The sequence below is a fragment of the uncultured Croceicoccus sp. genome, assembly GCF_947496385.1.
Taxonomy (GTDB): Bacteria; Pseudomonadota; Alphaproteobacteria; order Sphingomonadales; family Sphingomonadaceae; genus Croceicoccus.
Genome location: NZ_CANMCP010000002.1, coordinates 221,191 through 275,754, shown reverse-complemented (window position 1 = coordinate 275,754; position 54,564 = coordinate 221,191). Strand labels below are relative to the sequence as shown.

At 66.5% G+C, this 54,564-nt stretch carries 60 protein-coding genes and 1 tRNA gene (2 of these 61 cut by a window edge); 36 read left to right on the top strand and 25 right to left on the bottom strand.

The genetic code is table 11. From position 1 onward, the window contains the following. On the top strand, positions 1–581 hold the 3' portion of the coding sequence (locus Q0897_RS05130) for a bifunctional (p)ppGpp synthetase/guanosine-3',5'-bis(diphosphate) 3'-pyrophosphohydrolase (RefSeq protein WP_299307999.1). The gene continues 1,510 nt to the left of window position 1, outside the view; 581 of the gene's 2,091 nt are visible here — the last part of the coding sequence; its start codon lies beyond the left edge, outside the window; its stop codon occupies positions 579–581. Positions 582–585: 4 nt separating this feature from the next. Here the strand turns inward: Q0897_RS05130 and Q0897_RS05125 are convergent, their stop codons facing one another. Genes Q0897_RS05125 through Q0897_RS05115 form a run of 3 tightly spaced genes read right to left on the bottom strand, consistent with a single transcriptional unit; the run spans position 586 to position 3,817 of the window. Then, positions 586–1,620 carry a peptidylprolyl isomerase gene (locus Q0897_RS05125; RefSeq protein ID WP_299307998.1) on the bottom strand — a complete coding sequence of 345 codons (1,035 nt, stop codon included), beginning with the start codon at positions 1,618–1,620 and terminating at the stop codon, positions 586–588. 41 nt (positions 1,621–1,661) lie between these two features. Further along, positions 1,662–2,093, bottom strand: coding sequence for a metallopeptidase family protein (locus Q0897_RS05120; RefSeq protein ID WP_299307997.1), 432 nt, complete (start codon positions 2,091–2,093; stop codon positions 1,662–1,664). After that, positions 2,090–3,817: a mechanosensitive ion channel family protein gene (locus Q0897_RS05115; protein ID WP_299307996.1), complete on the bottom strand. Its 1,728-nt coding sequence runs from the start codon at positions 3,815–3,817 to the stop codon at positions 2,090–2,092. Before Q0897_RS05115 ends, Q0897_RS05120 begins: the two co-directional genes overlap by 4 nt. A gap of 169 nt (positions 3,818–3,986) precedes the next feature. Between Q0897_RS05115 and Q0897_RS05110 the strand changes: the two genes are divergently transcribed. Next, a complete protein-coding gene (locus Q0897_RS05110; RefSeq protein ID WP_299307994.1) occupies positions 3,987–6,020 on the top strand; it encodes an EAL domain-containing protein in 2,034 nt (677 codons plus the stop codon). Then, positions 6,017–6,502 (top strand): BLUF domain-containing protein, encoded by a 486-nt coding sequence (locus tag Q0897_RS05105; RefSeq protein ID WP_299307992.1) that lies wholly within the window; start codon positions 6,017–6,019, stop codon positions 6,500–6,502. Before Q0897_RS05110 ends, Q0897_RS05105 begins: the two co-directional genes overlap by 4 nt. A gap of 18 nt (positions 6,503–6,520) precedes the next feature. Here the strand turns inward: Q0897_RS05105 and Q0897_RS05100 are convergent, their stop codons facing one another. Continuing rightward, positions 6,521–7,252 carry a queuosine precursor transporter gene (locus tag Q0897_RS05100; protein WP_299307990.1) on the bottom strand — a complete coding sequence of 244 codons (732 nt, stop codon included), beginning with the start codon at positions 7,250–7,252 and terminating at the stop codon, positions 6,521–6,523. A 139-nt stretch (positions 7,253–7,391) separates the two neighbouring features. On the opposite strand from Q0897_RS05100, the gene Q0897_RS05095 reads away from it, so the two are divergent. After that, positions 7,392–7,467 (top strand) — tRNA-Val (locus tag Q0897_RS05095). Positions 7,468–7,550: 83 nt separating this feature from the next. Here the strand turns inward: Q0897_RS05095 and Q0897_RS05090 are convergent. Then, complete coding sequence (locus Q0897_RS05090; RefSeq protein ID WP_299307988.1) at positions 7,551–8,117, bottom strand: TlpA disulfide reductase family protein; 567 nt, start codon at positions 8,115–8,117, stop codon at positions 7,551–7,553. A gap of 55 nt (positions 8,118–8,172) precedes the next feature. Between Q0897_RS05090 and argH the strand changes: the two genes are divergently transcribed. The 5 genes from argH to Q0897_RS05065 all read left to right on the top strand — a co-directional run bounded on the left by argH (position 8,173) and on the right by Q0897_RS05065 (position 12,203). Further along, positions 8,173–9,555, top strand: coding sequence for an argininosuccinate lyase (argH, locus tag Q0897_RS05085; protein ID WP_299308169.1), 1,383 nt, complete (start codon positions 8,173–8,175; stop codon positions 9,553–9,555). After that, positions 9,552–9,806 (top strand): hypothetical protein, encoded by a 255-nt coding sequence (locus Q0897_RS05080; protein WP_299307986.1) that lies wholly within the window; start codon positions 9,552–9,554, stop codon positions 9,804–9,806. The genes argH and Q0897_RS05080 overlap by 4 nt, the downstream gene beginning before the upstream one ends. 3 nt (positions 9,807–9,809) lie before the next feature. Beyond that, positions 9,810–11,069 (top strand): diaminopimelate decarboxylase, encoded by a 1,260-nt coding sequence (gene lysA, locus Q0897_RS05075; RefSeq protein WP_299307985.1) that lies wholly within the window; start codon positions 9,810–9,812, stop codon positions 11,067–11,069. A 16-nt stretch (positions 11,070–11,085) separates the two neighbouring features. Continuing rightward, positions 11,086–11,856 carry an NAD(P)-dependent oxidoreductase gene (locus Q0897_RS05070; protein ID WP_299307983.1) on the top strand — a complete coding sequence of 257 codons (771 nt, stop codon included), beginning with the start codon at positions 11,086–11,088 and terminating at the stop codon, positions 11,854–11,856. 101 nt (positions 11,857–11,957) lie between these two features. After that, positions 11,958–12,203 carry a hypothetical protein gene (locus Q0897_RS05065; protein WP_299307981.1) on the top strand — a complete coding sequence of 82 codons (246 nt, stop codon included), beginning with the start codon at positions 11,958–11,960 and terminating at the stop codon, positions 12,201–12,203. 60 nt (positions 12,204–12,263) lie between these two features. On the opposite strand, the gene ruvX is transcribed toward Q0897_RS05065, so the two are convergent. From ruvX to pyrE, 7 genes are all read right to left on the bottom strand, one after another. After that, on the bottom strand, positions 12,264–12,752 hold the full coding sequence (gene ruvX / locus Q0897_RS05060; protein WP_299307980.1) for a Holliday junction resolvase RuvX: 489 nt from the start codon (positions 12,750–12,752) through the stop codon (positions 12,264–12,266). Then, a complete protein-coding gene (locus Q0897_RS05055; RefSeq protein WP_299307978.1) occupies positions 12,749–13,897 on the bottom strand; it encodes a DUF3089 domain-containing protein in 1,149 nt (382 codons plus the stop codon). The genes ruvX and Q0897_RS05055 overlap by 4 nt, the downstream gene beginning before the upstream one ends. A 3-nt stretch (positions 13,898–13,900) precedes the next feature. After that, on the bottom strand, positions 13,901–14,980 hold the full coding sequence (locus Q0897_RS05050; RefSeq protein WP_299307976.1) for an AI-2E family transporter: 1,080 nt from the start codon (positions 14,978–14,980) through the stop codon (positions 13,901–13,903). Positions 14,981–15,040: 60 nt separating this feature from the next. Next, positions 15,041–15,940 carry a signal peptidase I gene (lepB, locus tag Q0897_RS05045; protein ID WP_299308168.1) on the bottom strand — a complete coding sequence of 300 codons (900 nt, stop codon included), beginning with the start codon at positions 15,938–15,940 and terminating at the stop codon, positions 15,041–15,043. Between the two features lie 11 nt (positions 15,941–15,951). After that, on the bottom strand, positions 15,952–16,380 hold the full coding sequence (gene acpS, locus Q0897_RS05040) for a holo-ACP synthase (protein WP_299307975.1): 429 nt from the start codon (positions 16,378–16,380) through the stop codon (positions 15,952–15,954). A gap of 64 nt (positions 16,381–16,444) precedes the next feature. Then, a complete protein-coding gene (locus Q0897_RS05035; RefSeq protein ID WP_299307973.1) occupies positions 16,445–17,194 on the bottom strand; it encodes a pyridoxine 5'-phosphate synthase in 750 nt (249 codons plus the stop codon). Next, entirely contained in the window at positions 17,191–17,772 is a 582-nt protein-coding gene (gene pyrE / locus Q0897_RS05030) for an orotate phosphoribosyltransferase (protein WP_202085569.1), read from the bottom strand. Before pyrE ends, Q0897_RS05035 begins: the two co-directional genes overlap by 4 nt. Positions 17,773–18,022: 250 nt before the next feature. Here pyrE and coxB point away from each other — a divergent pair, with 250 nt between their 5' ends. The 16 genes from coxB to Q0897_RS04950 all read left to right on the top strand — a co-directional run bounded on the left by coxB (position 18,023) and on the right by Q0897_RS04950 (position 29,948). After that, the gene (coxB, locus tag Q0897_RS05025) at positions 18,023–19,078 is read left to right on the top strand and encodes a cytochrome c oxidase subunit II (RefSeq protein WP_299308166.1); all 1,056 of its coding nucleotides are present in this window, start codon (positions 18,023–18,025) and stop codon (positions 19,076–19,078) included. Between the two features lie 20 nt (positions 19,079–19,098). Beyond that, complete coding sequence (gene ctaD / locus Q0897_RS05020) at positions 19,099–20,799, top strand: cytochrome c oxidase subunit I (protein ID WP_299307970.1); 1,701 nt, start codon at positions 19,099–19,101, stop codon at positions 20,797–20,799. Positions 20,800–20,913: 114 nt separating this feature from the next. Continuing rightward, a complete protein-coding gene (locus tag Q0897_RS05015) occupies positions 20,914–21,834 on the top strand; it encodes a heme o synthase (protein WP_299307969.1) in 921 nt (306 codons plus the stop codon). Continuing rightward, positions 21,831–22,034 carry a hypothetical protein gene (locus tag Q0897_RS05010; protein ID WP_299307968.1) on the top strand — a complete coding sequence of 68 codons (204 nt, stop codon included), beginning with the start codon at positions 21,831–21,833 and terminating at the stop codon, positions 22,032–22,034. The genes Q0897_RS05015 and Q0897_RS05010 overlap by 4 nt, the downstream gene beginning before the upstream one ends. A gap of 57 nt (positions 22,035–22,091) precedes the next feature. Continuing rightward, positions 22,092–22,643: a cytochrome c oxidase assembly protein gene (locus tag Q0897_RS05005; RefSeq protein ID WP_299307966.1), complete on the top strand. Its 552-nt coding sequence runs from the start codon at positions 22,092–22,094 to the stop codon at positions 22,641–22,643. Between the two features lie 130 nt (positions 22,644–22,773). Continuing rightward, the gene (locus Q0897_RS05000) at positions 22,774–23,595 is read left to right on the top strand and encodes a cytochrome c oxidase subunit 3 (protein ID WP_202085561.1); all 822 of its coding nucleotides are present in this window, start codon (positions 22,774–22,776) and stop codon (positions 23,593–23,595) included. Then, positions 23,595–24,002, top strand: a complete 408-nt coding sequence (locus tag Q0897_RS04995) for a DUF983 domain-containing protein (protein ID WP_299307963.1) — start codon at positions 23,595–23,597, stop codon at positions 24,000–24,002. Before Q0897_RS05000 ends, Q0897_RS04995 begins: the two co-directional genes overlap by 1 nt. Next, positions 23,999–24,589 carry an SURF1 family protein gene (locus tag Q0897_RS04990; RefSeq protein WP_366519898.1) on the top strand — a complete coding sequence of 197 codons (591 nt, stop codon included), beginning with the start codon at positions 23,999–24,001 and terminating at the stop codon, positions 24,587–24,589. Before Q0897_RS04995 ends, Q0897_RS04990 begins: the two co-directional genes overlap by 4 nt. An 11-nt stretch (positions 24,590–24,600) precedes the next feature. Then, positions 24,601–26,010: a threonine synthase gene (gene thrC, locus Q0897_RS04985; protein ID WP_299307962.1), complete on the top strand. Its 1,410-nt coding sequence runs from the start codon at positions 24,601–24,603 to the stop codon at positions 26,008–26,010. Beyond that, entirely contained in the window at positions 26,010–26,909 is a 900-nt protein-coding gene (locus tag Q0897_RS04980) for a class I SAM-dependent methyltransferase (protein ID WP_299307961.1), read from the top strand. Before thrC ends, Q0897_RS04980 begins: the two co-directional genes overlap by 1 nt. Before the next feature lie 6 nt (positions 26,910–26,915). Continuing rightward, positions 26,916–27,287 carry a dihydroneopterin aldolase gene (locus Q0897_RS04975; RefSeq protein WP_299307959.1) on the top strand — a complete coding sequence of 124 codons (372 nt, stop codon included), beginning with the start codon at positions 26,916–26,918 and terminating at the stop codon, positions 27,285–27,287. Beyond that, the gene (locus Q0897_RS04970) at positions 27,287–27,610 is read left to right on the top strand and encodes a Rossmann fold domain-containing protein (RefSeq protein WP_299307957.1); all 324 of its coding nucleotides are present in this window, start codon (positions 27,287–27,289) and stop codon (positions 27,608–27,610) included. Before Q0897_RS04975 ends, Q0897_RS04970 begins: the two co-directional genes overlap by 1 nt. 51 nt (positions 27,611–27,661) lie before the next feature. Beyond that, positions 27,662–28,684, top strand: coding sequence for a GTP 3',8-cyclase MoaA (gene moaA, locus Q0897_RS04965; protein WP_299307956.1), 1,023 nt, complete (start codon positions 27,662–27,664; stop codon positions 28,682–28,684). 4 nt (positions 28,685–28,688) lie between these two features. Continuing rightward, entirely contained in the window at positions 28,689–28,931 is a 243-nt protein-coding gene (locus Q0897_RS04960; protein WP_299307954.1) for a MoaD/ThiS family protein, read from the top strand. A gap of 4 nt (positions 28,932–28,935) precedes the next feature. Beyond that, complete coding sequence (locus Q0897_RS04955; RefSeq protein ID WP_299307953.1) at positions 28,936–29,397, top strand: molybdenum cofactor biosynthesis protein MoaE; 462 nt, start codon at positions 28,936–28,938, stop codon at positions 29,395–29,397. Positions 29,398–29,483: 86 nt separating this feature from the next. Beyond that, complete coding sequence (locus Q0897_RS04950; RefSeq protein ID WP_299307952.1) at positions 29,484–29,948, top strand: hypothetical protein; 465 nt, start codon at positions 29,484–29,486, stop codon at positions 29,946–29,948. A gap of 64 nt (positions 29,949–30,012) precedes the next feature. Here the strand turns inward: Q0897_RS04950 and Q0897_RS04945 are convergent, their stop codons facing one another. Next, positions 30,013–30,525, bottom strand: a complete 513-nt coding sequence (locus tag Q0897_RS04945) for a hypothetical protein (RefSeq protein ID WP_299307951.1) — start codon at positions 30,523–30,525, stop codon at positions 30,013–30,015. 183 nt (positions 30,526–30,708) lie between these two features. Between Q0897_RS04945 and rplU the strand changes: the two genes are divergently transcribed. From rplU to Q0897_RS04930, 3 genes are all read left to right on the top strand, one after another. Further along, positions 30,709–31,113, top strand: a complete 405-nt coding sequence (gene rplU / locus Q0897_RS04940) for a 50S ribosomal protein L21 (RefSeq protein ID WP_299307950.1) — start codon at positions 30,709–30,711, stop codon at positions 31,111–31,113. Positions 31,114–31,153: 40 nt separating this feature from the next. Then, positions 31,154–31,423 (top strand): 50S ribosomal protein L27, encoded by a 270-nt coding sequence (gene rpmA / locus Q0897_RS04935; protein WP_239804691.1) that lies wholly within the window; start codon positions 31,154–31,156, stop codon positions 31,421–31,423. Between the two features lie 198 nt (positions 31,424–31,621). After that, positions 31,622–31,981 carry a hypothetical protein gene (locus tag Q0897_RS04930; RefSeq protein WP_299307947.1) on the top strand — a complete coding sequence of 120 codons (360 nt, stop codon included), beginning with the start codon at positions 31,622–31,624 and terminating at the stop codon, positions 31,979–31,981. On the opposite strand, the gene Q0897_RS04925 is transcribed toward Q0897_RS04930, so the two are convergent. Then, positions 31,978–32,880, bottom strand: a complete 903-nt coding sequence (locus Q0897_RS04925; RefSeq protein WP_299307946.1) for a metal-dependent hydrolase — start codon at positions 32,878–32,880, stop codon at positions 31,978–31,980. The genes Q0897_RS04930 and Q0897_RS04925 overlap by 4 nt on opposite strands. Before the next feature lie 28 nt (positions 32,881–32,908). Here Q0897_RS04925 and Q0897_RS04920 point away from each other — a divergent pair, with 28 nt between their 5' ends. Beyond that, positions 32,909–33,496: a TetR family transcriptional regulator gene (locus tag Q0897_RS04920; protein ID WP_299307944.1), complete on the top strand. Its 588-nt coding sequence runs from the start codon at positions 32,909–32,911 to the stop codon at positions 33,494–33,496. Here the strand turns inward: Q0897_RS04920 and Q0897_RS04915 are convergent. Continuing rightward, on the bottom strand, positions 33,493–34,281 hold the full coding sequence (locus Q0897_RS04915) for a folate-binding protein (protein ID WP_299307943.1): 789 nt from the start codon (positions 34,279–34,281) through the stop codon (positions 33,493–33,495). The genes Q0897_RS04920 and Q0897_RS04915 overlap by 4 nt on opposite strands. Before the next feature lie 81 nt (positions 34,282–34,362). Between Q0897_RS04915 and Q0897_RS04910 the strand changes: the two genes are divergently transcribed. Then, positions 34,363–35,691, top strand: a complete 1,329-nt coding sequence (locus Q0897_RS04910; protein ID WP_299307941.1) for a dihydroorotase — start codon at positions 34,363–34,365, stop codon at positions 35,689–35,691. Positions 35,692–35,728: 37 nt separating this feature from the next. Here the strand turns inward: Q0897_RS04910 and rarD are convergent, their stop codons facing one another. Then, a complete protein-coding gene (rarD, locus tag Q0897_RS04905) occupies positions 35,729–36,649 on the bottom strand; it encodes an EamA family transporter RarD (protein ID WP_299307940.1) in 921 nt (306 codons plus the stop codon). A 238-nt stretch (positions 36,650–36,887) separates the two neighbouring features. Between rarD and Q0897_RS04900 the strand changes: the two genes are divergently transcribed. Next, positions 36,888–37,379: a glycine zipper 2TM domain-containing protein gene (locus Q0897_RS04900; protein WP_202085539.1), complete on the top strand. Its 492-nt coding sequence runs from the start codon at positions 36,888–36,890 to the stop codon at positions 37,377–37,379. 88 nt (positions 37,380–37,467) lie between these two features. Here the strand turns inward: Q0897_RS04900 and astD are convergent, their stop codons facing one another. Beyond that, positions 37,468–38,871, bottom strand: a complete 1,404-nt coding sequence (gene astD, locus Q0897_RS04895; RefSeq protein WP_299307938.1) for a succinylglutamate-semialdehyde dehydrogenase — start codon at positions 38,869–38,871, stop codon at positions 37,468–37,470. 95 nt (positions 38,872–38,966) lie between these two features. Next, on the bottom strand, positions 38,967–40,373 hold the full coding sequence (locus Q0897_RS04890) for a protein adenylyltransferase SelO family protein (RefSeq protein WP_299307936.1): 1,407 nt from the start codon (positions 40,371–40,373) through the stop codon (positions 38,967–38,969). 65 nt (positions 40,374–40,438) lie between these two features. Here Q0897_RS04890 and Q0897_RS04885 point away from each other — a divergent pair, with 65 nt between their 5' ends. From Q0897_RS04885 to Q0897_RS04870, 4 genes are all read left to right on the top strand, one after another. Continuing rightward, positions 40,439–41,425, top strand: coding sequence for an alpha/beta hydrolase (locus Q0897_RS04885; RefSeq protein WP_299307934.1), 987 nt, complete (start codon positions 40,439–40,441; stop codon positions 41,423–41,425). A 7-nt stretch (positions 41,426–41,432) separates the two neighbouring features. After that, entirely contained in the window at positions 41,433–42,527 is a 1,095-nt protein-coding gene (locus Q0897_RS04880; protein ID WP_299307932.1) for a glycosyltransferase, read from the top strand. 152 nt (positions 42,528–42,679) lie between these two features. Continuing rightward, a complete protein-coding gene (locus Q0897_RS04875; RefSeq protein WP_299307930.1) occupies positions 42,680–43,459 on the top strand; it encodes a tetratricopeptide repeat protein in 780 nt (259 codons plus the stop codon). Positions 43,460–43,540: 81 nt separating this feature from the next. Then, entirely contained in the window at positions 43,541–44,842 is a 1,302-nt protein-coding gene (locus tag Q0897_RS04870) for a PQQ-binding-like beta-propeller repeat protein (RefSeq protein ID WP_299308163.1), read from the top strand. Between the two features lie 42 nt (positions 44,843–44,884). On the opposite strand, the gene Q0897_RS04865 is transcribed toward Q0897_RS04870, so the two are convergent. Together Q0897_RS04865 and Q0897_RS04860 are read right to left on the bottom strand one after the other, a co-directional pair. Then, a complete protein-coding gene (locus Q0897_RS04865; RefSeq protein WP_299307928.1) occupies positions 44,885–46,258 on the bottom strand; it encodes a glutamate--cysteine ligase in 1,374 nt (457 codons plus the stop codon). Positions 46,259–46,302: 44 nt separating this feature from the next. After that, the gene (locus Q0897_RS04860) at positions 46,303–47,067 is read right to left on the bottom strand and encodes a 16S rRNA (uracil(1498)-N(3))-methyltransferase (protein ID WP_299307927.1); all 765 of its coding nucleotides are present in this window, start codon (positions 47,065–47,067) and stop codon (positions 46,303–46,305) included. Positions 47,068–47,122: 55 nt separating this feature from the next. On the opposite strand from Q0897_RS04860, the gene ubiA reads away from it, so the two are divergent. Then, the gene (gene ubiA / locus Q0897_RS04855; protein ID WP_299307925.1) at positions 47,123–48,031 is read left to right on the top strand and encodes a 4-hydroxybenzoate octaprenyltransferase; all 909 of its coding nucleotides are present in this window, start codon (positions 47,123–47,125) and stop codon (positions 48,029–48,031) included. Between the two features lie 3 nt (positions 48,032–48,034). Here ubiA and Q0897_RS04850 read toward each other — a convergent pair whose 3' ends face one another. From Q0897_RS04850 to Q0897_RS04830, 5 genes are all read right to left on the bottom strand, one after another. Then, positions 48,035–49,573, bottom strand: a complete 1,539-nt coding sequence (locus Q0897_RS04850; RefSeq protein WP_299307924.1) for a PH domain-containing protein — start codon at positions 49,571–49,573, stop codon at positions 48,035–48,037. Beyond that, complete coding sequence (locus Q0897_RS04845; protein ID WP_299307923.1) at positions 49,570–50,037, bottom strand: PH domain-containing protein; 468 nt, start codon at positions 50,035–50,037, stop codon at positions 49,570–49,572. The genes Q0897_RS04850 and Q0897_RS04845 overlap by 4 nt, the downstream gene beginning before the upstream one ends. 13 nt (positions 50,038–50,050) lie before the next feature. Then, the gene (locus Q0897_RS04840) at positions 50,051–53,476 is read right to left on the bottom strand and encodes an AAA family ATPase (RefSeq protein ID WP_299307922.1); all 3,426 of its coding nucleotides are present in this window, start codon (positions 53,474–53,476) and stop codon (positions 50,051–50,053) included. A 40-nt stretch (positions 53,477–53,516) separates the two neighbouring features. Beyond that, positions 53,517–54,275 (bottom strand): thioredoxin domain-containing protein, encoded by a 759-nt coding sequence (locus Q0897_RS04835; RefSeq protein WP_299307921.1) that lies wholly within the window; start codon positions 54,273–54,275, stop codon positions 53,517–53,519. A 136-nt stretch (positions 54,276–54,411) separates the two neighbouring features. Then, a protein-coding gene (locus Q0897_RS04830) for a thioredoxin domain-containing protein (protein WP_299307920.1) crosses the window boundary here: on the bottom strand, positions 54,412–54,564 show its final stretch. Its footprint extends 531 nt past the window's final position; the window shows 153 of its 684 coding nt (coding positions 532–684); its start codon lies beyond the right edge, outside the window; its stop codon occupies positions 54,412–54,414.

Genomic DNA, 54,564 nt, shown 5'->3' with positions numbered 1-54,564 from the left:
ATGCCGCGCTCAAACGGCTGGACATGGCGGATGAGACGGCGATGCTGCTCGCCATCGGCGAAGCGCGGTTGAGCGAGAGGGAATTGATGGAGGCGCTCGTCCCTGGCAGCGCCGCGGACCTGCCCGACGACAGCTTCTGGCACTCGCCGGAACGCGCGGTGCGTGTGCGCGGGCTCAAGAAAGGGACGGCGTTCGAGCTTTCGACATGCTGCCATCCGGTGCCGGGCGACCGCATCGTCGGGCTGCGCGCGGGGAAAACGGTGTGCGTCCACGCGATCGATTGCCTCGAACTTGCGAAAAACACGTCGGAGCAATGGATCGACCTGCAATGGGACCCGACCACCGACGGGGCGACCGGGCGGTTGAAGGTCATGCTCTACAACCGCATGGGCACGCTCTCCGAAATGACTGGATTGTTCAGCGCGCATCACGCCAATATCGCCAATCTCTCGCTCCAATCGCGCGACGAGCTTTTCGGCAATTACGAGGTGGACATCGAGGTGCGCGACCTCGCCCACCTCACCCGCATCGTCAGCGCATTGCGCGCCAGCGACGCGGTGGCGCAGGCCGAGCGGGTGTGATTTCCTAATCGACGGGGCGGATCGGCACCTGCACGTTGCAGACGTCGATGCCGCCCGCGCCATATTGGTAAAAGCTGTCATCGCGATTGGCCCGCACGTAGAGGTAACGCGCGAAGCTGTCGCTTGCCGTGTCGAGATATTCGAAGGCGGGCCGCTCGCCCGGCGGCAATTCGCGCGCCAGCCGGACAGACACGATGGGCGTATGGCGCGCCTCGTCGGCGTAGACGCCCGCCGGCCCCTTGCCGCGCGGCAGGGTGGAGAGATGCTCCATCCCCGCGATCACCCGCCCGACGAGCGCGATATTGCGGTCGAGCTGGCGCGGGGCGTGGCCGATCACGGTGTAGAGTTCGGCCCCCGTGCCGGTGTCGGGCGTCAGGTCGCGCGCCACCCCGATCATGCCGTAACAATGGGTCGGCCACGCCGCATCCCTATCCATCGCCACGGGCCAGCCGCGATAGAAACCGGTCGTCGGCGCGTAGGGATCGGCGCCATATGCTTGTATTCCAGGTGCCGGTTCCATGGCGACCGGCGGCGGGTCGCTATCGCGCATGGGCGTCGCGGCAAGCCGGGCCCGTCGGATCGCCTGCGACCGCAGCATTTCGCCGACCGCGCGATAGCCTTCGCTGTCGCCCGCCACCACGTAGTCGCGTTCGGGCACTGCGACGATGCCATCGGGCAGCGGTTTGGGATCGGCGCGCTCATCCTCCCCATCGCCCCATTGCGTGACCCAGTTGTCGACCACGCGATAGACGCTCGTCCCGTCCCACCAGTGATCGCGCGCCAGCAGGCGGACATTGCCGACCCAGCCTTGCGAGAACGGTTCGGGCAGCAATTGCATCACGATACGCCGCTCTTCCCCTTGCGCATCGGGGGCGAGTGTCATGACGAGCAGGTCGTCGTCCGCGATGCGGCGCCATTCGCTCTCGGGCGCGGCGTCGGCGATGGCGCCGGGGGTGGGGCGGGTGTCGCCATCCTGCGCGGCGATGGCGGGCGCGGCGAGAGAGGCGAGCAGGGCGAGCGGCAGGACATGGTGTTTCATGGCCGCGATAATGCCCGCCCCGCACCGAAACGCAAGCGGTCCTATCCCCCCGCCGTGTCCGGGTCCGCCGCCTCTTCCAAGGCGTGCATGTCGTCGTCCGACAATCCGAAATGGTGGCCGATTTCGTGGATCACGACATGCGCGACCAGATGTTCGAGCGTTTCGTCCCCCCGCTCCGCCCATTCGTCGAGGATCGGACGGCGAAACAGCCGGACCCGGTCGGGCATCGTGCCGGAATGCTCGATACTCTTGTCGGAAAGGGGAATGCCCTCGTAAATGCCGGTGAGTTCGAACGGTTCGTCGAGGCCGACGCTCTGGAGCGTTTCGTCGTCGGCGAAATCCTCGATGCTGAGGACGATTCCCTCGCAATGGGCGGCGAAGGCGGGGGGCAGCGCGGCGAGCGCGCGGCGGGCCATGGCCTCCATCTCCTGCGCCGTGGGGGCGTGGCCGATGGTGCGTTTGCCACGTGTCATTGCGCGGCGTCCCCGTTCTCGGCCCCGTTTTCGTCCATGCGCACCTCGCGCTCGCGGGGGAGGAAGGCGGGCGCGGGCTCTGCGCCGGCCGCGGCGTCCATCCGCGCCGCCGTGCGCAGCATGTGTTCGCGCAGGCGGCACAGCATGTCCCACCCGGTCGACGGGTCGGTCGCGCGCACGATCATGCGCACCACCATGGCCCGGTCGGTGTGGTCGACCACCTGCAATTTCGCCTCTTCGGGAGAGATCGCATCATCGTCGTCCGCGACGAATTTCTCGAATTCCTCGCGCAGCTTCGCAATGTCGGCACGATGGTCGAGATGGAGCCGCGCCACCTCCATCAACGAGGGATCGGTCTTGGTCCAGTTCTCGAAGCTGGATTGCACGAATTCGCCCACGGGGACGAGCACGCGCCGCTCATCCCACGTGCGCAGGCGCAGATGGGTAAAGCCGATCTTCTCGACATAGGACCAGCTGCCGTCATATTTCACGGCATCGCCGATGCGCGCCGTCTTGGAAAAGGCGATCTGGAGCGAGGCCATCACGTCGGAGAGCATCGTGCGCGCGGCAAAGGCGAGGATCAGCGTGAGGAAACCCGCCGATGCCACAAGCGAAAAGCCGAGCGTTTCGGTCAGGTTCGTCTGAATAAGGACGCCCCCGATCGCGACAAGGAGGAGGATGACGATCACGATGCGCCGCACCGCCGACAGCGTGGTATAGTAATTGCGGTCGCGCTCTGCCTCCGGCTCGCTGATGTCGTCGATCTGGTTCTGCGCGACGGTGTCGAGAATGCCTTCGATCACGGCGAGGAAAATCGACGCGATGGCCAGCACGATGGCGAGAATCTGCACCGGGTCGAGAATGGCGGCGATCGGCCCCGAAAAGGTGAAGAACAATTGCCGCATCAGCGCGAACGTCCCGGCAAAGGCAAACAGCGCAACCGGCGTGCGCACCGCGTCGAGCACGCCGACGATCCATTTGTCGCCATAATGATCGGACAGCGAACGCAGCGACCGCCAGGTCAGCGCAGCGGCCAGGAACGCCACGGCGATGACGAACGGCAACGCGATCACCTCCCACCATAGCAGGGTCCAGAACGCAGGCTGGCGCAACATGTCGGGCAGGGCCTGCTCGAACCCGGTGGGACCGTATCGTTCGTAGAGCTGCGGGAGGTTCTGCACCGTCTGTCCCGCGATGAGCCAGCGCGGATCGCCATCGCCGGCGCGGTAGCGGGCGATGCGGACGGTGACGGCGCGGGTCGGCATGTCGATCCGGCCGAGCCGGATGTCGCGGCGCGGTACGCCGGCCATGGGGTTCTTGCCCGAACTCGTCACGTCGAGCGCATCGGGACGATCCGGCAATGCGTCCCAGTCGAGCGTCATCGCCCGGCCGAGCACGGCGTAAAACTGCCGCGCGAGGCGAGGCCCGGCGCGGGCCTGCTGCTCCGGCGGGAGGAAACCGAGGTCGAGCGCATGGGCCGCTGCGGTCCAGTCCTCGCGCTCCGCCGCGTCGTGAAAGCTTTCCATCGTGGCCTGCGGCGTATCGTAATACCCCGGCGGTTCCCCCGGAAGGCCGGCATTGATCGCATCGCGTTCGTAGACGGGCGGCCCGTCCCCCGATTGCGCGCCCGCCACCCCGCCCAACATCGCAAGCGCCAATACGCAAAGGCCGAGCGCCACAAGAGCGCGGCGCATCGCGGGGAGGGAACCGGTCATCATCGTCATCGCAATGCCCTACCGCGATAGGGGCACGGGCGTCAAAGCACGTCGGCGATTCCCGGTGCCGCGCCGGTCACGCGCCGCTCTGCCATAGGATGCGATTAACCCGTTCTTATCGGCTTTGCGTGCATATCCGGTCCGATAACGTCGTGTTCGTTCGCGTGGGAGCAGGATAATGCGGGTCGCGGCCTGTTTCATGCAGGAGCATAATCTGTGGCTGGTTTTCCTGGCCCTGCTGATGTGCGTGCTGGGCTCGTTCACCTTCGTACGGTTGAGCCATCGGACCTTTACGGAGCGCGGGCCGGCGCGGTTCTACTGGGCGCTGCTTGCGGCGACGACGGGCGGCATGGTGTACTGGTCCACCCATTTCATCGCCATGCTGGGATATGATCCCGGCACGATTGTGACCTTCGATGCGACATTGACCATCGCATCCGCGCTGACCGCCATTCTGGGCACATATGTGGGGCTGCTGGTCGCGATGCATCGCAATGGCTTGATCGCGGGCGTGGTCGGCGGGGCCATTGTCGGCCTGTCCATCGCGGCGATGCATTGCGTGGGCATGTTGGCCTATCGCGTGGACGGGATCGTGCGGTGGTTGCCTGGCTGGGTTGCGCTCGCTGCCGGAATGTCGATGGTGTTGTTCATCGCGGCGATCTGCGTGATGAAGACGAAAGCGACACAGGGGCATGCGTTGCGGCCGGTCGCGATCCTGACCGTCGCGGTTTTCGGCCTGCATTTCACCGGGATGGCGGGCTTCACCGTGATGCCGGCCATGGGCGCCACGGGGGTAGCGAGCGAACCGTTCCCGGCGATGGCCGTGGTCATCGCGCTGGCCGCGCTGCTCATCATGTTGATCGGCATATCGGCGCATTTCGTCGAACGTCATGGGCAGCTTGCCCGTGCGAACCTGCGTCATCTTGCCCTTCATGACGACCTCACGAAGATCATCAATCGACGCGGATTCGGCAATGCCGTGGCGAAACATTGCCGGATGGCCCGGGCGGGGGAGGAAAGCTTCGCGCTCATCCTGATCGATCTCGACAGGTTCAAACCGGTCAACGATACGCTGGGGCACCGGACCGGGGACGAGGTTCTGCGCCGCGTGGCCAAGAGAATCGGCGCGGCGGTGCGTCCCGGCGATCTGATCGCGCGGGTGGGCGGTGACGAATTCGCCGTGGTCGCACCCGGCATCGACCATAGCGAGGACGCGGACGCGCTGGCCGCCCGGATCGGCGAACTGCTCCGGCGCCCCTATGTGATCGAGGGGAACGTGGCCGAAACCGGGGCGAGCGTCGGCGTCGCGCTCGCTCCCTTGAACGCCGACGATCCGGAGCGGCTGGTGCAATGCGCCGACATCGCGCTTTACGCGGTGAAGAAGGAGGGGCGCGGCAATCACTGTCTGTTCAATGCGGAGCTGGGCGAGCGGATGGAGCGCCGCCGCGCCATCGCCGCCGATCTGCGCCGCGCCTGTCTGCGCGACGAATTCACGCTGGTCTATCAACCGATCACCCATGCCGCGACGGGCCGCATCATCGGTGCGGAGGCTTTGCTGCGCTGGCACAGCGACGAGCGCGGCGACATGGCGCCGTCGGAATTCATCCCGATTGCGGAGGAGCTGGGCCTGATCTCCCGCATCGGGGCCAGCGTGCTCAATCGCGCATGCTGCGATGCCGCGTCCTGGGGCAGCGACATCACCCTGTCCGTCAACCTGTCGCCGGTACAGCTGCTCGATCCCCGCCTCCCGCAGACGGTGGCGCGCGCGCTTGCGCATGCGGGGCTGGACCCCTCGCGGCTGGAGCTGGAAATTACCGAAACCGCGCTCATCGAAAATGACGAGATCGCCATGCGGATCCTCAACCGGATCAGCGCGATCGGCGTGCGGATCGCCCTCGACGATTTCGGCTGCGGCTATTCCTCGCTGAGCTATCTGCACCGTTTCCCGATCGACCGGATCAAGATCGACCAGTCGTTCATTCAAAGCCTGCCCGACGATCTGCAGAGCATGTCGATCGTCAAATCGCTGATACAGCTCGGCACCAGCCTGGAGATGAGCGTGACCGCAGAAGGGATCGAAACGCGCGCGCAGCATGATTTCATGACCGCGCAGGGATGCGACTGCCTGCAAGGCTTCCTCATCAGCCATCCGCTCGATTGCGATGCCTTCATCGACCTGCTCCGCGCGGGCAAGGACAGGACCGCCGCATGAGCCCGCCGTCCTCCGACATGCTGTGCCGGCTTCTCTATAGCAGCACGGCGGCGCCCGGCGATCAGGCCGGCGAAACCATGGTGCGCGAGATCGTCGGCGGGGCCAGCCATCGCAACCGGCAAAGCGGGGTGAGCGGCGGCCTGCTGTTCGACGGTACCAAGTTCGTGCAGGTGCTCGAGGGACCGGCGGCCAGCGTGGAGAGCCTGTTCGAGAGTATCTGCCGCGATCTGCGCCATGTCGACGTCAATCTCATCGATTTCAGCCCGGTCGATGCGCGCATGTTCGGCGAATGGCGGATGGCGTTCGTCGGGCCGGACCATGAAATCATGAAGGACATGGAAAACGACAGCGATGAAATCGCCTTTCTCCTCGGCGTCAACGCACGCAAGGCGGTGGAGCAGCTGCGCGCGCTGTTCGAGCAGGGCGAAGAACGATGCGAGGGCGGCGATACGAACGACGAACCGCGCACCGCCGCCGCGTGATGCGGACGCCCGACCGGTTCAGCCGCCCTTCGCGAAGGGTGAGAAATCGGTCGTTTCATCGTACACGTCGACCGCCTCTGCGCGTTTGAGCGCGCCGATCACGCGATAGGTCACCGGGGTCAGCAGCGCCTCCCACCCGGTCTTGATCGCCCATTGCGACACGACCGCCTGCGCGACGAGCTCCGGCGGAAAGCCCGGCACGCCCAGAAACGCGACCGGATAGAAGATCAGGCTGTCCAGCCCTTGCCCCACGACGGTCGATCCGATGATCCGCATCCACAGATGCCGCCCCTGCATCCGGCTCTTCATCTTTGCAAGGACGTAGGAATTGGCGAATTCCCCGACCCAGAATGCCACGATGGAGGCGGCCACGATGCGCCAGGTATTGCCGAACACGAATTCGTAGGCATCCTGCCCCTCCCACCCGTCGGCCGGCGGCAGGGAGACGACCGCCCATGCCATGAACGCCATGAACAAAAGCGCCGCAAACCCCGTCCAGATGACCCGCCGCGCCCGGGCATAGCCGTAGACCTCGGTCAGGACGTCACCGATGATATAGCTGACCGGAAAGAAGAGAACGCCCGCGCCGAACACCCATTGCGTGCCGCCGGGCAGGGTGATGTAGCTAAGTTTCGATGCGCCGATGACATTGGACAGCAGCACGATCATGACGAAAGCCGCCATGACGAGATCGTAGAAGCGAAAATGCCCGACCCGGGCGGCATCGATCCTGTGCGGGGAGTCGTTCATGCCCTGTGGCTAGCGCGTTTCGCGGGTTGCGCAAAGCCCGTTGGCGATGCGCGGCGCGCACAGCGGGCCATGGCGAACGCCGCCAAGTTCCACTTGACCGCCGGGCAAAACCCGCTAAATCCGCGCGCTCCGACGGATCGGGCGGTTAGCTCAGCTGGTAGAGCATCTCGTTTACACCGAGAGGGTCGGGGGTTCGAGCCCCTCACCGCCCACCATCGTTTGCAGGCCTTGCGACTGGCGCGACCACCGTGCGAATCGCCGCCCGCGGCTTCGCGCGACGTGCCGATCGGCCGCACGCTCAATCGAACAATTGCGCGGCTTCCGCACCGGACCAGTCATATCCGCCGACCACGCGCCAGATTTCGCGCCCGTCGCTGCCGTAATAGACCGTCGTCGGCAACACCCCCGTCCCATAGGCGAAGCCGAGCGCGTTTTCCGGATCGAGCCAGGGGCGCAGCATCGTGAATTCGCGCTGATCGAAGAAGGCCGCGACCTTCTCCGCCCCGTCCAGATCCTGCGACACGGTAAGCACGGCAAGCTCGCCCTTCCGCTCCTTTGCCAGAGCATCGAGCATCGGCATTTCGAGAACGCAGGGCGCGCACCATGTCGCCCACAGGTTGACGAGCAGCGGCTGACCCGAAAATTCATCGAGGGTGCGCGTCGTGCCGTCCGCCAGCGTCAGCACCGCCTCCGGCATCGGTTCGCCCGCGTGGCTGCGGTCGATCTCGCCCGTCAGGACCGCATCGTCCGCATCGCCCTTCGCTTGCGAAGCGGCGGTCTCTTGCCTATCGCACCCGGCAATCGCAAAGCTGCCGGCCGCAAGGGTCGCTGCGGCGGCAACGGACAGGACTGGGCGGAATTTCATGGGTAAGGGCAAGGCAGGCTCCGACGACAAGGCGAATGGCGGGCAGGCAAATCAGATGTGGGGCGGACGCTTTGCCGAGGGGCCGTCCGCGATCATGCGCGAGATAAATGCCTCCATCCCCTTCGACAAGGTGTTGTGGCGGGAGGACATCGCCGCATCGAAGGCGCATGTCGCCATGCTCGCCGCGCAAGGGATCGTGACGGACGCCGACGCCCGCACCATCGCCGACGGGCTGGACACCATCGCGGGCGAATATGAACGCGATGGCGTGCCCGAAAACTGGGACCTCGAAGACATCCACATGGTGACCGAGGATCGCCTGTCGCAAATCGTCGGCGCGGCGGCGGGGCGGCTCCATACCGCGCGCAGCCGCAACGACCAGGTCGCCACCGATTTCAAGCTCTGGGTGCGCGACACGATCGACCAGACCGATGCCGCGCTCGCCGCGCTGCAACGCGCATTGGTGACCCGCGCGGGCGAACATGCGGACAGCATCCTGCCCGGTTTTACCCATCTGCAAACGGCGCAGCCGGTGACGCTGGGCCATCATCTCATGGCCTATTACGAGATGTTCCGCCGCGACCGTTCGCGCTTTGCCGATGCGCGGGTGCGGTTGAACGAATGTCCGCTCGGCTCTGCCGCGCTGGCCGGCACCGGCTTTCCCATCGACCGGGACCGGACCGCGCGCGAACTCGGTTTCGACCGGCCCACGGACAACAGCCTCGATGCCGTGTCGGATCGCGATTTCGCGCTCGATTACCTGTCGGCAGCGGCGCAGACCTCGCTGCACCTCTCGCGCCTTGCCGAAGAATTGATCCTGTGGGCGAGCCAGCCGTTCGGCTTCGTGCGGATCACCGATTCGCTGTCGACCGGAAGCTCGATCATGCCGCAGAAGAAAAACCCCGACGCGGCCGAGCTGATCCGCGGGCATGCGGGGCGCATCACCGGGTGCCTCATGCAATTGAGCATGACGATGAAGGGGCTCCCGCTGGCCTATTCGAAGGACATGCAGGACGACAAGCCGCCAGTGTTCGAGGCGGCGTCGCTCCTCGCGCTGTCGGTGGCGGCGATGACGGGGATGATCGCGGAATCGACCTTCAACATCGCCCGCATGCGGCAGGCGGCGGAAATGGGCTTTGCCACCGCCACCGATCTTGCCGACTGGCTCGTGCGGGAGGCGGACATTCCGTTCCGCGAGGCGCATCACATCACCGGCGCCGCGGTCAAGCTCGCCGAGGGAAAGGGCGTGGCGCTCGACGATCTCACCATTGCGCAGTTGCAGGACATCGACCCCCGCATCGACGAGCGCGTATACACCGCGCTTTCGGTCGAGGCGTCGGTCGCGGCGCGCAATAGCCACGGCGGCACCGCCCCGGCGCAGGTTCGCGCGCGGGTCGCCGATGCGCGGCGCGTGCTGAACATGGGGGACGGGGCGTGACCGGGCGGCGCATCGTTCATCTCGGCGTGGCGGCGGCGGCCATCCTCACCGCCGGCTGTGCGCAGCGGACCGATCTGGAGCCCTTGCCCGGCAACACGCTTCCGCCCGCCGCCTATGGCGAGGCGAAGCGCCCCACGGTCGAGGAATTGCTCGAACGTTCGCCACAGGCCGCACCCGAACGCAATGTCGAACTGCGCACGCAGTCCGAACCGCGCGAACCCGACCCTTTCGACCTGCCGCCGGAGCGTTAGACCATGGACCATTTCACCCGCCGCGACGGCGTGCTGCACGCAGAGGACGTGCCCCTGACGCGCATCGCCGAAGAGGTCGGCACCCCCGTCTATGTCTATTCGCAGGCCACGCTGTCCCGCCATGCGCGTGTTTTCCGCGAGGCGCTTGCGATCCTGCCCGACGTGCATTGCGCCTTTGCGGTGAAGTCGAACCCGAATCTCGCCGTGCTGCGCGTGCTCCGCGCCGAGGGGTTCGGCGCCGATGTCGTGTCGGCGGGCGAGATGCGGCGCGCACTCGCGGCGGGCATGGCGGCCGGGGACATCGTGTTTTCGGGCGTCGGCAAGACGGATGACGAACTGGCCGAGGCGCTCGATGCCGGGATCGGACAGTTCAACCTGGAATCGGAGGAAGAGGGCGAGGCGCTCGCGAAAATCGCCGCGGCACGGGGGGTGAAGGCGCAATGTGCGCTGCGCGTCAATCCCGATGTCGAGGCCGGCACGCATGAGAAGATCTCCACCGGCAAGGCGGAAAACAAGTTCGGCGTGCCCTATGACCGGGCGGCGGCGATCTTCGACCGGCTCGCGGGGCGGGACGGCCTCGCCATGCGCGCGCTGGCCGTGCATATCGGGAGTCAGCTTGCCAGTCTCGACCCGCTGGAGGCGGCGTTCGCGCGCATGGGTGCGCTCATGGAGGCGATCCGTGCGGAGGGGCACGCCGTGACCCACATGGATCTGGGCGGCGGGGTCGGCGTCCCCTATCGCGAAGGGGAACGTTTTCCCTCGCCGCAGGATTATGCCGCAATGGTCGCCCGCGTGACGAAGGATTGGGGCGTGCGCCTCATGTTCGAGCCGGGCCGCGTGATTTCGGGCAATTCGGGCGTACTGGTCACCCGCGTCGTCCGGGTGAAGCAGGGAGTGTCGCATCCCTTCGTCGTGGTCGATGCGGCGATGAACGATCTCGCCCGGCCCGCCATGTACGATGCCTGGCACGATTTCGTCGCCGTGACCGATCGCGGCGACACTATGGTCGCGAATATCGTCGGCCCGATTTGCGAAAGCAGCGATACCTTCGCCATGGGCCGCGACATCGCCGCGGTGGAAACGGGCGACCTCGCGGCGTTCCGCACCGCCGGTGCCTATGGCGCGACCATGGCGAACACCTACAACAGCCGCCCGCTCGTGCCCGAGGTGCTGGTCTCGGGCGATCGCTATGCCGTCGTCGCCGACCGGATCGAACCGGCGGAAATCCTCGCCGCCGAACGCGTGCCGGACTGGCTCGCATGATGGCCTGCGTGCGCTGATGCAATCGCTGCCGCTGTTTCACCGTATCGCGGGACAGAAGATCGTCGTGCTGGGCGAGGGGGAGGCCGCGGCGGCGAAGCGGCGGCTGATCGAACGGGCCGGAGGGATATGTGTGGGCGAGCCGGAGGCGCATCACGCAAGGCTCGCCTTCATCGCGATCGACGACGAAAAAGAGAGTGAGGCGGCCGCGATCCGCATGCGGTGCCGCGGCCTTTTGGTGAATGTCACCGACCGGCCGGCGCTATGCGAATTTACCGTGCCCTCGATCCTCGACCGCGATCCGGTGCTGGTCGCGGTGGGCACCGGCGGGGCGTCGGCGGGGCTGGCAAAGATGCTGCGCCTGCGGCTCGAATGGCTGCTCCCGCCGGGGCTGGGCCGGCTGGCGCAGGCGCTCGGCACGGCGCGCGAGGCGATCCGGGCGCGCTATCCGCATGGGGCGGACCGGCGCCGCGCGCTCGACATCGCGCTGGGTGAGGGGGGCGCGCTCGATCCGCTGACCGAACATGGGGCCGGGGTGGTGGATGACTGGCTCGCCGGCGATGCGGACACCATGCGCGAGGGGCGCTATGACATCGCGCTGCGCTCCGCCGATCCGGACGACCTCACCCTGCGGGAGGCGAGACTGCTCGGCAGCGCCGATTATGTCGTTCACGCCCCCGGTGTTCCCGCCGCGATCCTGAACCGTGCGCGTGCCGATGCCGTCCGTGTGCCGGTTGAGGATAGCGGTACGACCGGTGACGGGGTCATCGTCGCGATACACGGGCCCTGAGGCGGCGCTTTTCCGCAATTTGGCAAAATTATGGCAAACGCCGGGAACGATCGACGCGATATGCCCGTTTTACATCCGATAGCTACGTAAGGGATATCGAAATGAAGAAATTCGCCATGGTTTTTGCCGCCGGAACGCTGGCCTTGGGCTTGTCTGCCTGCGACGTGGATCAGACCGAGGAAGGCGAACTGCCCGATGTGAATGTCGAGGGTGGCAACATGCCCGAATATGACGTCGAGGCGCCCGACGTGAACGTCGATACCGAGGAACGCACGGTGGAAGTGCCCGTCATCGACGTGGACACCCCCGATGCCGAGGGCGAACCGGCCACCGACCCTTCGGAATAAGCGCTTTTCGAGAATGGGAAACGGGCCGCGGACCTATCGTCCGGCGGCCCGTTTTTCTATTCAGCGATCCTCGTCGAAGGCGAAGCCCCCGCTGCCGAGCGCGTCGATCGCGCCTTGAAGGATGATCGCGGCGGCGTGGCTGTCGATACGGGTCGCGCGGCGGGCGCGGCTGAAATCCTGCTCGATGAGCGCGCGTTCGGCGCCGACGGTCGACAGCCTTTCATCCCAGAGCAGGACCGGCAATCCGAACGCCTCGACCAGATTGCGGGCGAGGGCGCGGCTGGCCTGCGCGCGCGATCCCTCGCTCCCGTCCATGTTGCGGGGCAGGCCCACGACGAAACCCGCCACCCGCCGTTCGCGCACCGTCGCCGCGATCACGTCGCGCAGGGCGCCGAACTTGCCGCGCGGATGCGTCTTTCCCGCCGTGGCGAAATGCCAGCCAGCATCGCATGTGGCGAGCCCCACGGTTTTCGTGCCGGGATCGATGCCGATCAGCACGCCGCCATCGGGGAGCACGGCATCGAATTCGCGAACTTTCTCGGTAATCATCGCCCGCCCCGCGTCAGAGACGAAGTCTCGCCCTGCGCCCCATTCCAGGCCGATACGCGGGTCCCCACATCGCGGCGCAGATTGGCCCAGAACAGCGGAATATCGTAGACATGGTAATTGTTGCCCGGCAGCACCGCATTGCCGAGATCGGGCGGATCGCCAATCAGCAGGATCCCACGCGGATCGCAGCGCGCCGGCACCGCGTCCTCGACCAGTCGCCCGCTCGTGAAATCGGCATTGGGAACCAGCGTGCCGAGATTGGCACTGGCCGGCGCGGCGCCGCCAATTCCGCCGGTGAGGGGGTTGGAGCACAACAGCTCCGTCTCCGCATTGGGGAGGCCATTAAGGCCCAGCCCGGCGGAATAGGAGCGCAAGAGGCGGTCCGGATCGGCGGGTTCGGCAAAGCTCGACCAGCTCATCACGCAGCCCGATTGCCGCGCATCGCCGCACGCGGGAAGCCCGAGCGCGGGCAGGTCGTTCGCCACCGAAATCGGCCAGCCGATGATATAGGCGGCGGCGATCCGGTCGGCGATGGGGGTGCCGGCGATCCGTTCGCGCAACAATCGCCGGAGGTGGAGCGCGCCCTGGCTATGCCCCGCCAGCACGATGGGCAGCGCCGGATCCGCCTCCTTCACGAACTGCGCAAAGGCCTGCTCCACATCCCGATAGGCGGCGTCGATCGCGCGCTGCGCCTCCGGCCGGTCGGTGAGGAACGCGCCCACCGCCGCCTGGCGGTAGCGCGGGGCCCAGATCTGCTCTGCCCGGTTGAACGGGCTGGCCATGCCGCGCACGAACAGGTCGGCCCGTTGCCGCGACGCCGCATCGTCCAGCGTCGCATTCCACGCGGTATTTTCGACAAAGCTCGTCGGGTGGACGAAGAACACCGCCGCCGCCATGCGCCCGTCGGTTTCGGTGAAGCCTTCGGGGAGCCAGCGGGCGGGATCGTTGCCGTTCATGCCGGGCCGGCTGATCCACATGGCGGCATCGGCATAGGCATTGTCGGGCAGGGCCTCCTGTTCCGCAAAGGCGGTGTCGGGCACGAAGGCGAATTCGGTCAGATCATCCGCGAAATAGGACAGGGCCAGCCCGCCCGCGATGATGAGGACGATCAGAATCGCGATGACATACAGGAACTTGCGCGCCATTGTTCAGCCCCGCGCGGCCAACGGATGATCGTCTCCCGCATGGTCGGAGCGGTGTTCGAGCATCGTCTTGACCATCGCGACGAGCGGGTCGGCCAGCGCCAGCCCGAGAATGCCGAACAGGATGCCAAGGATCAGCTGCATCGCGAGCACCAGCGCCGGGGCGAGATCGACCGTCTTCTTCGCGATCATCGGCACCACGACATAGCCATCGAACGTCTGCACCACGGCATACACACCGAGCGCGTAGAGCGCCATGTCCGTGCCCCCCGAAAGCCCGACGAGGACCATCAGCACGCCCGAAATCATCGCGCCAATATTGGGAATGAACGCGAGAAGCCCGGTGATGAGGCCAAGCAGCGAGGCCAGCGGCACGCCATACACGCCCAGCGCGATGCCGGTAAGGACGCCTTCGAAAACCATGCCGACCACCCGGCCGAACAGCAGCCGCCGCATGGTAAAAGCCATTTTTTCCATCATTTCGAGGAAGCTGCCGCGCCGCCGGTCGGGGAGCAGCCACGCGAGCCCGCGTTCGTAAAGCCGAGGTTCCGCCGCGAAATAAATGCCGAGAATCAGGATCAGGAAAAACGTGGTCAGTCCCCCGACCACGCCGCCGATCATGCTCGTCACCTTGCCGAGGCCGCCCACGCCCTGCCGCACGATGGTCTGCATGTTGGGGGCAATTTCGATGCCCTGCGATTCGATCCAGCGCATGACCGTCGCGACCTGCCGGCGGATGAGGTCGGGGAACTGTGCCGCCTCGGACGCGAATTGCGTGCCGGCAAAGAACAGCAGCCAGGCCAGGAACGCCGTCGCCGCGATGAGCACGAGCGCCACACGCCAGCCTCGCCCGATCGGCAACACCCGGCCCAGGAGCCGCGCGCCGCCGTCAATCAGCGCGGCAAAGACGAGTCCGCCGAAAATGACGAGCAAAGCCTGCGACATGTAGAGGCACAGGCCGAAGACCGCCGCGATCCCGAGCCACACGATCGCCCGCCGCGCCTCGAACCGGAGGCGGGGGTCGGCGATGGTGGAGGGGCTGTGTCCCTCGGGGATCGCGTCTTCGATATGCGGCTCATCGGTCATTGACGCGGTTTAACGCAATGAAATGCCTTTACAAGCGCGGTGTCGGCCCGTCGCCGCGGATCAGCGCGCGGCGGGGTGCGGTTTCCCGGCGCCCTGCGCAGGGCGGATCGGCGGGCGCAGGGTGCCGAGCGCGCGCCCATCGCGCAGCGCGCCGAACCAGGACAGCGGGTTCCACCCCTCGCTCCCGTCGAGGGAGAAGGTCACGAATTCGGCCCGGCCGCCGATGTCGGACAGCGGCACCGGCCCGCCAAGCCCGACGCCGGGCAGCGTTTCGCGGCTGTCGGCGCTATGGTCGCGGTTGTCGCCCATGAGAAAGACATGGCCTGCGGGAATCGTGATTTCGGGCCGGTTGTCGAGCTTCTGGCTGATGTGGTCGACGATCAGGTAGGACGCGCCATTGGGCAAGGTTTCGCGATAGGTCGGCAGTTCGTAGACCGAACGCCCGCTCGGCAGGCGGGTGCGATAGGGTGCGAAGGCGGCAAGGCAGGGCACGCCATTGCATGTCTGTGCATCGTCGGCGTCGATCTGCACCGGCGGTTCGGCTTCCTGCGGGATCATGCGGCCGTTGAGCACGATGCGCCCGTCGCGAATGGCGATGCGGTCGCCGGGCAGGGCGACGACCCGCTTGATCCAGTCTTCCTTCGCATGCGGCGGGCTCACGATGACGATATCGCCATATTCCGGCGTCCGGCCCAGCACGCGCATGTCCGACCGGGGGAGTGCATGGAACGAGGCCGACACCCACGACCAGCCATAGGGATATTTGCTCACCACCAGCCGGTCGCCGACGAGCAGGTTCGGCATCATCGAGATCGACGGAATGTAGAACGGTTTCGCCACCAGCGAGTGAAAGCCGATCACCGCAAGCAGCATCAGCGCCAGCCCGGTGATCTCCCGCCGCCAGTCGACCGGCTCGTCCTTTTCGAAGGCGACCGGCGCCTGCGGGGCGGGGGGCGGCATCGTGCTCTCGCTCACGCGCGGATATCCTGTGCGGTGGCGGCCGTGGGCAGCGCCTCGATAATGACGAAGGCCTGTGCCCAGGGATGGTCGTCGGTCATGGTGAGGTGCACTTTCGCCGCGTGTCCCGGCGGGACCATTTCGGCAAGCCGGGCCGCCGCCCCGCCCGAAAGCGCGAGCGTCGGCGCGCCCGACGGCGCGTTCACCACGCCGATATCCTTCATGAAGACGCCGCGGCGAAAACCGGTCCCCACCGCCTTGGAAAAGGCCTCCTTTGCTGCGAACCGCTTGGCATAGGTGCCGGCCTGCGTATGGGGACGGCGTGCGGCCTTGGCCCGCTCAACCTCGGTGAACACGCGATTCTCGAACCGCTGCCCGAACCGGGACAGCGAATTGGCGATGCGGTCGATATTGCAAAGGTCGGAACCCATCCCGATGATCATGGCATGCGGTCTAGCGGCAAAACCATGACGGTGGAACGGACAAGTTGCACGGTTCGGCGCGCGCCTACCTCGCCTCGTCCATGAGCGTGCGCATCCGCCGCACCGCATTTTCCAGCCCCACGAACACCGCCTCGCCAATGAGATAATGCCCGATATTGAGCTCGGCGAGTTGCGGAATGGCGGCAACCGGCATCACGTTTTCATAGGTCAGTCCGTGGCCGGCATGCGGCTCGATCCCGTTCTTGGAGGCCAGCGCGGCCATGTCGGCCAGCCGTTTCAATTCGACCGCGCGCGCATCGCCCGTCGCATGGGCATATTCGCCGGTATGAAACTCGACGACCGGCGCGCCGAGCCGCATCGCCGCCTCGATCTGCCGTTCCTCCGGCTCGATGAAGAGGCTGACGCGGATGCCGGCATCGGCGAGGCGGGCGCAGATGGGGGCAAGGCGGTTGTGCTGTCCCGCGGCGTCGAGCCCGCCTTCGGTCGTGCGCTCCTCGCGCTTTTCCGGAACGATGCAGGCCGCGTGGGGCGCATGGCGCAAGGCGATGGCGAGCATCTCCTCCGTCGCCGCCATTTCCAGGTTCAGCGGAAGATCGGTCGCATCCTGTATCCGGCGCAGATCGGCATCGCGAATGTGGCGGCGATCCTCCCGCAGATGGGCGGTGATGCCGTCTCCGCCGACCGATGCGACGATCTGCGCCGCGCGGACCGGGTCGGGATGGTCGCCGCCGCGCGCGTTACGGATGGTGGCGACATGGTCGATATTGACGCCGAGCCGCAGCGGACGCGCCTGTGTCGGGCTGCGCCCGGTCATGCCTTCCGGCTCCCCGGCTTCGTCACCGGAATCGCGGCGAGTTCCGGGGGAACTTCGTCGGGCGCATAGGTGGGAAAGCGGATTTCGACGAGCGGCACGAAGGGAATGTCGAACGCGGTGTCGCCGCCCGAACGGTCGACCAGGCTGGCGAGCGCGATGACCTCGCCGCCTTCGTCCTCGACCGCCTTGATCGCCTCCCGGCTGGAGAGGCCGGTCGTCACGACGTCCTCCACCATCAGGATTTTTTCGCCGGGTGCGATGTCGAACCCGCGGCGCAGTTCGAACGTGCCGGTCGGCCGTTCGACGAACACCGCGTCGCGGCCCAGCGCGCGGCCCATTTCCTGCCCGATGATGATGCCGCCCATCGCGGGCGACACGACCTTGTCAATACGCGCGCGCAGGTCGCGCGGAAGCTTCGCGGCGAGCGCGGCGGCAAGGCGCGCGGCACGGTCCGGATTCATCAAAACGCGCGCGCATTGCAGGTAATGCGCACTATGTCGTCCCGACGAAAGCTTGAAATGCCCTTCGAGCAAGGCGCCCGCGGCGCGAAATTCGGCAAGGATGCTGGTCTCGTTCATGGGTTCCGTCTGCCTTGATCCCGGTGCGGCGGTGGCATGGCCGGGCGTGCCCGCGCCGCGGCCCATGCGCCCCGCCTCGATAAAAATATCCCCTAGAGGTGCTTGAGACAGGCCGCAAGCGCGCGTATAGGCCGGCTCGCAAGTGGAGGCGAAACGTGCCATAATGTCGGTTGACGGCATGGTCCGTCACGACGAAGCACTTCGCGAACCTTAGGATTCAGGCAGGAAAGCGAGCGAACTGGTGAGCAACATGCGCCGCGCGGCTGACAAGATTAAGACGGCGGGATTCGGTCTCGCCATGGGTGTGGCATTTCTGCCGCAAACCGTGCTGGCCGCAATTGCGCCTGCCCAACCTGACGTCATCGAAAACGCGCCGGCCGCGGTTCCGGCGGCTGCGCCCATCGCCGAGGCGGCGCCGGCCGGCTCGTACACGCCCATGGCTCCGACGCCGGGCAAGGGCATGCCGATCGACGGCGCCATCGGGTTCCAGGACCAGTATTCGCCGATCGGTGAATATGGCCTGTGGATGCACAACGCGATCCTGATGCCGGTCATCGTGATCGTGTCGCTGATCGTGCTGTTCCTGATGCTGTGGGTGATGGTGAAATATCGCCGCGCCGCGAACCCGACGCCGTCGAAGACCGCTCACAACACCGTGGTCGAGGTGATCTGGACGCTGCTCCCCGTGCTCATTCTGCTCGGCATCGCGGTCCCCTCGATCGACCTGCTCGCCAAGCAATATGAAACGGCACCCGAAGATGCCCTTACCGTGAAGGTTACCGGGTATCAGTGGTACTGGGGCTATACCTATCCCGATTACGGCGATTTCGAGGTGATCTCGAACATGATGGACGAGGACGAGGCCATCGCGAATGGCGAGCCGCCGCAGCTCGCCGTGGACAATCGCCTGGTCGTGCCGGTGGGCGAGCCCATCCGGATCCAGACGATCGGCGCGGACGTCATCCACTCCTTCGCCGTGCCTTCGCTGTGGTTCAAGCTCGACGCGGTTCCGGGCCGCCTCAATGAAAAGATGCTGATCGTCGAGGAGCCGGGCGTCTATTACGGGCAGTGCATGGAGCTTTGCGGCGCGCGTCACGGCTACATGCCGATCGCGGTCGAGGCTCTCCCCCGTGCGCAGTTCGAGCAATGGGTGCTGACGCAGCCGGGTGGCACGCTGGGCGATGAACCGTCCGACGTGACCGAGATTCCCGGCATTCAGCAGCCCGAGTCCGCAATTCCCGGGGCGGCCGGTGCCCGCAACCCCGCTCCCGAAGGTGCCGCCGCCACCGCGGCCCCGACCGTCTAAGAAGGTAAAGGTTTCCAGACATGGCTACCACCGCTCACCCCGACCATCATCCCGCGCATGACGACGCGCACGATCTGCATAGCCATGCCGATCACAAGCCGTCGTTCTTCGCGCGCTGGTTCATGTCCACCAACCACAAGGACATCGGTACGCTCTACCTGATCTTCTCGATCTTCGCGGCCATCATCGGCGGCGGTATTTCGGGCATCATGCGGGCCGAGCTTGCCGAACCCGGCATTCAGGTTCTCGGCTGGTGGGCGCAGTTCCTCGGCGGCGGCGAAGCGGTCGATTTCGACCAGACGCTGCACCTGTGGAACGTCCTGATTTCCGCGCATGGCCTGATCATGGTGTTCTTCGTCGTGATGCCCGCCATGATCGGCGGTTTCGCCAACTGGTTCGTGCCCATCATGATCGGCGCGCCCGACATGGCGTTCCCGCGCATGAACAACATCAGCTTCTGGCTGACGTTCATGGGCTTCTGCTCGCTGATGATCTCGGCCTTCATGCCGGGCGGCACCGGGACGGGCGCCGGCACGGGCTGGACCGTCTATGCACCGCTGTCGACCACGGGTTCGCCCGGGCCGGCGGTCGACTTCGCCATTTTTGCGCTGCACCTTGCCGGTGCCGGCTCGATCATGGGCGCGATCAATTTCATCACCACCATCTTCAACATGCGCGCACCGGGGATGACCCTGCACAAGATGCCGCTGTTCGTATGGTCGGTGCTGGTCACGGCCTTCCTGCTGTTGCTCGCTCTGCCGGTTCTGGCCGCGGCGATCACCATGCTGCTGACCGATCGTAATTTCGGCACGACGTTCTTCGATCCCGTCGGCGGCGGCGATCCCGTCCTTTACCAGCACCTTTTCTGGTTCTTCGGCCACCCCGAAGTGTACATCATGATCCTGCCGGGTTTCGGTATTATCAGCCAGATCGTCTCCACCTTCAGCCGCAAGCCCGTGTTCGGCTATCTCGGCATGGCCTATGCCATGGTCGCGATCGGCGTCGTCGGCTTCGTCGTGTGGGCGCACCACATGTACACGGTCGGCCTGTCGGTGAACGAGAAGATGTACTTCACCGCCGCGACGATGATCATCGCGGTGCCGACCGGCATCAAGATCTTCAGCTGGATCGCCACCATGTGGGGCGGCAGCCTGGAGTTCAAATCGCCGATGTGGTGGGCGCTGGGCTTCATCTTCCTGTTCACCGTGGGCGGCGTGACCGGCGTCGTGCTGGCCAATGGCGGCGTCGACGACAACCTGCACGACAGCTATTATGTCGTCGCGCACTTCCACTACGTGTTGTCGCTGGGCGCGGTGACCGCCATGTTCGCGGGCTGGTATTACTGGTTCCCGAAGATGTTCGGCCGCTGGCACTCGGAACTGCTGTCGAAGATTCAGTTCGTGATCTTCTTCATCGGCGTGAACCTCGTGTTCTTCCCGATGCACTTCCTCGGCATGCAGGGCATGGCCCGCCGCTATCCCGACTACACCCCGGCGTTCAGCTACTGGAACCATCTGTCTTCGGTCGGCTATGTCATCATGGCGATCAGCGTCGGCGTGTTCTTCCTGAACATCATCTACGCCATCGTTGCAGGCAAGAAGCCGGCCCCGAACTACTGGGGTGAGGGTGCGACCACGCTGGAATGGACGCTGTCCAGCCCGCCGCCGTTCCACCAGTTCGAAACGCTGCCCGAAATCGACGATCACGCCCACGCGCATTGATCGCTTCATTCGGCGCAAAGTCACCCGGCGCCCCGGCGGATACTCTCCGCCGGGGCGCTCTGGTTTTGCGATGCGGGCTTTGCGCGTGCCCCCTTTGCAGCTATAGGCCCCAGCATGATCACCGCAGACCATAGCGTCGCCCTGCCGACGCACTGGCGCGACTTCCTCGCGCTGACCAAGCCGCGCGTGATGACGCTGGTGGTTTTTACGGGCCTGTGCGGGTTGCTTGCGGCGCCTGGATCGATCCATCCGGTCATCGCGTTTACCGCCATATTGTGCATCGCCGTGGGTGCCGGCGGCGCTGCTGCGCTGAATCAGTGGTACGAGGCCGAGATCGACGGCGGGATGAAGCGCACGGCGAACCGGCCGCTTCCCGCCGGACGCATGGAACGCGGCAGCGCGCGGGATTTCGGCATTGCCCTCTCGGCAGGATCGGTCATGGTCATGGGGCTGGGCGTGGGCTGGCTTGCCGCGATCCTGCTGATCATTTCCATCGTCTATTACGCCGTGGTTTACACGATGTGGCTGAAACCGCGCACGCCGCAGAATATCGTGGTCGGTGGCGGCGCCGGTGCATTTCCGCCGCTGATCGGGTGGGTGGCCGTGACGGGTGAGATCACGCTCATGCCGGTCGTGCTGTTCGCGATCATCTTCCTGTGGACGCCGCCGCATTTCTGGGCACTCGCGCTTTTCGTGAAGACCGATTATGCCAATGTCGGCATTCCGATGATGCCCGTCGTTGCCGGGGAAAAGGCCACACGCCGTCAGATCCTTGCCTATACCGTGATCCTTGCACCGGTCGCGATGGCGCCATGGTTCATCGGCGGGGCGGGCGCGATCTACGCCATCGGCGCGGGGGTCCTGTCGCTGGCATTTTTCGCGCTTGCGGTGCCGGTGGGCACGCGGTTTTCCGGGCCGGACGATGCAATGAAGCCGGAAAAGCGTCTCTTCGCCTTCTCGATTCTCTACCTGTTCGCGCTGTTCGGTGTGCTGGTCGCGGATCGACTGGCCGCCAATTATGGATGGATTGCATGACGCCCGATGAAAAACGCCGCCATTCCGACGAAGTGCACGCGCGCCAGAAAGGCCGGAACAAGGTGCTCGGCTTCGTTCTGGTCGGGCTCGTCGTGCTGTTTTTCGTTCTGACCTTCGTGCGATTCCCGACGCCGGAGGACCGTGCCGCCGCCGCGGCGGAGCAGGACGCCGCGCAGAATTCGGGTCAGCCGTTCGGCTGATCGCCGCGTGATTCGCGTCTTTGCCATTCGGGCCGAACTGCCGTATGGGACCGGATCATGTCTGCCCGTCTGATCGATAACCGGAACCGCCGCGTCGGATTGATATTCCTGGGCGTGGCGGTGCTCATGGTCGGGCTCGGCTATGCCGCGGTGCCGCTCTACCGGATGTTCTGCCAGGTGACCGGGCTCGACGGCACGACGCAGCGCGTGACCGAGGCCGAGGCGGCGAAGGTCTTCGTGGCCGAGGACACGATGTCGATTCGCTTCGACGCGAATGTCGAACGCGGGATGCCGTGGAATTTCCGGCCGGAGCATACCACCGATACCGTATCCATCGGCGCGCGCGACATGGCGATTTTCCTTGCGAAGAACGAATCCGATCACCCGATCACCGGTACGGCGAGCTTCAACGTGTCCCCGGTGCAGGCCGGCAAGTATTTCAACAAGATACAGTGTTTCTGCTTCACGGATCAGACGTTGCAGGCGGGGCAGGAAATGCGCATGCCCGTGCTCTACTACGTCGACCCGGCGATTCTCGACGATCCGGACACGCGGGACCTGAGGCAGATCACGCTCAGTTACACTTTCTACGCGCATGAGGACGAGTAACGTCGCGCGCTTTGGCGCAAAGGCTCTGGACCGCGCGCGTCGGCGCCGCTAAAGGCGCGCAAAGGATTTTGTGGACCGCTGAGGTCCGTCACTGATCGCTCAGGCTGAAAGTTCAGGGGAAATACGCATCATGGCCGGCACGAAGAACCACGATTATCATATTCTGCCGACGGACCCCTGGCCGTTCCTGCTGTCGTTTTCGCTGCTCGTCTTCACGAGCGGCATGGCGATGTTCATGCATGAAATGGCGCTCGGCACCTATGTGCTGATCGCGGGCGTGATCGGCGTGCTTGTCGCGATGTACAGCTGGTTCAGCAATATCATCAAGGAAGCGCGCGCCGGCGACCATACGCCGGTGGTTCAGCTGCACCTGCGCTATGCGATGATCCTGTTCATCGCGTCCGAGGTCATGTTCTTCGTGGGCTGGTTCTGGGCGTTCTTCGATTTCGCGCTCTTCCCCACCACGTTGACCGAGGTGGTTGACGGGCAATGGCCGCCCGCGGGGATCGAGGCGGTGATGGATCCGTTCGACCTGCCGCTGCTCAACACGCTCATCCTGCTGTGTTCGGGTACGACCGTGACCTGGGCGCACCATTCGCTGATCCACGGGGATCGCGACGGGCTCAAGAAAGGTCTGTGGCTGACCATCATCCTCGGCCTGATCTTCAGCGGGGTGCAGGCTTACGAATACATGCACGCGCCGTTCCCGTTTGGCGAGAACACCTACGGTTCGGCCTTCTACATGGCGACCGGGTTCCACGGCGCGCACGTGATCATCGGGACGATCATGCTGATTGTCGCGCTCGTCCGCAGCTACAAGGGGGATTTCACCCCGCGTCAGCATTTCGGTTTCGAGGCGGCTGCCTGGTACTGGCACTTCGTCGACGTGGTGTGGCTGTTCCTCTTCGTGGCGGTGTATGTCTGGGGCGGTTGGGGCGCGCCGGTTCACTGATGACCGATACACCCGAAGACGGGCCGGGCCCTCGCTCGCCCGCTTCGCTGATCAAGGCGGCGGCGCTTGGGGAATGCCCCCGATGCGCCGCCCCCACCATGTTCAGGGGCGCGGTGCAATTCGCGGATAAATGTGGCCAGTGCGGGCTTGATTATTCCCGCTTCAACGTCGGCGACGGGCCGGCCGGTTTCCTCACCCTGATCGTCGGCGCGGTGATGGCGATCCTTGCGATCGTCGTGGATCAGATGCTCCACCCGCCGTTCTGGGTTCACGTCATTCTCTGGGTGCCGTTGACGATCGCGATGGTGGTCTATGGCCTGCGGCTTGCGAAGGGCGCGTTGCTGATCGTGGAGTATCGGCGCGGCGCGCGCGAGGCGCAATCGCGCGGTGACGGCGGCGGGGAATGATGCGCCGCATACCCGTATTCGCGACATTGGTGGTGGGCGTTGCGGTCGCCGTGATGATCGCACTCGGCATCTGGCAATATCGCCGGGCGCAGGAGAAGACCGCCATCATCGCCTATTACGAACAGGCGCAGGGCCGAAGCGAGCCTGTTCCGTTTCCGCAAAACGAAACCGCGAGCGAGGCGGCGCTTTACCGGCAAAGCCAGGTCGATTGCGCCGAGGTGATCGAGCAGGGCGCGATCGGCGCCACCGCGCGCGACGGGCGCAAGGGATGGGGCCAGGTCGCGCAATGCCGCCTTCGCGGGGGCGGGGAGGCGGAGGTCATGCTGGGCTGGGTGCTGCAGCCCGGGGTGCGGCCCTGGGACGGAGGCGTCGTGACCGGAACCGTGGCACCGGCGGGCATGGGTGTCCGCCTCGTCGCCGATCCGCCGCAGGCCGGGCTTGCGCCGCTGGCCCGGCCCGATCCGCACAATCTGCCCAACAATCATATCTCCTACATGGTGCAATGGTTCTTCTTCGCCGCGACGGCGCTCGTCATCTATGGGCTGGCCCTGCGTGCACGGCTTGCGCGCAAGGATGACGGGAGGTAATCGCGCGGCGCATGGACTATATCAGCACACGGGGCGGGGCATCGCCGCTCGATTTCAAGGGTGTCACGCTGGCCGGATTGGCGAGCGACGGGGGGTTGTTCATCCCCCGCGAATGGCCGCAGTTCACCCACGATGACATCGCCGCGATGGCGGGCCTCCCCTATGCACAGGTGGCCGCGCGGGTCATGGCGCCGTTCGTCGGCGCATCGCTGGCCCCGGAACGCCTGCTCGAATTGTGCGAGGCTGCCTATGGGCGGTTCGCGCATGCCGCGGTCGCCCCGATAAAGCAGCTCGACGAGCGGCAATGGCTGCTCGAGCTTTTTCACGGGCCGACGCTGGCGTTCAAGGACGTCGCGCTGCAATTGCTCGGCCTGCTGTTCGAGGAATTTTTGAAAGATGGCGACCGGCATTTGACCGTGGTGGGCGCGACCTCGGGCGATACCGGGTCCGCCGCGATCGAGGCGCTTGCCGGCCGCGCGCATGTGGATGTGTTCATGCTGCACCCGCGCGGCCGCGTGTCGGAGGTGCAGCGGCGGCAGATGACGACGGTGCTCGCCCCCAACATCCATAACATCGCCATCGGCGGCAGCTTCGACGATGCACAGGCCACGGTAAAGCGCATGTTCGGCGACACCGCCATGACCGGGCGTTTCCGGATCAGTGCGGTGAACTCCATCAACTGGGCGCGGCTCATGGCGCAGGTCGTGTATTACTTCACCGCCGCCGTGGCGCTTGGCGCGCCGCACCGGAAAATCGCGTTCAGCGTGCCGACCGGCAATTTCGGCGACGTGTTCGCAGGCTATGTCGCGGCGCGCATGGGCCTTCCGGTCGAGCGGCTCATCGTCGCGACGAACGTGAACGACATCCTGCACCGCGCGATCGCGTCGGGCGATTATTCGGCGCAGGGCGTCACGCCCACCGACGCCCCCTCCATGGACATTCAGGTCAGCTCGAATTTCGAGCGGCTGCTGTTCGACGCAGGCGGGCGCGACGGCGCCGCCATGGCGGAGCAGATGCGCGGTTTCGATGGCGCCCGCGCGATGCAACTCACCCATGCGCAGCGGGAAGGCGCCGCCGCCCTGTTTTCCAGTGCGCGGGTCGATGCCGATGCAATGAATGCCGCCATGCGATGGGCGCATCACGCCGCGGGCGAGGTGATCGATCCGCATACCGCGATCGGCCTCTACGCCGCGCGCGCCGCCGATCTGCCTCCCCATGTCCCGGTCGTCACGCTCGCCACCGCGCATCCGGCGAAGTTCGGCCCGGCGGTAAAGGCCGCGACCGGCGTCGATCCGGTGCTGCCGGAACGGCTCGCCGACCTGCACGAGCGGGAGGAACGCTACGACGTGCTTTCGGGCGAATACGACGCCATCGCCTCCTATGTCGCAGAGCGCGCCACGGTCAGCGCAGACCCCGCGTAATGGCGGTGTTGACGGAACGGCCCGGCCTCATGCTGGGTGAGGGGTGGGACGGTTTTCGCCTGCTCGACAGCGGGCACGGGCGCAAGCTCGAAGCCTATGGCGATTACCGGTTCATCCGCCCCGAACCGCAGGCGATGTGGACGCCGCGGCTCTTGCAATGGGACGCGCATGGCGAATTCGTGCCCGCCTCGGACGAGGATGGCGGCGGGCGCTGGCAATTCGATGGCCGCGTGCCGCGCGATGGCTGGACGCTGGACTGGAACAGCATCCGGTTCAATGCGCAATGCACGCCGTTCCGGCATTTGGGCTTTTTTCCCGACATGGCGCCGGTGTGGGATTGGATGGACGCACAGCTGGACGGGATGGCCGATCCGCAGACGCTGAACCTGTTCGGCTATACCGGGGTCGGGTCGCTTTCGCTCGCGCGGCGGGGGCGGGTCACGCATGTCGATGCGTCCAAGAAATCCGTGGCGCAGGCGCGTGAAAACGCCGCGCTTTCGGCGATGGAGGACCGGCCGGTGCGCTGGCTGATCGACGATGCCGCCAAATTCGCCGCGCGCGAGGTGCGGCGCGAACGGCGGTATGATGGCATCATTCTCGACCCCCCGAAATTCGGGCGCGGCCCCAATGGCGAGGTCTGGCGCATCGAGGATGGGCTGCCCGGTCTCGTCGCCGATTGCCGGCAATTGATCGACGGCAATTCGCGTTTCCTGTTCCTCACCGCCTATGCCGTGCGCATGTCCTCGCTCTCGCTGGCCGGCTTGCTGGCCGAACATTTCGGTGATCTGCCGGGCAGCATCGAACATGGCGACCTCGCCGTGCGGGAAGAAGGCGGCGCAGGACAGGCGGGGCGGATCCTGCCGACCGCGATCTATGCCCGCTGGTCCAACGAAGGCTGATTGCTCATGACCGATTCGCTCACGCTCGAAGTGTCCGATCTCGTCGTCGATGTCCTGACCGGCATCTATTCGGAGGAGACGGGAAAGCCGCAGCCGCTTCGCATTTCGCTCGCCGTGCGGATGAAAGTGCCGGACCGGTTCGAGCCCGACACCCCGCTCGACGCGAGCAAGAATTACATGGACCTGAAATTCGCGGCGCGCGAAGCCCTGCCCGAAGGCGTGCATTTCAAGCTTATCGAGGCGGTGGCCGACCATATCTGCGAAACGCTTTTCCTTCAGGATGACCGGGTGGAGCAGGTCACGGTCAAGATCGTGAAACTCGCCATTGCCGAACATGACGAGAAGATCGGCATGACGCTCGTCCGCGACCGCCGGTAATGCGCGGGTTGGTCTATACCGCCGATCTTTCGGGTGCGGAGCCGCTTTCCGCCGCGGCGCGGTTTCACGACTACCATCTCCCGCATATCGAAAATGCGCTCAATACCACGGACGTGCTGACCATCCGTTTTTCCCATGCGGAGGAAAAGCCCCATCGCTGGCGGGTGGAGGCGATTGCCGCGCTGGCCCGGCGCCATGCTCCGCGCCGGGTGAACGGGGTCGCCCCGGCGGAGGAATTGGCGGATGAGGAGGCAATCGCGGCGACGATCGCCTTTGTCGACGGGAACGAAGGGATCACCGGGCAATTGATACTCGCAGGCTGAGCGCAAGCGCGCGTTTTGCCTTCGCGCGCCTCTTGTGACAGAACGGACCGCATGGCCAAGCCCGAACCGACGATCCGAAACGCCCCGCTGGTGGACCAGTTTCAACGGGCCATCACCTATCTGCGCCTGTCGGTGACCGACCGGTGCGATCTGCGGTGTCAGTATTGCATGCCCGAACGGATGCAGTTCCTGCCACGCAAGGAAGTGCTCAGCCTCGAGGAATTACACCGCGTGGCGCTGGGCTTCATCGACCGCGGCGTGCGCAAGATCCGGCTGACTGGCGGCGAACCGCTGGTGCGGCGGGACATGATGGAGCTGACCCGTGCGCTGGGGCGGCGGCTCGGCGACGGGCTCGACGAACTGACGCTCACGACCAATGCGACCCGGCTTGCCGAATTTGCGGACGGGCTGGCCGATGCGGGCGTGCGGCGGGTGAATGTTTCGCTCGATACGCTCGACCCGCGAAAATTCGCGGCGCTGTCGCGGCGGGACCGGCTCGACGACGTGTTGGCGGGCATTGCGGCGGCGAAACAGGCCGGGCTTCGGGTCAAGCTCAACACGGTCGCCTTGAAGGGTATCAACGAGGCGGAAATTCCCGACATCATCGCTTGGGCCCATGGAGAGGGGCACGATATTACGCTCATCGAGGTCATGCCGCTGGGCGAGGTGGATGGCGAACGGATCGACCATTACCTGCCGCTCACCGTGATACAGGACGAATTGAACCGGCGCTGGACCCTGCGCGAAAGCGGGCACCGCACCGGCGGTCCGGCGCGCTACTGGGACATTGCGGAGACGGGCGGGCGGCTCGGGCTTATCACGCCGCTGACGCAGAATTTCTGTGCCGGGTGCAACCGTGTGCGCGTGACCGCTACCGGGCAGCTCTACGCCTGTCTCGGCGGGCAGGAGCAGGTCGACCTGCGCGCCGCGGTCCGGTCCGACGATCCCGATCGCGCGCTTGACGACGCATTGAATCTGGCGATGGCGATCAAGCCGGAACGCCACCATTTCGCCATTCGCGAATCGGGTGAAGCGCCGGCGCTTGCCCGCCACATGTCGATGACCGGCGGTTGAGTTCATGCTGACACTGTTGTTCCTGGGCCGGCTCGAGGATGTGGCCGGCGGGCCTGAGCGGCACGTCGACGTCGCCGCGCCGGTCACGCTTTCGCAGATTTGCGCACAGTTTGACGCGGATCTCGCGGCGCAGATCAGCGATCCCACCACGAAGATCGCGTTGAACGGCGTCATCGTCGCCGGAGACGACTGGCGCGCGGGCGACGGGGACGAGCTTGCCTTCCTCCCACCCGTCAGCGGGGGATAGCCCGGTGCGCGATGTCCGGCTGATCGAGCGGGATTTCGATCCGTCCCGCGAGATGGCGCAATTTTCGGCGGCGCATGACGCGGCGGGCGGAATCGTCAGCTTCCTCGGCCAGGTTCGGCGCGAGGCCGGCGATGCCGCTGTCGACATGCTGGAGCTGCGGCATTTCGGGCCGTTGACCGTTCCGGGGATGGAGGCGCTTGCGGACCGCGCCCTTGCGCATTGGCCGCTGGCGGGGGTCATGGCCCTGCACCGCGTGGGGCAGATGCGGCCGGGCGACGCCATCGTGCTCGTCGCATGCGCCGCGCGCCATCGCCGCGATGCCTTTGCCGCGGCGGATTTCCTCATGGATCATCTCAAGAGTCGCGCGTGGTTCTGGAAACGCGAGCATACGGCGGCGGGCTGGCGCTGGATCGAGCCGCGCGACGAGGATCGCGCCGATCTCGCCCGGTGGGCGCATATCCCCTGAGGCGCATAATCTTCACGCTTTGATCCGGATCAAGGAATCGGGCCCGCCGCCGCGATAGATCATGCCCATCACGCAGGAGATGCACGATGAGCATGAAATTGAGCCGTCAGCTCGTAACCGAACGAGCCTTCGTCCATACCGAACTGCCCGCCGCGATCGCGTCCGTTGCGCTCGCCGAACATGGCGGCGCGCGCACGCATGTCGACCGCAGCTTCGAATTGCCGACCGGCCTCTACGCGGTCACCGTCGGGGCCTATCTCGCCTATCTCGCGGTGATGGGGCTGGGGCTGTCGGCACCGGGCCTCGCCATTCCGATGGCGATCTTCTTCCTGTTCGTCATCGCCGGTTTCGGCGTGCCGGCACTCTGGGTGCGGATGAAGCCGGACCATGGCGACCGTCCCCTCGACTGGGCCGCGTTCCGCCGCGACGGGATCATGACCATGACCGGGCGCATGGAGGCAGGAGCCGCAACGGTGCAGGTCGTCATCCTGCCGGTGCTGATCCTTGGCTGGGGCGTGGGCATCGTCACCATCCGCGCCATGGTCGGCTAGCCCGGCGGCGTACAGATCTCTCCCGACTGGCGCGGACCGGATCCTTCCGGTTCCGCGCCTTTTTTCATGCGCGCGGCGGGCCGAGCGCGTCGAGCGCGGCATCCTCTTCGGCGACGAGTGAAGCCACCATGTCGCGCGTGGCGACGATTCGCATCACATCGCGCGCCAGCTCCTGCGCCGCGCGTTCGGTGAGCAGCAGGTCGAGATCGGCCAGCGGCAGCATGGTCTGGCTCCGCGCCGATTCAAGGCTGGCGAGCGCGACCTGCGCATCGCCCCAGGCGTCGCTGCCGATGGGGGCGCGCGATCCTTCGCGGATGCGGCGGCGGGCGGCGGGCAACTGATCCACGAAACGCGCATGGGCCGCACGCGCCTGCGCGGCGAGAGCGTCGAGACGGGCCGGCAATTCGGGGGAAAGCGGCGCGGGCGGCGGCGGCGGGGTCGGTGCGCCGATCGCGCCCGCCCGTTCGATGGGCCGGCGTTCGAGCGAGGGATATTCCCCCGTATCCTTCGCACATCCGGCAAGGGAGGCGGCGGCGATCGAAAGGGCGAGCAGGGCGGGGCGAGGCTGTATCGACATGGGTTTCGTGCCATAGCATGTCCCGCCAGCGTGGGAAGCGTTCCGTCGGATCATGCGCGCTTTTCGCCCCCTTACGCGTTGACACGGGCGGCGATGTTGCGTATCGGGCGCCACTCAATCCGGCGGTGCGCACATGGCGGTGCCTATGCCGGTTCATTGCCCGTAGCGATTCTTTTGCCTGGGATGGGACCGATCGGTCGTATTCCGCGTAAGGATCGTGAAGGGCAGCAAGAAACGGATTTGACTAACATGTTCGCAATCGTGCGCACTGGCGGCAAGCAGTATCGCGTCGCCGAGGGAGACAAGATCGCTGTCGAGAAGCTGGCTGGCGAGGCCGGTGACACGATCACGCTGGGCGATGTCCTGCTGGCCGGCGAAGGTGCCGAGCTTTCGGATGCCGGCAAGGTGACCGTATCGGCGGAAATCATCGCGCAGGCGAAGTCGGAGAAGGTCGTCGTCTTTAAAAAGCGTCGCCGTCACAACTATCGCCGCAAGCAGGGCCACCGTCAGCAGATGACCCTCCTGCGCATCACCTCGGTCGGGAGCGGCGCCAAGAAGGCCGCGAAGAAGACCGACGACGCGGCCTGAGCCCGCGCCGCGAACCCGATAATTCGAAGGACAGTTCACCATGGCACATAAAAAAGCAGGCGGCTCTTCGCGGAACGGTCGCGATTCGGCTGGCCGCCGCCTCGGCGTCAAGAAGTTCGGCGGCGAGAACGTCATCGGCGGTAACATCATCGTGCGCCAGCGCGGTACGAAGTTCTATCCCGGCACCAATGTCGGCATCGGCAAGGACCACACGCTGTTCGCGCTGGGCGAAGGGCGCGTGCGTTTCCATGACGGCAAGCTCGGCCGCAAATACGTATCCGTCGACGTAATGGCAGAAGCTGCCGAATAACGACGGTCGTATATGGGCCGTCCCGACGGGGTGGCCCTTCCGGCGCATGACGCAGCCGGACGAAACAGGGGAGAGGGGCCACGGCTCCGTCTCCCTTTTTTCTTGGCTCTTCCCGAAATCCGCCTGGGGCAGCATTCCCGCTGCCACATGATTGCAATGCAGGGCGGCTATACATGCCCTGTATCCGGGAGAAGCGAAGTGTTCATCCGAAGCGAAACCCTGTTCCTGCGGCCCGCCTGGGTCGAGGATGCGCCGCGTCTGCACCATCTGAACGCGCCGGCGGCGTTCGACCTCCCGCACGGGCCGAACCCCGCGCACGATGCGGAGCGGCACGCGCTCGTCGTGACGATGCCGCATGCGGGCGCGCGGATCATCGGCGCGGCGACGCTGCGCGCGCATGGGGACGGGTGGAAAAAGGCGGCCTGGCTCGCCCCGGCCTATCGTAATCTCGGTCTCGATGCGGAGATCGAGGCGGCGCTCGCCAGCTTGGCGCAGGTGCTGCCCGCGCCGGACGGCGGGCAGCGTGCGATGCGTACGCCGGACCTTATCGCCGCCTAGGCCGCGGCGGTGTCGCCGGGCGCATGGGGGGCGATAGTGTCGGCCCCCGCGTCATAGTGTGCGAGCAGATGGCTGTCGTCGAGGTTCCAGGGGTGAAAGCCCGGCTTGAAATAGGATAGCCAGTCCGGGATCGCCTTGCGCAGGATGCCCGGCGAGATCAGCGCATGGCGCAGCACGCCGAGATGCGCGCGCGGGCCGGTGATGCCGTCCTGACGCAGCAGTTCGATCGCCCCGCGATATCGCCGCGACAGGAAATTCTTCGTCACCAGCAGCATCATCAGGGATTTCAGCTTGTAACGTTTCCACCGGCTCCAGTCGCGCGTGGCATGGGCATAGGTATCGTAGGCGACGCCCTTGTGCTCGATCTCCTCGACCGCGTGCCAGCGCCACAGATCGGCGGCATCGCCTTCGACTCCGCGCAGATGCCGCGGATCGGCGAGCAATTGATGGGCGAACATCGCCGTGAAATGTTCGAGCGCCATGGTCGCGGCGAGATTGAAAATCACGGGCCGCTGGCGCGCCTCGGCAAGATCCTCGTCCACCTGCCGTTCCAGGTCGGTGATGTCGTAACCTGCGTTCGTCACCGCCTTGTTGAAGGCGACGTGTTCGCGCGTGTGATTGACTTCCTGTGTCACGAAATCGCGGATTTGCGCGGCGAGTTCGGGCGGGGCGCCCTCGCGATGCGCCTTCACCGATTCGATGAAATACGCCTCGCCCTTGGGAAAGGTGATCGACAGCGAGTTGAACACGGCGGTCGCGAACGGGTCGCCCCCCGCCCACCAGCGCTGTGCTGGCTCGCCGCGCTTGAAACGGCGGTTACGAATCTGGATCGCGACGGGCGGCGCCAGGCCGGCGGGTGCGGTCGCTGTCAAATCGGGCGTGATGTTGCTATGGGCCATGACCAGAGAATGGGATGGACTTACATAGATGTCAATAAGGAAGCGCCTGAGCCCCGAAGACAGCCGCCGTGCCGCGCTCGATGCGGCGCGCGCGCTGCTGGTCGAAAGCGGGCCCCAGGCCGTCACGTTGAAGGCGGTCGCGGGGCGGATCGGGCGCACCCATTCCAACCTTCTCCACCATTTCGGGAGCGCGGCGGGCCTGCAGAAGGCACTGGCCGGCTATCTCGCGACGACGGTGTGCACGATCATTGCGGAGGCGATCGCCGCGCGCCGGGCCGGGCACGGGAGCGCGCGCGAGGTGGTCGATCTGGTCTTCGATGCGTTCGGGCGCGAGGGGGCGGGCGCGTTGGCGAGCTGGATGCTGCTTTCGGGGAACGAGGATGCGCTTGATCCCGTGTTCGAGGCGATTCACACGCTCGTCGACAATATCGCGCCGGGTGAGGATACGCGCCCCATCCGCGAGGCGACGATGATGCTCGTGCTGCTCGCGCTCGGCCAGGCGACGATGGGCGATGCGCTGGCGGCCTCGCTCGACCTGCCGAACGATGCAGCGCGCGACATGGCGGAGCGGCAATTGCTCGCCATGCTTCCCGAGGAGGCGATCGCCGGCGTTTAGGCCGTGTCGGCGTTGCCCGCCGCCAGCGCCTTCGCCATCCAGCGCGGCGCGACGTCCGCATCGATATCGTCGACCCGCCGGTGATCCACCGCAAGGCCGAGATCGTCATAGGCGATGCGCCGCCGCTTTTCGTCGGAAAGCTGTATCGGCACCACGGTCAGCCGCCGGTTCACCTTCTGCCGCCAGTTCATCCGGGCGGTGTTCTCCTGCCCGATATAGCAGCCCTTGTCGAAGCTCACCCCGTGCAGCTCGTCGGCATTGCATTCGAGCCAGAGCGTCTGATCATGGCCAAGCTCGGCCCGCCCCTCGGTCACGCCGAGCGACAGCCGATGTTCGCGATAGGCCGCATCGGCGCATGCCGCATCGCTTTCGTCGACAGGTTCGAGCCAGCGTTGACCGAGCGCGGACAGGCGCGGATCGTCCGCCCCGCCGTCGCCCGGATGCGCGTTCCAGTGGACCGTGACCTTCGGATCGACCGCGATGTCGATCTTGCGGCGCAGGCGATAGAGCGAGAGGCGCCGGATCAATTCGTCCGCATGCTCCGCCTCGCAATCGATCAGCATGTCCTGGCCCGAAAGCCAGACGAAGAAATCGAACAGCACCTTGCCCTGCGGCGAGAGCAGCGCAGCCCACACCGGGAGCGATTTCGTCACGTCGGTGGTAATCAGCCCCTGAAGAAAGCCGGCCGCGTCGTCGCCCGAAAGCCGGATGATGGCCCGTTCGCACAGGCGGGTGGCCAGCCCACGCATCGGCGCGGGGTCGGGCGAGCGGGAATCGTGGGGCATTTCGGTCCTTCCTTGCGGTCTCTTGTCCGATAGGGCGCGGCAGGTCTTGGCCAATGGGCCGGGGCCGTCTATCGCTATGGCATGAACGATACGCATGACACGCCCGAATGGTCCCTTAGCGGGGGAACCGTCCACACGCCATCTGGTCCCGTCGAACGCGATGTCGGCATTCGCGACGGAAAGATCGTGGGCATCGGCCATTTTCCCGGCGTGCGCAGCGTGGATTGCACAGGGCTCGACATCCTGCCCGGCGTCATCGACAGTCAGGTCCATTTTCGCGAACCGGGGCTGGAGCACAAGGAAGACCTCGAAACCGGGAGCCGCGCCGCGGTTCTGGGCGGAATCACCGCGATCTTTGAAATGCCCAACACCAATCCCAACACCGACACCGCCGAACGCATCACGGACAAGCTGTCGCGCGCGCATCATCGCATGTGGTGCGACCATGCGTTCTACATCGGGGCGACGGCCGACAACGCGGAGCATCTGGCCGAGCTGGAGCGGATGCGCGGCACGGCGGGGGTGAAGATCTTCATGGGTGCCTCCACCGGCAGCCTGCTGGTGTCGGACGACGACAATCTGGCCCGCGTGCTCAATTCCGGGGTGCGCCGCGTCGCCATCCATGCCGAGGACGAGGACCGCATGAACGCCCGCAAGGGGGAGCGTGTGCCGAACGATCCGTCCTCCCACCCGGTATGGCGCGACGATGAAAGCGCGATGATCGCCACCCGCCGCATCCTGCGCATCGCGCGCGAGGCGAATCGCCCGATCCACATCCTGCACGTGACCACCCCGGCGGAGCTGGCCGAGATCAGCAAGCATCGCGACATCGCCAGCTGCGAGGTCACGCCGCAACATCTCACGCTCGCGGCGGAGGATGCCTATCCCCGGCTCGGCACCCATGCGCAGATGAACCCCCCGATTCGCAGCGCCGCGCATCGCGACGGGCTGTGGCACTGGTTGCAGCAGGGCGTGCCCGATGTGCTCGGCTCCGACCATGCGCCGCACACGCTGGAGGAGAAGGCGAAATCCTATCCCGACGCGCCGTCGGGCATGCCGGGGGTGCAGACCCTGCTGCCGCTGATGCTGAACCATGTGGCGGAGGGGCGCATGACTCTCGACCGGCTGATCGACATGACCAGCGCGGGGGTGCAGCGGATCTTCGGCCTGGTCGGCAAGGGGCGCATCGCCGCCGGTTACGACGCCGATTTTACCGTGATCGACCGCAAGGGCTCCTTCACGATTACCGAGGAATGGCTCGCGTCGCGCTGCGGCTGGTCGCCGTTTACGGGCATGGAGCTGAAAGGGCGCGTCGTCGGCACGATCATCCGCGGGCACACCGCCATGTGGGATGGACAGCTCGGCCATAGTGCAAATGGCGAAGCGCTGCGATTTGCAGGCGCGCTCTAAGCCGCGCGGAAAGGCGCGCGGCTTCGGCCTCGCGGTTTTATACGGGCAGTTTTCTTTGGCGGGCGGCGCGGCGGGTGGCATTGCCGCGCTTCACGATGTCGGTGCAGAACAGCGCGATCGCCGTCCAGATGAAGACGAAGCAAACGAGCTGCGCAATCAGAAGCGGCTGATCGAACACGAACATGGCGAGCAGGAACACGATCGTCGGCGCAAGGAACTGCACGAAGCCGAGCGCGGAATAGCTCATCCGCCGCGCGGCGGTCGCGAACATCAGCAGGGGAAAGGTCGTCATCGCACCCGCACCCACCAGCAGCAGCGAGATCGACAGCGAATCGCCGAACTGCGCCGCGCCCGCAGGTGCAATCGCGACCGCGATTCCCGCCGGCACGGCGAGCAGGATCACCTCCACCGTCAAACCCGGCAGCGGCGCGATCGCCACCGTCTTGCGAATGAGGCCATAGGTCGAGAAGGAAAAGGCGAGCACGAGGCTGATCCACAAGGTTGCCTCCGCCTCCCATGCGAGGATCGCGATGCCCACCGCCGCCAGACCCACGGCGAGCCATTGCAGCCGGGTCAACCGTTCTTTCAGCACGACCGTGCCCAGCAGCACGTTCACCAGCGGATTGATGTAATAGCCAAGGCTCGCGGCATAGAACGCGCCGCTTTGCACCGCATAAATATAGACGAGCCAGTTTACACTCACCAACGCAGAGCTGCCGACCATCGCGATCAGCACGCGGCGGTCGCGCAAGGCGGCGAAGATCGCGCCCCACTGTCCTTTGAGGCTGAGCAGGATCGCGCATAGCGGAACCGTCCACAATATGCGCCAGCCGACCAGCGCCCAGGGGTTCACCGCATTGAGCAGGACAAGATAGAGGGGAAAGAACCCCCACATCGTATAGGCGCCGATGGCATGCGGCAGGCCGCTGCGAACCGGCGCGGGGGCGTCGCCGGTCATCGTGCAGTCATCTTCGACATGGCAGGTCGGTGGTGTGAAACGCGCGTCATGGCGCGGCGCTTAGGCATCGGCATCGCGATAGGCAAAGCCGAAACGTTAAAAACTTTTTAAAAATTGCATCTCCGTTCGTTTAACGTTCATAAAAGTTCAGATATTTATGAACGTGCCAAATGAGCAGTCGGAACCGGCAAGGCTATCCCGTCACTTGCCCGGAAGTCCGGAAAGAATGGAGAATCGCATGACCCGCATCGCAATGTTCCGCAATGTCGCACTGGCCGCCGCCATCCCGGCCGTCGCACTGTCCGCGCCCGCCGCGCAGGCCGCGACCTTCCCCACCCATGCGAGTGCCGAGGTCGTGAGCCAGTACGCATTGCCTGGCGCCGCCGACGAAGCCGTGCAGCACCGCAAGGACCGCCGCGACCGGTGGAACAATGGCCGTTTCGGTCGGTACGACGACCGCCGCTATGACGATCGCCGCTATGACGATCGCTATCGCAGCTATGGCGAGCCGGTGCGCCGCGATACCCGCGTGTGGCGCGGTGACGATGGCCGCGTGTATTGCCGCAAGGAAAACGGCACGACCGGCCTGCTGATCGGCGGCGCGGTCGGCGGGTTGATCGGCAACGAGATTGCAGGGCGCGGTGACCGCACGCTCGGCGCGATCCTGGGGGCCGCCGGCGGTGCGCTGCTCGGCCGCGAGATCGACCGCAGCAATTCGCGCTGCCGCTAATTACGATTTCATCGTTTCGGCCCTACGGGTCGGATGAGGAGACGCCGCGCCTTCCCCTTCGGGGCGCGGCGTCTTTTCGTGTGCGGCCTTAGTCCTTCAGCCCGACGGGAATCGCGGCCTCGGGGGTGTCGGCCTCGGTGCTGGTGACGGGATAGGAGCAGTAATCCGCCGCGTAATAGGCGCCGGGCCGATGATTGCCCGAAAGCCCGGTGCCGCCGAACGGCGCGGCGGAGGATGCGCCATTCGTCGGCTTGTTCCAGTTCACGATCCCCGCGCGCGACAATTGCCAGAACCGTTCGTAATCCGCCCGGCTCCCCCCGACCAGCGACGCCGAAAGCCCGTAGGCGGTGTCGTTCGCCGCATTGATCGCGGCATCGAGATCGGCGACGCGAATGATCTGCAGCAGCGGGCCGAACAATTCGTCGTCGGGCCGGTCGGCCACATCGGTCACATCGAGAATGGCGGGGGTCAGCATCGGCTTGCCCTCCGCCACCCGGCAGAGCGGACACACGACGCGCGCCCCCTTCGCCACCAGCGCATCATAGGCGGAGATCAGCCCGTCTGCGGCATGATTGTCGATGACCGGCCCCATGAAAGGCTGCGGCTCGTCAAACGGGGCGCCGACGATGATGCGGTCCACCATCGGCAGCAGCCGCTCCATCAATGCATCGTGCAGATCGTCCCGCACGATCAGCCGCCGCGCCGCGGTGCACCGCTGTCCCGCCGTGGTATAGGCCGATTGCACGATGATCGTCGCAGCCGCGTCGAGATCGTCGGTGTCCCAAACGATCAGCGGATTGTTGCCCCCCATTTCGAGCGCGGTGATGATGCCGGGCCGGTCGGCCAGCGCCTTGTTGATGGCGATGCCGGTGGTGGACGACCCGGTGAACAGCACCCCGTCGATGCGGGCATCGCCGGTAAGCGCGCGGCCTTCCTCCGCCCCGCCGGGCAGAAATTGCACGACATCGGTGGGCACGCCTGCGCGGTGATAATATTCGACGAGCCGCTGGCCCACCGCGGGAGTTTTTTCCGACGGTTTGAAGATCACGACATTCCCCGCGATCAACGCCGGCACGATATGGCCATTGGGCAGATGCGCCGGGAAATTATAGGGGCCGAGCACCGCCATCACGCCATGCGGTTTATGCCGCAGCGCGCCTGTCGCCGCCCCGTCCAGCGCGCGCGTGCCGGTGCGTTCCTCGTGCGCCTTTACCGAAATCTCGACCTTGGCGACGACGGCCGACACCTCGGTCTTCGCTTCCCAGAACGGCTTTCCCGTCTCGCGCGCGATGAGCATTGCGAAATCCTCCGCATCGTCGCGCACCTCATCGGCAAAGCGGCGCAGGATCGCGATCCGCGCATCGGTGCCCCGCGCGGCCCAATCGGGAAAGGCATTGCGCGCACGGGTCAGTGCCGCATCGACATCGCCGATGGCGATGCGGGCGATTTCTTCGTCGGTGGCGGGTTCGGTCGAAACGATGGGGGCGGTCACGTGCAATCCTCTTTTTATCGCAGGCCCGTTCGTCACGGGCGTAAACTGGTTTCAGGTGCATCCATATGGGCATGGCGCGCCGAATTGCACGCCCATCATTGCGGCTGTCCGGCGGGGCGGGGCGCATCGCCATGCGCATCGCCCATGCGGCGCACGGCCTCGACCTTTGCATGGAGAGGGGTCCAGTCGTCGTCCCGGTCGATCGCGGCCCAGATGGCCTCGACCTCCTCGATCAGCATGGATTGCGCCGTCTCCTCCGACCAGTAGGGGTGCGTATCGGTCACCCTGTCGGTTCCGGACAGCACCGCGGCAAAATCGGCGGCATCGGCGGGGAGCCTGTTCGTCCGCGCGGCGTGGAAGAACGCATCGGGCTGCATGCCGGTCGCGCGCATGGCCTTTTCGCCTTCGCTCACCAGTGCGGCGGCGGTGTCGTCATCGCAATCACGAACGCCGAGCCGCCAGGCAAACCGGCGCCGGACCGCGGCGGTGAACAATGCGGCATAGCGGTCGAGCGCGGCGATGAGTGGCTCCGCCTCGCATATGGGGCGCAGCGCGATGGCCAGCTGCGCACAGTTCCAGTGGAGCGCATCGCCCTGCCGCCCGAAGGCGTAAAGCCCCTCCCTGTCGAAATAGGCGGCGGTGAACGCAGCATCCCATTGCGGCAGGAAGCGCCACGGCCCGTAATCGAAACTTTCGCCCGACACATTCATGTTGTCGGTGTTGAGCACGCCATGCACGAAACCCGCCACGGCATAGGACGCGGCCTGATCCGCGAGTCGTTCGACGACGAGATGCACCAGTCGAACCGCCGGATCGTCGCGACCCGGTGCGTCCCCGGGCGGGGGCGGGCCGGGATAGTGGGTGAGCGCATATTCGGTGAGGGCGCGCAGATGGTCGTCCTCGCGCAGGAAGGCGAGCCGCTGGAAACTGCCGATGCGGATATGGCCGTGGCTGAGCCGCACCATTACCGCACTGCGCGTGGGCGAGGGTTCGTCGCCGCGTTCGAGACTCTCGCCCGTCTCGATCACCGAAAACGTGCGCGAGGTGTGGACGCCCAGCGCCTCCAGCATCTCGGTCGCGAGGATTTCGCGCACCGCGCCCTTGCACGTGAGTCGTCCGTCGCCGAACCGGCTATGGGGTGTCTGTCCCGATCCCTTCGTGCCAAGGTCCATCAACCGGCCGCCGCCGTCGCGCATCTGTCCAAACAGGAAGCCGCGCCCGTCGCCGATGTCCGGATTGTAATTGCGAAACTGATGCCCGTGATAGCGCAGCGCGAGCGGCGACGAGAGATTGTCGGCAAGCGATTCGAACCGCCCGAAATGCGCGATCCAGTCCGCGTCGGACATATCGGCAAGACCCACCTCCCGCGCCGCGCGGTCGTTACGGAAGCGCAGGGTATGCGCCGGAAATCTCGCCGCCTCGACCGGGTCGGCAATCCACGATGCGATGGACAGGATCGGCGTTTCGGGCCGATAGCGGGCTGTTTGCGGATCGCCTTGCATCACGCGATAGTGGGGACGTGCCCGCCATCGTGCAATTCTCTTTTGGAGAAAGGCACGCTAAACGCATGGCTGCCCATGGCCCCGCCCACGACGATCAGGATACGACTTTGACCGACACACCGCGCGACACACGCGAAACCCAGACCGACCCGGCGAGCGATGCGGGCAGGGCCGCGCCCTATATCGACAGGTTCTGGGAAAGCGATGACGGCCTGCAACTCCATTACCGCGATTACGAGGGGCCGGAGGGATCGGACGCGCTGCCTGCGCTGTGCATTCCGGGGCTGACCCGCAATGCGCGCGATTTCGAATCGCTTGCCGAAACGCTTGCGCAGGAGCGCCGCGTGCTCGTCGCCGAATTGCGCGGCCGGGGATTGAGCGAACAACCGCGCGATGCGGCGAGCTATACCCCCGTCACCTATGCGCAGGACATCGCCGGACTGTTCGCGCAGGAAGGCATCGCGCGTGCGGTATTCATCGGCACCTCGCTCGGCGGGATCGTGACCATGCTTTACGCGCTGAGCCACCCGGAGCAGGTCGCGGGCGCCGTGCTCAACGATATCGGCCCGGAGATCGAACAGGCCGGACTCGACCGCATCGCCGGATATGTCGGGCAGGGGCGCAATTATCCGACATGGATGCACGCGGCCCGCGCGTTGCAGGAAAGCCAGGGCGAATGCTATCCCGACTGGGGCCTCGACGAATGGCTGGCCCATGCGAAACGGTTGATGGTGATGGGCAATAACGGGCGGATCGGGTTCGATTACGATTCCCGCATCGCCGATGCTTTTGCCCGCGACGATGACCGGTCGGAGGATGACGCGCCGGCGCCCGTTTCGCTCTGGCCCGGATTCGACGCGCTTTCGGGGCGGCCCGTCCTCGTGCTGCGCGGGGAGAATTCGGACCTGCTTTCGCCCGCCACCGCCGCGAAGATGGCCGGGCGCGGGGCTGAGGTTGCGCTTGTCACCGTGCCGCGAACCGGCCATGCGCCCACGCTCGACGAACCGCAGTCGCGCGAGGCCATCGCCGCGCTGCTGCAACGAACGGGCTGATCCTGTCATGGCGAAGAAGAAGATCAAGGTGTTCAAGGTGCGCAAGCTGCTGCACCTCGGTATCGATGCCGATGCGATGGCATGGTCGGCGCGGCTGATCCGCGGCCTCCCGCCCAAGATGCAGAACCATTCGCCTTTCGCCGATGACGATACGGCGTCGAGGCTGCAGCTTTACCGCCCTGATTTCCCTGTGCTTTCGGGCGTTGCGGGGCTGGGCCGGCTGTCGCGGATGGCGCGGGCGATGCGCGGCTACGATCTCGTGGTGACGCATGGCGACCGGGCGTTGAACCCGGTGATGGCGCATACGTTTTTCGCAGGGCAGCTGGGCCTGCCGCCGCTGCTCCATCTGCACGACGGGGTGGCCGGGTTCGCCGGCGGGATGCTGCATGATTTTCGCCGACGCCTCGCCTTTGCCAGAACGCCCGCGATCGTGGTGCCGACCATGGACAGCGCGGCCGAATTCGCGCGTGCCTGGTCGCCCCCTGCGGGCAGTTTGCAGATCCTGCCTCCGCTGTTCCCGTCGGCACCGCGCGCGAAACCGCGTCCCGATGCGATGCCCCGGCTGGTAAAGCGGGGGGCGGAACGGTGGATCGCGGCGCGGGCATGCGATGTCGCACCGGTGGCCGATGCGGTGCTGGGGGCGCTGCCGCAAATGGCGGATCACTGGCGGCTGGTGCTGTTCGGGAGGCGCGAGGAAACGGCACCGCTCGTCGCGCGGGCGGAGGCCGATGCGATGCAGGACCGCGTGCTGACCACCGACAGGGTTACAGGGCCGTCCGATTTCGCTGGCCTTTACGACGTCGTCCTGTGCGCGTCGGACGGCGGGGTGCCGGTGGGCATGGCCGAGGCGATGGCGGCCGGTTCCGCGGTAATCGTGCGCGGGCCGCGTGCCTTGTCCGAACTGCTGCCGCCTGAAAGCCGGTTCGGCCTTGTCGGGGCAAAGGATGCCGACGGCCTGCGCGATGCGCTGTTCCGTATGGTCGCGGGCGACAATGCGGCGGAGGCAGGGGTGGCCAATGCGTCTTATGCCAAGGAACGCGCCGATCCCGCGGGGTATCACGCGCTGATCGCCGGGCTGCTCGACATCCCGCATCTCGATTGAGGGGCGCCGGGGAGGCGGTTTGCCCTTTCATCGCGGGTTCAGGGGCTAAGCGCTCTATGCAGGGGCCGGATGGGCGAGAGGGATTGGCGATTGAAAAGCCCTGTCGCGCCGCCTAGACCCCGCGCGAACCGACCGCATGAAAGGCAATGAACTTGGCGCTTCGCCCGAAAACCCCCGAAGACCGGCAGCAGGCCCTCGCCCGCCAAGAAAAGGCGCAGGAAGACGTGTTCCGCCGCGAGGTGGACGAAGCCGTGCGGCAGGACCGGATGCAGAGTGCGATGCGCCGCTACGGCGTGCCGGCGCTCATCGTCGCGGTCCTGGTGATTATCGGGCTGGGCGGCTATGTCTGGTGGCACGGGCGCCAAGTCGCGGAGGCGGAGGCCGATGCTGTCGAACTGACGCTCGCGATGGACCGCATCGATGCGAATCGGCTCGACGAGGCGAGCGAGCGGCTTGCCCCGTTGCTGGAGTCCGACATTGCGGGCTACCGCGCGCCTGCCCGCATGGCGGCGGCGGGCATCGCGCTTGAGCAGGGCGATGCGGCGGAGGCGACGCGGCTGTTCGATCTGGTCGCCGACGATGCCGATGCGCCCGAAGCCTTGCGCGATCTTGCGCGGCTAAGGGCGGTTTCGGCCAATTTCGACGCGATGGAACCGGCCGATGTGATCGCGCGGCTAGGCCCGATCGCGGCGCCCGGCAATCCGTTTTTCGGCAGCGCGGGCGAGCTGGTCGCCATGGCACAGATCAAGCAGGGCAACGAGGACGAGGCCGGCGCCATGTTCGCGCAGATCGCGCGTGAGGACGACGTGCCGCAATCGCTGCGCGCCCGTGCGCGACAGATGGCCGGCGTGCTGGGCACCGACGCGGTCGACGATCCGCAGCAGGTCGTCGAGGATATCATACAAGGCAGCGCCGCAAGGCCGCGGCCGTAAGAGGATCGGATGCAGGTTTTGAACACATATTTTCCGACATCGACCCGCCGGCGCGGCGCAGGTTTCCTGCGCGGTGCGGCGATGGCCGTGCTTGCCGTCTCGCTCGGCGCGTGCAGCGTTTTTGACAAGGGGGACCCCGAAACCACGCCGACGGTCGGCAATCGCACCCCGATCCTGTCCAAGATCGAGAGCGGCGCGAAGGTGGACCCGGCGCTGGCCAACGTGCCGGTCGTGCTCCCGGCGCAGCAGGTGAACGCCGAATGGGCGCAGGCGGGCGGGTCTGCCTCGAAAAGCTATGGCCATCTCGCGCTGTCCGCTTCGCCGAGCAGGGCCTGGTCGGTCGATATCGCCGGGGGCAATACGCGCCGCCGGCTGGCCGCGTCGCCGGTCATCGGCAATGGCATGATGTTCGTCTATGACACCGCGGGAACGGTGCAGGCGTTCGATGCGGACACCGGCGCGCGCCTGTGGCAGCATTCGCTCGAATCCGAAGGCGCGGGCAGCAATTCGCTGTTCGGCGGCGGGGTCAGCTATGGCGACGGGCGCGTCTATGCGACCACGGGCCTTGGCGAGGTTGCCGCGCTCGACGCGCAGACGGGGGCCGAAATCTGGCGCGTGAACCTGAACTCGCCGTTGCGCGGGGCGCCCACGCTCGCATTCGGCGAGGTGTTCGTGATGACGCAGGACAACCGCATCTATGCGCTGGATTCGCAGGACGGGTCTCAGAACTGGACCGAGGCGGGCTCTTCGGGTCAGTCGGGCGTGTTCGGCGTGGCGGCGCCCGCGGCGGGGCAGGGCACGGTGATCGCGGGCTATTCCTCCGGCGAGTTGATCGCCTATCGCTATGAAAACGGGCGCAACCTCTGGGCCGACGCGCTTTCGCGGACCAGCATTTCGACATCCGTCGGCACGCTGACCGACATTGACGCCGATCCGATCATCGATTCGGGCCGCGTCTATGCGCTGGGTCAGGGTGGGCGCATGGCGGCTTACGAGCTGGTTACCGGGCAGCGGATCTGGGAACTCAACCTCGCCGGGATTTCGACGCCTGCGGTTGCGGGCGACTGGATCTTCACGCTTACCGACGATGCGCGGATGCTGGCGATCAGCCGCGCGACCGGCAAGGTCCGCTGGATCGCGCAGCTTGCCCATTATCGCAAGCCGAAGAACAAGGAAGGCGAGATCTTCTGGTCCGGGCCGGTGCTTGCGGGGGAGCGGCTCTGGGTCGCGAATTCGCGCGGCGAGCTTTGGGCGGTGAATGCCGCCGGTGGCGAGGCGAACATGGTGGCGGAACTCAACGCCGGCGTATCGCTGGCCCCGGTGGTCGCGAACAATACGCTTTACGTGCTGGACGAAAGCGGGCGGATCACCGCCTTTCGCTAAGCCATGGTCCGCGTCCGGCTTGTGGCGCCGGACGCGCCATGATCAGAAGCTCTTCGCGCCGTAGATGCGCGACACGTCGCCGTTCCATTCGCCGTGATACAGGTCGAGGCATTTGTCGGCGAGCGTCTTGCCGCTGCGCACCACCTCGTCCAGCGGTTCGAGGAAGCCGGTTTCGTTGTCCCCGCTCGCATTGCGGCGGTCGCGCGCGGACAATCCGGCCCTCGCGATGGACAGCACCTCGCCCGCGATGTCGCGCAGCGTGCCGCCGCCCGGCAAGGGCGCGGTGAGCCCCATTTTCGGCACCGCGTCGCGCAGTTCCTCGCGCTCGGCCATGGTCCAGCCCTTGACCAGATCCCACGCCGCGGCGAGCGCGGTCCGGTCGTAAAGCAGCCCCACCCAAAGCGCCGGAAGCGCGCAGATGCGGTTCCACGGCCCCCCGTCGGCCCCCCGCATTTCGAGGAAGCTTTTCAGCCGCACCTCGGGAAAGGCGGTGGACATGTGGTCCTCCCAATCGGCGGCGGTCGGTTTTTCGCCGGGCAGGACGGACAGCTTGCCGTCGAGGAAATCGCGAAACGAATGGCCCGCCGCGTCGATATATTTCCCGTCGCGAAACACGAAATACATCGGCACGTCGAGCATGTAATCGGCATAGCGTTCGTACCCGAAGCCATCCTCGAACACGAAGGGTAGCATCCCGGTGCGGTGCGGATCGGTGTCGGACCAGATATGGCTGCGATAGGACAGGAACCCGTTCGGCTTGCCCTCCAGAAACGGCGAATTGGCGAACAATGCGGTCGCCAGCGGTTGGAGCGCGAGCCCGACGCGGAACTTGGCCACCATGTCGGCCTCGCTCTCGTAATCGAGGTTCACCTGTATCGTGCAGGTGCGCAGCATCATGTCGAGACCGAGATTGCCGACGCGCGGCATGTGGCGGCGCATGATGTCGTACCGCCCCTTCGGCATCATGGGGAGTTCCTCGCGCGTCTTGTCCGGCCACATGCCGGCGCCGAGGAAACCCACACCGAAACGCTCGCCGATCGCCTTCACCTGTTCGAGATGCCGCCCGGTTTCGGCGCAGGTTTCGTGCAGGTTTTCAAGCGGCGCGCCCGACAGTTCGAGCTGTCCCGCAGGTTCCAGGCTGACCGTGCCGTCGGGGCCGGACATGGCGATGACCTTGCCGTTCTCCTCCACCGGCGACCATCCGAATTCGGTAAGCCCTATGAGGATGTCGCGAATGCCGCCCGGCTCGTCATAGCTGGGCGCGTGGTGATCGCCGCGTTTGTACACCAGCTTTTCGTGTTCGGTGCCGATGCGCCAGTTTTCGGGTGGCTTTTCCCCGTCGGCCATCGGGCGGGTCAGGGCGTCGCGGCTCTCGATGACCGGCGCGGCTTGGGCAGAGGTTTTGCGCGTACTCATGCCCTGCGCGTTAGGACGCCGCGCCCCGCGATGCCAGCGCAATTTTATGGAACAGGCGTGTCCGCCGCCCAGTCGCCCGCAATCCCCATCCACAGCGCCGTCGCGGCAAAGGTCGCGGTTTCCCCGCGCAGGATACGGGGGCCGAGCGTGATCGCGCGCGCAGGCTCTACGGCCCGGATCGCATCGCGTTCGGCATCGTCGAAGCCGCCCTCCGGCCCGGTCAGCAGGGCGACGGTTCGCGGGCCGCGCGCAAATTCGGCCGCCGCCGCGGCTCCGCCCGTTTCATCCGCGAAATACAACGCCCGGTCATCGGCCCAGTCGCGCAGCAACGCGGCGAGCGGCACCGGCTCGCACAGTTCGGGCAGGGCGGTGCGCGCGCATTGTTCAGCCGCTTCGGTCACGATGGTACGCGCGCGATCAAGGTTGAGCGCATCGGCGACGCAGCGCCGTGTCACGACCGGCTGGATCCGCCGCACGCCCAGTTCCGTCGCCTTCTCCAGCACCTGATCGAATCGCGGTTTTTTCAGCAACGCCGCGCACAGCGTGAAATCCGGCACGGTTTCGCGGGGGCGCATGTGTTCGACGATTTCGGCGGTCACCGCGCGCTTGCCCACGTCGGTCACGCGGGCGGCCCATTCGCCGGTCGCATCGTCGCACAGCATCACCGCGTCGCCTGTCCCGACGCGCATCACGCGGGCGAGGTAATGCGCGGCATTGCCCTCGATCCGGATGTCCTTCCCCGGCGACAGGGGGTGGGGCACGAAAAGGCGGGGGGCGCTGCGCGGCGGCCAGGCGGGGGTTGCGGGCATGGGGCAAGCGTCTAGCCGCTTCGCTTCGCCGCGAAAAGACGCTAGCACGCTGCGCATGGATGTGACCGCAACGCCCGACACGCAATATCGCGGCCTCGTCGCCTGGCTCCCCGCGCCGGCGCGGCCCTACGCGCTCCTCGCCCGTTTCGATCGGCCGATCGGCTGGTGGCTGCTTTTCTGGCCCTGCGCGTGGGGGGTGTTGCTTGCGGGCGGGCTGGAACGCTGGCCGCTGCTGCTCTGGCTGCTGCTGGGGTCGATCGCGATGCGCGGGGCGGGCTGCGTGTGGAACGATTTTCTCGACCGCGATCTTGACCGGCAGGTTGCGCGCACCGCGACGCGCCCGCTCGCCAGCGGGGCGGTGTCCGCGACGCGGGCGCTGCTGTGGCTGGGGGCGCTGTGCATTGTCGGGTTGATCGTGCTGCTGCAATTGCGGTTGCAGGCACAGCTCGTCGCGCTGGCCAGCATTCTGCCGGTGGCCGCCTATCCGTTGATGAAGCGCATCACCTGGTGGCCGCAGGCGTGGCTCGGCATGGTGTTCAGCTGGGGGGCGCTGGTCGGCTGGGTCGAAATCGGCCTGCCGCAGTGGGGCGTGCTGGCTGCGCTATACGCCGGGGCGATCTGCTGGGTCATCGGCTATGACACGATCTACGCGCTGCAGGATATCGAGGATGACGCGCTCGTCGGCGTGCGGTCGAGCGCGCGGGCATTGGGCGGGCGGGTGCGCGGCGGGGTGGCGGGCTTCTACCTTGCGGCGATGGTGTTCTGGGCGGCGGCGTTCTGGTTGTTGCGGGAACATTGGCTGGCGCTTTTGGCGCTGTTGCCGATGGCGCTGCATTTTGTATGGCAGATCGGGACATTGCGGCCCGCCGATCCGGCCGATCCGCTCGCCAAGTTCCGCTCGAACCGGTTTGCCGGATTGCTGATGGCGCTGGCCTGTCTCGTCGCGGGCAATGCCGGGATGTGACGACTATCGCGGCAGGCGCGCAAAATCGACCGCAGCAATATGGTTGAGCACGCGGGCGCGGACCGCTCGCGCCTCGTCGAGCCTGATGCCGGCAATCGCGAACTTCCCGCCCGCCAGCCCGAAATTCAGACGCGCATAGCCGCGCATCCGGGCCAGCGGACCCTGTGCGATCTCCACGCTGTGCAGCCGGATCCGGGGCGCGGCGGTGAGTTCGGGGGAGAGCAGGCCCACCTGTCCGAACAATGTCGCATCGTCGAGCGCATGGCGATGCCGCCGCCATTGCAGCCAGCGTGACCCCGCGATCAGCCCGGCGACAAGCACCGGAATCGCGGCAAAGGGCCAGTACGGCGAAACCGCCAGCCCCGCCGCGATCAGCAGCAGCGGAACCGCCCCGATCAGCGCCGCATCGGTGAAGTACCGCGCATCCGGCCTGTGCCAGCGCGTCTCCGCATCGGGCAGGTCGATGCCGGTGATCGCGACGATCCGGGCGATTTCCGCCATGGTGGCAAAGGGCGCGACGACATGGCTCGCGTCCGATTTGTCGCTCGCCAGGCTGACGAAGGACAATCCGTGCCAGCCAAGGAGGCGCCGGATCGCGCCGGTGCCGATGATCGCGGCCTGCACGCGGTGCAGCGGCATGACCACGTCGCTGCGCGTGAGAAGTCCGCGGCGGCGGCGAAATCCTTTCTCCGTCCGTTCGAGGAGGAACCGGTAATCGCGAAGGATCGTGCGAACGAGCCCCGTCACGAACCCGACGAGCAGCAACGCCCCCAGCCCGAGCACCGCGCCCGCAATGGCCAGCGCGACGCCCGCTGCGGCGACATATTCCCCTTGCTGCCCAATGATTTCCTTCCAGAAGCCGTCGTCCCATATCAGGGGGGAAAGCAGGAATTCGAACTGCTGAAACCCGGCGGCGAGGACCGCGAAGACGAGAAGCGAGAACTCGAACGCGCCGAAGGTGACGAGCCGCCTGTTGTCCATGGCGAAAACGGTCTGCGCCGATTCGGTTGCGGTGGGCGGCGATGCGCCGTCCGTGCCATCGCCGCCCCGGTCCCGTGCCGGGCCGCCATCCCCGGACACGCGCGCGCGGGCATCGCGGACCTGCTCGCGCAATCGTGCGCCTTCTGCCGCGGTGACATAGGCGAGGGTGACCTCCTCCTTGCCGCCGGCGCCGGTCTCGAACTGCACCTCGACCAGCCCGAACAGGCGCGAAAGCAGCGTTTCCGACAGGCTGACGTCCTGAATCCGGTCGTAGGGGATGGACCGCGCCTCTTTATTGATAAGCCCGCGTTCGACACGAATATCGTCTGTCCCCACGCGATAGCCGAGCTGCCGCCAGGAGATGCATGCGCCGCCGACGACCGCGATCACAACGATGACCGGCGCGGTCCAGATGACCCAGTCGGGCACATCCTCGCGCAGCGCGCCGAACGCTAGCGCCGCGATGCCGAGCGCACCCTGCCACACGCCCTTCGCCGCGCGCACGGCAATGCCATAGGGATGCGTGCGCATCAGCGCGCCGCCGTCGGCCCGATCGCTCATCCCGCTTCGCCGTCGGCGATGAAGGCGCGGATCGTTTCCCGCATGGCGAGCGCATCGTCGTGGCGGAGCCCGGGCACCGCGACCGATGCATTATGCGTCCCCGCCGTATGCACCACCAGCGTGGCGAGCCCGAACAGCCGCTCGATCGCCTCCGCATTGACGTCGATATGCTGCACCCTGCCAAAGGGAACCACCGTATCGCGCCGGTTCCACCATCCGCGCACCACGCGCAACCGGTCGCGCGTCAGGCGGTAGCCCATGCGCCGGTAGCGGCGGCGAGGCATCACCGCGACAAGGCCGAGCAGCAGGAGCGCGACCGGCGCAATGATCGCGCCCGTGGGCAGCGGGGCGGCAATCTCCGCGCCGATGGCGGCGACGGCCAGCGGCACAATCATCAGGATCGCGCGCACCCGCAACACCTTGATCATGTTCGGGTGCAGCGGATCGAGCGTGTCTTCATCCATTATCGCGTCCCCCTCATTCCGCGGCGAGCAATTCCTCCGCCCCGCCCAGATCCACGCTGACCAGCCGGGACACCCCCTGTTCCACCATGGTCACGCCGAACAGGCGGTGCATCCGGCTCATCGTCACAGCATTATGCGTGACGATGAGATAGCGCGTTCGCGTCTCGCGCACCATCGCGTCGAGAAGATCGCAGAACCGATCGATATTCGCATCGTCCAATGGCGCGTCCACCTCGTCCAGCACGCAGATCGGCGCCGGGTTCGTCAAGAACAGAGCGAAGATCAGCGCGACCGCCGTCAGCGCCTGCTCTCCACCCGACAAAAGCGTGAGCGATTGCAGTTTCTTGCCCGGCGGCTGGGCATAGATTTCGAGGCCGGCCTGCAACGGATCGTCGCTGTCGACGAGGGCGAGATGCGCCTGCCCCCCGCCGAAGAGCGTCGTGAACAGCGAACGGAAATGCCCGTCCACCGCGTCGAAGGCGGCCCGCAATCGTTCGCGGCCCTCGCGGTTCAGGCTGCCGATCGAACCGCGCAGGCGATGGACCGCCTCGGCAAGATCGGCCTGCTCCTGCGCGCTGGTGCCCTGCTGCGCCTCGGCTTCGGCGAGTTCGTCCGCCGCGACGAGATTGACCGCGCCCAGCCGTTCGCGCGCCGCGACATGGCGGTCGAGCGTGTCGCTCTCGCCTTGCGCCGTGCCCACATCGTCCTTCTCGAACGCGGCGCGCTCGGGGAGGAGGGGCGGCGGACATTGAAACCGCTCTCCCGACAGGCGGGCGAGTTCGCCGCGGCGCGCTTCCTCGTTCTCGGCGCGGGCGGTAGCACCGGCGCGATGTTCGCGGGCCTGCGACACCGCTTCGTTCGCGGCGCTGAAGGCCGTCTCGCCCGCGCGGGCGGCCTCGGCGGCGGCGGCATGGGCGCTTTCGGCGGCGGCCAACTCGCCGGCAAGCCGGTCGCGGGCCGTTTCGGCCTCGGCAATTTCGCGGTGCAAGGCTTCGGGCCGGGCGGCGGTGATCGCGCGCTCCTCCTCAATCTGTTCGCGCCGGCGGGTCATCCCGGCCAGCCGCTTTGCCGCGTCGCCGGCCCGCGCCTGCCATCCGCGCATGTCGCTGTTAAGCCCGATCACGCGTTCGCGCCCCACGGCCAGCTGCTGCTCCAGTGCGGCAAGCTCCGCCATCGCGGCCTGCATCGCGGTGCGGGCGGTGTCGTTCGCCTTCTGCGCCGCGTCGTGGGCCGCGCGCTGTTCCGCCGGGTCGGGCAACCGGGCGCGTGCCTCCGCCGCCTCGTCGCGATGCTTCACGGCGGCGGCAATCTGCGTATCGAGTTCGGCCAGCCTCTCGGCCAGTTCCTCGGCAAGGCGGGCGTGTCGTTCGACCGCGCTTTCGGCCTGGTCGCGGGCGCGCAGGGCGCTGCGCTGTTCTTCTGCCGCCTGCGCAAGGGTTCGCTCCGCCGCGCCGCGCCGCTCGCCCGCTTGGCGCAGCGCATCGTTCGCATCCGCCGCCTCGGCCTCTGCGCGTGCCACCGCATCCGTCAATTCCGGCAGCCGCGCGGCAAGCGCGTCGAGCCGGTTTGCCGCCTCCAGCCGTGCCGCCTCCGCCGCCCCTTCGCCGCGCGCCACGAACCCGTCCCACCGGCGCAGGGCACCCGCCATCGTCACCAGCCATTCGCCGGGTGCCAGCGCGCCCCCATCGTCGCGTTCCGCCACCCGGACCAGCGCCAGCCGCGCGCGCAATTCATCGGGCGCATCGCGGACATGGTCGGCAAGGCTGCCGGGAATCGCGGGCGGGGGCGGCGCCCCGGTCCAGAACCGGCCATCTTCCTCCGCGCCCGGCCGGCCCAGCGGCGCGGCGGCATCCCGGCCCAGCACCGCGGCAAGCGCCCGTTCGTAGCCCGGCTCCACCGCGACCGCGTCGATTGCGCGGCGCTGTCCCTTCTGCCGGTCGCGGGCCTTTTCCCTCGCGATCCTGTCCCGGTCGAGCGCGTCATGCTCGCGCGCGACGCCTGCCAGTTCCGCCTTTGCCGCCGACAGCGCGCCTGCCGCATCGTCGCGCGCGGTGCGCAAGCCTTCCCGCGCGACGCTTTCCCGGTCGAGCGTATCCCGCGCCCCGTGCAAAGCGGCCTCTGCGCGCTCCACGCGCTCGTCCGCTTCAGCCAGCGCGGCGGCGAGCGCGTCGGCATCGCCGGCCCCGGCGGCCTTCTCGGCGCGCTGCTCCTTTTCCCGTCGCAACCGGGCCAGCGTCTGCTCCGCCTGCGAGACCGCCGCCTCCGCCACGCGCCAGTCCGCCTCGACCCGCGCCTGCTCCGCCATGGCCTGCGCGAGGGTCAGTTCCGCCTGGCGCGCGTCGCGTTCGGCCCGTTCCTGCGCCTGGGCGAGGGCGGGGCGCCGGGCCTCGTCCCCGGCCAGCTTCGCCTCTGCATCCTTGACCTCGCGTTCGAGCCGGCCAATCGCATCGGCGGCATCGCGCGTGGTGCGGTTGGCATCGCCCTCGTCCGCCTCCATCCGCGCGTGCTGCCGGTCGAGATCGGCGAGCTTTTCCTCTGCGGCCTCCAGCTTTCCGGTCAGCACGGCCAGCATGTTCGCCTGCGCATTGAGATCGTCGCGCCGGTCGGCCACGATCTCCCGCGTCGCGGCGAGCCGTTCGGCGCCCTCGCGCTGCGCTTTCGTCGCGGTGTTCAGCGTGTCCTGCGCCGCGGCGACGTCGGCCTCCGCCTGCCGTGCGGCGGCGCGCGCGGTGTCCGCTGCGATCGCCGCATCGCGCCACCGGGCAAAGAGCAGCCGCGCCTCGCCCTTGCGGATCGTGTCGGACAGTTCGCGGTATCTTTCCGCGGCCTTCGCCTGCCGCCGCAAGGTGCCGATCCGGCTGTCGAGCTGCGCCAGCAATTCGTCGAGCCGTTGAAGATTGGCCTCTGTCGCGCGCAGCTTGTTTTCCGCGTCGCGCCGCCGGACATGAAGCCCGGCGATGCCCGCCGCTTCCTCCAGCATTTCGCGACGCTGCGCCGGCTTGGCCGCGATCACGGCGGCGATGCGGCCCTGGCTGACGAGAGCGGGGCTATGCGCGCCGGTCGCCGCGTCGGCGAACATCAGCGAAACGTCCTTTGCCCGCACGTCCCGCCCGTTCAGGCGATAGGCGCTGCCCGCATCCTTCTCGATGCGGCGCATGACCTCCATGTCCTCGCCATCGTCGGTTTCGGCGAGCAGCACGACCTCGGCGAAATTGCGCGGCGGGCGGCGCTGTGTCCCTGCAAAGATCACGTCCTCCATGCCGGAACCGCGCATGGATTTGGGGCTGGATTCGCCCATGACCCAGCGCAACGCCTCGAACAGGTTGGACTTGCCACAGCCATTCGGGCCGACGACGCCGGTCAGGCCGGGCTCGATATGCAGTTCGGTCGGTTCGACGAAACTCTTGAACCCGCTCAACCGGAGCCGCCGGAATTGCATCAGCGTGCCCGCTGCGCGCCCGGAATCGCCGGGTCTTCGATCACCGCGCGCCCGCGTTCTGCAACGCGGTCTGCACCTCCGGCCAGGTCAGCGCCTCGATCTTGCGTCCGTTGATGAGGAACGTCGGCGTGCCGGTGATGTCGAATTGCTCGCCCTGCGCCTGCGTATTTTCGGCAAGCTGCGTGGCGGTTTGCGCATTCTGAAGGCAGGAGATCGCCTGATCGCGCGAAATGCCCCGCGCGGCAAAGAAATCGAACATGCCGGTGATGTCGGCCATCGCGACATAGCGTTGATCGTCCGGGGCGGAAATCGCGCTTTGATACGCCTGTTCGCCCGCGTTCTGCACGGCTTCGAAGAATTGCGGCTGATTCGCCCAGAACTGGTCGGTGAGCGCGAAATAGCTTTCATCCGCGCCGCACCGGGTCAGCATCGCGCCGGTGATGTCGATCGGATCGCGCACGAAATTGCGAAGCTCGAAACTCACGCGGCCTGTATCGACATATTCGGTGCGCAGCGGCTCCATCGCCGCGCCCGAAAATTCGGCGCAATGGCTACAGGTGAGCGAGCCATATTCGATCAGCTTGATCGGCGCATCGGGGTTGCCCATGACATAGCCGCCCTCGGCCGTCTGGCTGATCGTCTCGGACCAGCTCTGGCCCTCGGGCGCCGCGACGCTGGCGACCGGTTCGCGATTCGCCGCGGCCGGACCTGCGGCCTCCTCTTCGCCCGAACCGCAGGCAGCGAGAGCGAGGATGAGCGGAGCAGCCAAAAAGGCGGTCTTTGCGGGCAGGCGGATCATGATCGGGCAATATCCTCGTATGACGGACAAAGGGGCATCGTTCGCAATGGAATAGCCCATTCGCGGCACGAGGCAAACGCCATGCCGCGCGGCCCCGCGATTGTCCACAACGGGCCGGCGGGGCAGGGGCAAGGCCTCAGGACAGGATGCGCGCGTCCAGCACCGGCTTCAACGCGGCCCAGTCGTGAACGCCGGGAAGAAGCGTCCCGTCGATGGCGAAGCTGGGCGTGCCGGTGACGCCGGCCTCGGCATATTGGCGCGTGCGCGTGGCGAGCGTCTGTGCCATGGT

Excerpts from the sequence above, each read along its gene's own strand:
- Q0897_RS04860 (WP_299307927.1), bottom strand. The coding sequence starts at position 47,067 with ATGCCCGCAACCCCCGCCTGGCCGCCGCGCAGCGCCCCCCGCCTTTTC.
- Q0897_RS04950 (WP_299307952.1), top strand. The coding sequence starts at position 29,484 with ATGAGCATGAAATTGAGCCGTCAGCTCGTAACCGAACGAGCCTTCGTC.
- Q0897_RS05010 (WP_299307968.1), top strand. The coding sequence starts at position 21,831 with ATGACGCCCGATGAAAAACGCCGCCATTCCGACGAAGTGCACGCGCGC.
- Q0897_RS05035 (WP_299307973.1), bottom strand. The coding sequence starts at position 17,194 with ATGACCGGGCGCAGCCCGACACAGGCGCGTCCGCTGCGGCTCGGCGTC.
- Q0897_RS04980 (WP_299307961.1), top strand. The coding sequence starts at position 26,010 with ATGGCGGTGTTGACGGAACGGCCCGGCCTCATGCTGGGTGAGGGGTGG.
- thrC (WP_299307962.1), top strand. The coding sequence starts at position 24,601 with ATGGACTATATCAGCACACGGGGCGGGGCATCGCCGCTCGATTTCAAG.
- Q0897_RS04960 (WP_299307954.1), top strand. The coding sequence starts at position 28,689 with ATGCTGACACTGTTGTTCCTGGGCCGGCTCGAGGATGTGGCCGGCGGG.
- Q0897_RS05090 (WP_299307988.1), bottom strand. The coding sequence starts at position 8,117 with ATGAAATTCCGCCCAGTCCTGTCCGTTGCCGCCGCAGCGACCCTTGCG.
- argH (WP_299308169.1), top strand. The coding sequence starts at position 8,173 with ATGTGGGGCGGACGCTTTGCCGAGGGGCCGTCCGCGATCATGCGCGAG.
- Q0897_RS04900 (WP_202085539.1), top strand. The coding sequence starts at position 36,888 with ATGACCCGCATCGCAATGTTCCGCAATGTCGCACTGGCCGCCGCCATC.
- rpmA (WP_239804691.1), top strand. The coding sequence starts at position 31,154 with ATGGCACATAAAAAAGCAGGCGGCTCTTCGCGGAACGGTCGCGATTCG.
- Q0897_RS04920 (WP_299307944.1), top strand. The coding sequence starts at position 32,909 with ATGTCAATAAGGAAGCGCCTGAGCCCCGAAGACAGCCGCCGTGCCGCG.
- Q0897_RS04945 (WP_299307951.1), bottom strand. The coding sequence starts at position 30,525 with ATGTCGATACAGCCTCGCCCCGCCCTGCTCGCCCTTTCGATCGCCGCC.
- rplU (WP_299307950.1), top strand. The coding sequence starts at position 30,709 with ATGGGACCGATCGGTCGTATTCCGCGTAAGGATCGTGAAGGGCAGCAA.
- Q0897_RS04995 (WP_299307963.1), top strand. The coding sequence starts at position 23,595 with ATGACCGATACACCCGAAGACGGGCCGGGCCCTCGCTCGCCCGCTTCG.
- Q0897_RS05005 (WP_299307966.1), top strand. The coding sequence starts at position 22,092 with ATGTCTGCCCGTCTGATCGATAACCGGAACCGCCGCGTCGGATTGATA.
- Q0897_RS05000 (WP_202085561.1), top strand. The coding sequence starts at position 22,774 with ATGGCCGGCACGAAGAACCACGATTATCATATTCTGCCGACGGACCCC.
- Q0897_RS05065 (WP_299307981.1), top strand. The coding sequence starts at position 11,958 with ATGAAGAAATTCGCCATGGTTTTTGCCGCCGGAACGCTGGCCTTGGGC.
- Q0897_RS04845 (WP_299307923.1), bottom strand. The coding sequence starts at position 50,037 with ATGGATGAAGACACGCTCGATCCGCTGCACCCGAACATGATCAAGGTG.
- Q0897_RS05115 (WP_299307996.1), bottom strand. The coding sequence starts at position 3,817 with ATGACGATGATGACCGGTTCCCTCCCCGCGATGCGCCGCGCTCTTGTG.
- Q0897_RS04970 (WP_299307957.1), top strand. The coding sequence starts at position 27,287 with ATGCGCGGGTTGGTCTATACCGCCGATCTTTCGGGTGCGGAGCCGCTT.
- Q0897_RS04990 (WP_366519898.1), top strand. The coding sequence starts at position 23,999 with ATGATGCGCCGCATACCCGTATTCGCGACATTGGTGGTGGGCGTTGCG.
- acpS (WP_299307975.1), bottom strand. The coding sequence starts at position 16,380 with ATGATCATCGGGATGGGTTCCGACCTTTGCAATATCGACCGCATCGCC.
- coxB (WP_299308166.1), top strand. The coding sequence starts at position 18,023 with ATGCGCCGCGCGGCTGACAAGATTAAGACGGCGGGATTCGGTCTCGCC.
- moaA (WP_299307956.1), top strand. The coding sequence starts at position 27,662 with ATGGCCAAGCCCGAACCGACGATCCGAAACGCCCCGCTGGTGGACCAG.
- rarD (WP_299307940.1), bottom strand. The coding sequence starts at position 36,649 with ATGACCGGCGACGCCCCCGCGCCGGTTCGCAGCGGCCTGCCGCATGCC.
- Q0897_RS04870 (WP_299308163.1), top strand. The coding sequence starts at position 43,541 with ATGGCCGTGCTTGCCGTCTCGCTCGGCGCGTGCAGCGTTTTTGACAAG.
- Q0897_RS04915 (WP_299307943.1), bottom strand. The coding sequence starts at position 34,281 with ATGCCCCACGATTCCCGCTCGCCCGACCCCGCGCCGATGCGTGGGCTG.
- Q0897_RS04890 (WP_299307936.1), bottom strand. The coding sequence starts at position 40,373 with ATGCAAGGCGATCCGCAAACAGCCCGCTATCGGCCCGAAACGCCGATC.
- ctaD (WP_299307970.1), top strand. The coding sequence starts at position 19,099 with ATGGCTACCACCGCTCACCCCGACCATCATCCCGCGCATGACGACGCG.
- Q0897_RS04840 (WP_299307922.1), bottom strand. The coding sequence starts at position 53,476 with ATGCAATTCCGGCGGCTCCGGTTGAGCGGGTTCAAGAGTTTCGTCGAA.
- lysA (WP_299307985.1), top strand. The coding sequence starts at position 9,810 with ATGGACCATTTCACCCGCCGCGACGGCGTGCTGCACGCAGAGGACGTG.
- Q0897_RS05055 (WP_299307978.1), bottom strand. The coding sequence starts at position 13,897 with ATGGCGCGCAAGTTCCTGTATGTCATCGCGATTCTGATCGTCCTCATC.
- ruvX (WP_299307980.1), bottom strand. The coding sequence starts at position 12,752 with ATGATTACCGAGAAAGTTCGCGAATTCGATGCCGTGCTCCCCGATGGC.
- Q0897_RS05105 (WP_299307992.1), top strand. The coding sequence starts at position 6,017 with ATGAGCCCGCCGTCCTCCGACATGCTGTGCCGGCTTCTCTATAGCAGC.
- Q0897_RS05070 (WP_299307983.1), top strand. The coding sequence starts at position 11,086 with ATGCAATCGCTGCCGCTGTTTCACCGTATCGCGGGACAGAAGATCGTC.
- pyrE (WP_202085569.1), bottom strand. The coding sequence starts at position 17,772 with ATGAACGAGACCAGCATCCTTGCCGAATTTCGCGCCGCGGGCGCCTTG.
- Q0897_RS04885 (WP_299307934.1), top strand. The coding sequence starts at position 40,439 with ATGGCTGCCCATGGCCCCGCCCACGACGATCAGGATACGACTTTGACC.
- Q0897_RS04880 (WP_299307932.1), top strand. The coding sequence starts at position 41,433 with ATGGCGAAGAAGAAGATCAAGGTGTTCAAGGTGCGCAAGCTGCTGCAC.
- ubiA (WP_299307925.1), top strand. The coding sequence starts at position 47,123 with ATGGATGTGACCGCAACGCCCGACACGCAATATCGCGGCCTCGTCGCC.
- Q0897_RS04975 (WP_299307959.1), top strand. The coding sequence starts at position 26,916 with ATGACCGATTCGCTCACGCTCGAAGTGTCCGATCTCGTCGTCGATGTC.
- Q0897_RS05015 (WP_299307969.1), top strand. The coding sequence starts at position 20,914 with ATGATCACCGCAGACCATAGCGTCGCCCTGCCGACGCACTGGCGCGAC.
- Q0897_RS05050 (WP_299307976.1), bottom strand. The coding sequence starts at position 14,980 with ATGACCGATGAGCCGCATATCGAAGACGCGATCCCCGAGGGACACAGC.
- Q0897_RS04925 (WP_299307946.1), bottom strand. The coding sequence starts at position 32,880 with ATGGCCCATAGCAACATCACGCCCGATTTGACAGCGACCGCACCCGCC.
- Q0897_RS05100 (WP_299307990.1), bottom strand. The coding sequence starts at position 7,252 with ATGAACGACTCCCCGCACAGGATCGATGCCGCCCGGGTCGGGCATTTT.
- Q0897_RS05110 (WP_299307994.1), top strand. The coding sequence starts at position 3,987 with ATGCGGGTCGCGGCCTGTTTCATGCAGGAGCATAATCTGTGGCTGGTT.
- Q0897_RS04910 (WP_299307941.1), top strand. The coding sequence starts at position 34,363 with ATGAACGATACGCATGACACGCCCGAATGGTCCCTTAGCGGGGGAACC.
- lepB (WP_299308168.1), bottom strand. The coding sequence starts at position 15,940 with ATGCCGCCCCCCGCCCCGCAGGCGCCGGTCGCCTTCGAAAAGGACGAG.
- Q0897_RS04835 (WP_299307921.1), bottom strand. The coding sequence starts at position 54,275 with ATGATCCGCCTGCCCGCAAAGACCGCCTTTTTGGCTGCTCCGCTCATC.
- Q0897_RS04865 (WP_299307928.1), bottom strand. The coding sequence starts at position 46,258 with ATGAGTACGCGCAAAACCTCTGCCCAAGCCGCGCCGGTCATCGAGAGC.
- Q0897_RS04850 (WP_299307924.1), bottom strand. The coding sequence starts at position 49,573 with ATGAGCGATCGGGCCGACGGCGGCGCGCTGATGCGCACGCATCCCTAT.
- Q0897_RS05120 (WP_299307997.1), bottom strand. The coding sequence starts at position 2,093 with ATGACACGTGGCAAACGCACCATCGGCCACGCCCCCACGGCGCAGGAG.
- Q0897_RS05125 (WP_299307998.1), bottom strand. The coding sequence starts at position 1,620 with ATGAAACACCATGTCCTGCCGCTCGCCCTGCTCGCCTCTCTCGCCGCG.